This window comes from Acetobacteraceae bacterium (assembly GCA_004843345.1).
Lineage (GTDB): Bacteria > Pseudomonadota > Alphaproteobacteria > Acetobacterales > Acetobacteraceae.
On record CP039460.1, the window covers coordinates 1,765,687 to 1,823,357 of the forward strand.

57 protein-coding genes and 2 tRNA genes (2 of these 59 only partly in view) are annotated in these 57,671 nt (G+C 41.8%); 31 read left to right on the plus strand and 28 right to left on the minus strand.

What is annotated here, in order from left to right; genetic code table 11:
• A protein-coding gene (locus tag FAI40_08630; GenBank protein QCE35387.1) for a hypothetical protein crosses the window boundary here: on the minus strand, positions 1-118 show its beginning. Its footprint begins 539 nt before the window's first position; the window shows 118 of its 657 coding nt (coding positions 1-118); the start codon lies at positions 116-118; the stop codon falls past the left edge of the window.
• Between the two features lie 192 nt (positions 119-310).
• Here FAI40_08630 and FAI40_08635 point away from each other — a divergent pair.
• Positions 311-385 (plus strand) — tRNA-Val (locus tag FAI40_08635).
• 394 nt (positions 386-779) lie between these two features.
• Here the strand turns inward: FAI40_08635 and FAI40_08640 are convergent.
• From FAI40_08640 to FAI40_08670, 7 genes are all read right to left on the minus strand, one after another.
• Entirely contained in the window at positions 780-1,766 is a 987-nt protein-coding gene (locus FAI40_08640; protein QCE35388.1) for a hypothetical protein, read from the minus strand.
• A 64-nt stretch (positions 1,767-1,830) separates the two neighbouring features.
• A complete protein-coding gene (locus FAI40_08645; GenBank protein QCE35389.1) occupies positions 1,831-3,675 on the minus strand; it encodes a hypothetical protein in 1,845 nt (614 codons plus the stop codon).
• A 33-nt stretch (positions 3,676-3,708) separates the two neighbouring features.
• A complete protein-coding gene (locus FAI40_08650; GenBank protein QCE35390.1) occupies positions 3,709-3,930 on the minus strand; it encodes a helix-turn-helix domain-containing protein in 222 nt (73 codons plus the stop codon).
• Between the two features lie 1,151 nt (positions 3,931-5,081).
• Positions 5,082-5,864, minus strand: coding sequence for a hypothetical protein (locus FAI40_08655; protein QCE35391.1), 783 nt, complete (start codon positions 5,862-5,864; stop codon positions 5,082-5,084).
• Positions 5,861-7,069: a DUF4102 domain-containing protein gene (locus FAI40_08660; GenBank protein QCE35392.1), complete on the minus strand. Its 1,209-nt coding sequence runs from the start codon at positions 7,067-7,069 to the stop codon at positions 5,861-5,863. The genes FAI40_08655 and FAI40_08660 overlap by 4 nt, the downstream gene beginning before the upstream one ends.
• A 248-nt stretch (positions 7,070-7,317) precedes the next feature.
• Positions 7,318-10,017 carry a TonB-dependent receptor gene (locus FAI40_08665; protein QCE35393.1) on the minus strand — a complete coding sequence of 900 codons (2,700 nt, stop codon included), beginning with the start codon at positions 10,015-10,017 and terminating at the stop codon, positions 7,318-7,320.
• Positions 10,018-10,627: 610 nt separating this feature from the next.
• Positions 10,628-11,893 carry an MFS transporter gene (locus FAI40_08670; protein ID QCE35394.1) on the minus strand — a complete coding sequence of 422 codons (1,266 nt, stop codon included), beginning with the start codon at positions 11,891-11,893 and terminating at the stop codon, positions 10,628-10,630.
• Between the two features lie 129 nt (positions 11,894-12,022).
• On the opposite strand from FAI40_08670, the gene hemA reads away from it, so the two are divergent.
• Complete coding sequence (hemA, locus tag FAI40_08675) at positions 12,023-13,231, plus strand: 5-aminolevulinate synthase (protein ID QCE35395.1); 1,209 nt, start codon at positions 12,023-12,025, stop codon at positions 13,229-13,231.
• 25 nt (positions 13,232-13,256) lie between these two features.
• Positions 13,257-13,934, plus strand: a complete 678-nt coding sequence (locus FAI40_08680) for a CvpA family protein (GenBank protein ID QCE35396.1) — start codon at positions 13,257-13,259, stop codon at positions 13,932-13,934.
• On the opposite strand, the gene FAI40_08685 is transcribed toward FAI40_08680, so the two are convergent.
• Genes FAI40_08685 through FAI40_08720 form a run of 8 tightly spaced genes read right to left on the minus strand, consistent with a single transcriptional unit; the run spans position 13,931 to position 19,931 of the window.
• On the minus strand, positions 13,931-14,746 hold the full coding sequence (locus FAI40_08685; GenBank protein ID QCE35397.1) for a hypothetical protein: 816 nt from the start codon (positions 14,744-14,746) through the stop codon (positions 13,931-13,933). The genes FAI40_08680 and FAI40_08685 overlap by 4 nt on opposite strands.
• A 27-nt stretch (positions 14,747-14,773) precedes the next feature.
• Positions 14,774-15,379: a hypothetical protein gene (locus FAI40_08690; GenBank protein QCE35398.1), complete on the minus strand. Its 606-nt coding sequence runs from the start codon at positions 15,377-15,379 to the stop codon at positions 14,774-14,776.
• Positions 15,376-15,804 (minus strand): cytochrome c-type biogenesis protein CcmH, encoded by a 429-nt coding sequence (locus FAI40_08695; GenBank protein QCE35399.1) that lies wholly within the window; start codon positions 15,802-15,804, stop codon positions 15,376-15,378. Before FAI40_08695 ends, FAI40_08690 begins: the two co-directional genes overlap by 4 nt.
• A gap of 12 nt (positions 15,805-15,816) precedes the next feature.
• Positions 15,817-16,437, minus strand: a complete 621-nt coding sequence (locus FAI40_08700) for a redoxin domain-containing protein (protein ID QCE35400.1) — start codon at positions 16,435-16,437, stop codon at positions 15,817-15,819.
• A gap of 32 nt (positions 16,438-16,469) precedes the next feature.
• Positions 16,470-18,413 carry a heme lyase CcmF/NrfE family subunit gene (locus tag FAI40_08705; protein ID QCE35401.1) on the minus strand — a complete coding sequence of 648 codons (1,944 nt, stop codon included), beginning with the start codon at positions 18,411-18,413 and terminating at the stop codon, positions 16,470-16,472.
• On the minus strand, positions 18,410-18,937 hold the full coding sequence (locus FAI40_08710; protein ID QCE35799.1) for a cytochrome c maturation protein CcmE: 528 nt from the start codon (positions 18,935-18,937) through the stop codon (positions 18,410-18,412). Before FAI40_08710 ends, FAI40_08705 begins: the two co-directional genes overlap by 4 nt.
• Before the next feature lie 12 nt (positions 18,938-18,949).
• Positions 18,950-19,141: a hypothetical protein gene (locus FAI40_08715; protein ID QCE35402.1), complete on the minus strand. Its 192-nt coding sequence runs from the start codon at positions 19,139-19,141 to the stop codon at positions 18,950-18,952.
• 10 nt (positions 19,142-19,151) lie between these two features.
• Positions 19,152-19,931 carry a heme ABC transporter permease gene (locus FAI40_08720; GenBank protein QCE35403.1) on the minus strand — a complete coding sequence of 260 codons (780 nt, stop codon included), beginning with the start codon at positions 19,929-19,931 and terminating at the stop codon, positions 19,152-19,154.
• Positions 19,932-20,014: 83 nt separating this feature from the next.
• Between FAI40_08720 and FAI40_08725 the strand changes: the two genes are divergently transcribed.
• The 7 genes from FAI40_08725 to FAI40_08755 all read left to right on the plus strand — a co-directional run bounded on the left by FAI40_08725 (position 20,015) and on the right by FAI40_08755 (position 30,754).
• Positions 20,015-20,473, plus strand: a complete 459-nt coding sequence (locus FAI40_08725; GenBank protein ID QCE35404.1) for an EVE domain-containing protein — start codon at positions 20,015-20,017, stop codon at positions 20,471-20,473.
• Between the two features lie 42 nt (positions 20,474-20,515).
• Entirely contained in the window at positions 20,516-21,352 is an 837-nt protein-coding gene (locus tag FAI40_08730; GenBank protein QCE35405.1) for a hypothetical protein, read from the plus strand.
• Between the two features lie 30 nt (positions 21,353-21,382).
• A complete protein-coding gene (locus FAI40_08735) occupies positions 21,383-22,078 on the plus strand; it encodes a hypothetical protein (GenBank protein QCE35406.1) in 696 nt (231 codons plus the stop codon).
• A 66-nt stretch (positions 22,079-22,144) separates the two neighbouring features.
• Positions 22,145-25,693 (plus strand): hypothetical protein, encoded by a 3,549-nt coding sequence (locus FAI40_08740; protein ID QCE35407.1) that lies wholly within the window; start codon positions 22,145-22,147, stop codon positions 25,691-25,693.
• A 24-nt stretch (positions 25,694-25,717) separates the two neighbouring features.
• Complete coding sequence (locus FAI40_08745; protein QCE35408.1) at positions 25,718-27,088, plus strand: replication-associated recombination protein A; 1,371 nt, start codon at positions 25,718-25,720, stop codon at positions 27,086-27,088.
• A gap of 30 nt (positions 27,089-27,118) precedes the next feature.
• The gene (locus tag FAI40_08750; GenBank protein QCE35800.1) at positions 27,119-28,093 is read left to right on the plus strand and encodes an RluA family pseudouridine synthase; all 975 of its coding nucleotides are present in this window, start codon (positions 27,119-27,121) and stop codon (positions 28,091-28,093) included.
• Positions 28,094-28,105: 12 nt separating this feature from the next.
• Positions 28,106-30,754, plus strand: a complete 2,649-nt coding sequence (locus tag FAI40_08755; GenBank protein QCE35409.1) for a hypothetical protein — start codon at positions 28,106-28,108, stop codon at positions 30,752-30,754.
• A 51-nt stretch (positions 30,755-30,805) separates the two neighbouring features.
• Here the strand turns inward: FAI40_08755 and FAI40_08760 are convergent, their stop codons facing one another.
• Positions 30,806-32,041: a 2-C-methyl-D-erythritol 2,4-cyclodiphosphate synthase gene (locus tag FAI40_08760; GenBank protein ID QCE35410.1), complete on the minus strand. Its 1,236-nt coding sequence runs from the start codon at positions 32,039-32,041 to the stop codon at positions 30,806-30,808.
• Between the two features lie 179 nt (positions 32,042-32,220).
• Here FAI40_08760 and FAI40_08765 point away from each other — a divergent pair.
• From FAI40_08765 to FAI40_08795, 7 genes are all read left to right on the plus strand, one after another.
• Positions 32,221-32,294, plus strand: a tRNA-Gly gene (locus FAI40_08765).
• 33 nt (positions 32,295-32,327) lie between these two features.
• Complete coding sequence (locus FAI40_08770; protein QCE35411.1) at positions 32,328-32,714, plus strand: hypothetical protein; 387 nt, start codon at positions 32,328-32,330, stop codon at positions 32,712-32,714.
• A 17-nt stretch (positions 32,715-32,731) separates the two neighbouring features.
• Complete coding sequence (gene hemN, locus FAI40_08775; protein QCE35412.1) at positions 32,732-34,123, plus strand: oxygen-independent coproporphyrinogen III oxidase; 1,392 nt, start codon at positions 32,732-32,734, stop codon at positions 34,121-34,123.
• A gap of 111 nt (positions 34,124-34,234) precedes the next feature.
• Positions 34,235-34,960 carry a polyprenol monophosphomannose synthase gene (locus FAI40_08780; GenBank protein ID QCE35413.1) on the plus strand — a complete coding sequence of 242 codons (726 nt, stop codon included), beginning with the start codon at positions 34,235-34,237 and terminating at the stop codon, positions 34,958-34,960.
• Between the two features lie 39 nt (positions 34,961-34,999).
• Entirely contained in the window at positions 35,000-35,614 is a 615-nt protein-coding gene (locus FAI40_08785; protein ID QCE35414.1) for a hypothetical protein, read from the plus strand.
• A 186-nt stretch (positions 35,615-35,800) separates the two neighbouring features.
• On the plus strand, positions 35,801-37,327 hold the full coding sequence (locus FAI40_08790; GenBank protein ID QCE35415.1) for a glycoside hydrolase family 32 protein: 1,527 nt from the start codon (positions 35,801-35,803) through the stop codon (positions 37,325-37,327).
• 28 nt (positions 37,328-37,355) lie between these two features.
• Positions 37,356-37,988, plus strand: coding sequence for a LysE family translocator (locus FAI40_08795; protein ID QCE35416.1), 633 nt, complete (start codon positions 37,356-37,358; stop codon positions 37,986-37,988).
• A gap of 22 nt (positions 37,989-38,010) precedes the next feature.
• On the opposite strand, the gene FAI40_08800 is transcribed toward FAI40_08795, so the two are convergent.
• From FAI40_08800 to FAI40_08825, 6 genes are all read right to left on the minus strand, one after another.
• Complete coding sequence (locus tag FAI40_08800; protein QCE35417.1) at positions 38,011-38,466, minus strand: hypothetical protein; 456 nt, start codon at positions 38,464-38,466, stop codon at positions 38,011-38,013.
• Between the two features lie 21 nt (positions 38,467-38,487).
• Complete coding sequence (locus FAI40_08805; GenBank protein ID QCE35418.1) at positions 38,488-38,724, minus strand: hypothetical protein; 237 nt, start codon at positions 38,722-38,724, stop codon at positions 38,488-38,490.
• The gene (locus tag FAI40_08810) at positions 38,724-39,917 is read right to left on the minus strand and encodes an Mrp/NBP35 family ATP-binding protein (protein QCE35419.1); all 1,194 of its coding nucleotides are present in this window, start codon (positions 39,915-39,917) and stop codon (positions 38,724-38,726) included. Before FAI40_08810 ends, FAI40_08805 begins: the two co-directional genes overlap by 1 nt.
• 108 nt (positions 39,918-40,025) lie before the next feature.
• Positions 40,026-40,520: a hypothetical protein gene (locus tag FAI40_08815; GenBank protein QCE35420.1), complete on the minus strand. Its 495-nt coding sequence runs from the start codon at positions 40,518-40,520 to the stop codon at positions 40,026-40,028.
• The gene (locus FAI40_08820) at positions 40,510-41,349 is read right to left on the minus strand and encodes a molecular chaperone DjlA (GenBank protein ID QCE35421.1); all 840 of its coding nucleotides are present in this window, start codon (positions 41,347-41,349) and stop codon (positions 40,510-40,512) included. Before FAI40_08820 ends, FAI40_08815 begins: the two co-directional genes overlap by 11 nt.
• Before the next feature lie 48 nt (positions 41,350-41,397).
• On the minus strand, positions 41,398-41,676 hold the full coding sequence (locus FAI40_08825) for an aryl-sulfate sulfotransferase (GenBank protein ID QCE35422.1): 279 nt from the start codon (positions 41,674-41,676) through the stop codon (positions 41,398-41,400).
• 203 nt (positions 41,677-41,879) lie between these two features.
• On the opposite strand from FAI40_08825, the gene FAI40_08830 reads away from it, so the two are divergent.
• The 6 genes from FAI40_08830 (at position 41,880) to FAI40_08855 (ending at position 46,546) form a co-directional block, all read left to right on the plus strand.
• Positions 41,880-42,611 carry a hypothetical protein gene (locus tag FAI40_08830; GenBank protein QCE35423.1) on the plus strand — a complete coding sequence of 244 codons (732 nt, stop codon included), beginning with the start codon at positions 41,880-41,882 and terminating at the stop codon, positions 42,609-42,611.
• A 39-nt stretch (positions 42,612-42,650) separates the two neighbouring features.
• Positions 42,651-43,112, plus strand: coding sequence for a hypothetical protein (locus tag FAI40_08835; protein QCE35424.1), 462 nt, complete (start codon positions 42,651-42,653; stop codon positions 43,110-43,112).
• Positions 43,113-43,131: 19 nt separating this feature from the next.
• Positions 43,132-44,745: an adenosine deaminase gene (locus FAI40_08840; GenBank protein QCE35425.1), complete on the plus strand. Its 1,614-nt coding sequence runs from the start codon at positions 43,132-43,134 to the stop codon at positions 44,743-44,745.
• 3 nt (positions 44,746-44,748) lie between these two features.
• Positions 44,749-45,918, plus strand: a complete 1,170-nt coding sequence (locus tag FAI40_08845; GenBank protein QCE35426.1) for a purine nucleoside permease — start codon at positions 44,749-44,751, stop codon at positions 45,916-45,918.
• A 16-nt stretch (positions 45,919-45,934) separates the two neighbouring features.
• Positions 45,935-46,264: a hypothetical protein gene (locus tag FAI40_08850; protein ID QCE35427.1), complete on the plus strand. Its 330-nt coding sequence runs from the start codon at positions 45,935-45,937 to the stop codon at positions 46,262-46,264.
• A gap of 156 nt (positions 46,265-46,420) precedes the next feature.
• A complete protein-coding gene (locus FAI40_08855; protein ID QCE35428.1) occupies positions 46,421-46,546 on the plus strand; it encodes a 50S ribosomal protein L36 in 126 nt (41 codons plus the stop codon).
• A gap of 130 nt (positions 46,547-46,676) precedes the next feature.
• On the opposite strand, the gene FAI40_08860 is transcribed toward FAI40_08855, so the two are convergent.
• From FAI40_08860 to mlaD, 5 genes are all read right to left on the minus strand, one after another.
• Positions 46,677-47,633, minus strand: a complete 957-nt coding sequence (locus tag FAI40_08860; protein QCE35429.1) for a hypothetical protein — start codon at positions 47,631-47,633, stop codon at positions 46,677-46,679.
• Positions 47,634-47,792: 159 nt separating this feature from the next.
• Entirely contained in the window at positions 47,793-49,883 is a 2,091-nt protein-coding gene (locus FAI40_08865) for an NAD(+) synthase (GenBank protein ID QCE35430.1), read from the minus strand.
• Between the two features lie 2 nt (positions 49,884-49,885).
• Complete coding sequence (locus FAI40_08870) at positions 49,886-50,410, minus strand: disulfide bond formation protein B (GenBank protein ID QCE35431.1); 525 nt, start codon at positions 50,408-50,410, stop codon at positions 49,886-49,888.
• The gene (locus FAI40_08875; protein ID QCE35432.1) at positions 50,407-51,741 is read right to left on the minus strand and encodes a DUF2155 domain-containing protein; all 1,335 of its coding nucleotides are present in this window, start codon (positions 51,739-51,741) and stop codon (positions 50,407-50,409) included. The genes FAI40_08870 and FAI40_08875 overlap by 4 nt, the downstream gene beginning before the upstream one ends.
• 12 nt (positions 51,742-51,753) lie before the next feature.
• Positions 51,754-52,254 carry an outer membrane lipid asymmetry maintenance protein MlaD gene (gene mlaD, locus FAI40_08880; GenBank protein ID QCE35433.1) on the minus strand — a complete coding sequence of 167 codons (501 nt, stop codon included), beginning with the start codon at positions 52,252-52,254 and terminating at the stop codon, positions 51,754-51,756.
• Positions 52,255-52,505: 251 nt separating this feature from the next.
• On the opposite strand from mlaD, the gene FAI40_08885 reads away from it, so the two are divergent.
• The 8 genes from FAI40_08885 to FAI40_08920 all read left to right on the plus strand — a co-directional run.
• Positions 52,506-54,167 (plus strand): vitamin B12-dependent ribonucleotide reductase, encoded by a 1,662-nt coding sequence (locus tag FAI40_08885; GenBank protein ID QCE35434.1) that lies wholly within the window; start codon positions 52,506-52,508, stop codon positions 54,165-54,167.
• Positions 54,168-54,169: 2 nt separating this feature from the next.
• Positions 54,170-54,526, plus strand: a complete 357-nt coding sequence (locus FAI40_08890; protein QCE35435.1) for an AtpZ/AtpI family protein — start codon at positions 54,170-54,172, stop codon at positions 54,524-54,526.
• Between the two features lie 18 nt (positions 54,527-54,544).
• Positions 54,545-55,303 (plus strand): F0F1 ATP synthase subunit A, encoded by a 759-nt coding sequence (locus FAI40_08895; protein ID QCE35436.1) that lies wholly within the window; start codon positions 54,545-54,547, stop codon positions 55,301-55,303.
• Positions 55,304-55,389: 86 nt separating this feature from the next.
• Positions 55,390-55,644, plus strand: a complete 255-nt coding sequence (locus FAI40_08900) for a F0F1 ATP synthase subunit C (GenBank protein ID QCE35437.1) — start codon at positions 55,390-55,392, stop codon at positions 55,642-55,644.
• Positions 55,641-56,315 (plus strand): ATP synthase F0 subunit B, encoded by a 675-nt coding sequence (locus tag FAI40_08905; GenBank protein ID QCE35438.1) that lies wholly within the window; start codon positions 55,641-55,643, stop codon positions 56,313-56,315. The genes FAI40_08900 and FAI40_08905 overlap by 4 nt, the downstream gene beginning before the upstream one ends.
• A gap of 29 nt (positions 56,316-56,344) precedes the next feature.
• On the plus strand, positions 56,345-56,845 hold the full coding sequence (locus FAI40_08910; GenBank protein QCE35439.1) for an ATP synthase F0 subunit B: 501 nt from the start codon (positions 56,345-56,347) through the stop codon (positions 56,843-56,845).
• 21 nt (positions 56,846-56,866) lie between these two features.
• A complete protein-coding gene (locus FAI40_08915) occupies positions 56,867-57,595 on the plus strand; it encodes a glycosyltransferase family 2 protein (protein QCE35440.1) in 729 nt (242 codons plus the stop codon).
• Between the two features lie 3 nt (positions 57,596-57,598).
• Positions 57,599-57,671, plus strand: partial view of a glycosyltransferase family 39 protein gene (locus FAI40_08920; protein ID QCE35441.1) — the 5' end (the start) only. 1,586 nt of this gene lie beyond the right edge of the window; the window shows 73 of its 1,659 coding nt (coding positions 1-73); its start codon is at positions 57,599-57,601; the stop codon falls past the right edge of the window.

The following is a 57,671-nucleotide window of genomic DNA, read 5'->3' on the forward strand; positions in this document are numbered from 1 at the left end:
TGAAGAGCAATCCGCCTTCACTTAAAATTTGTCTTGCGATTTTTTCTAAAAGGGTTGGGGAGGTTCTTCCTGCAAAATCAATGAGAAGAATATTTTTGTTTGTTAGATGCAGATCCATCAGGATACCCCAGAAATAAAATAGAAATTTGCAACCAGAAGCGAGAAAATTCTGATCCGCTGGGATTTTAGCAGAAAAAGAAGAAAAAAGCTTTCATTCTCATAAAAATCATATTTTTTTGCGTTATTTTGGAAAATAGGACTTGCACCAATGGCTGAAAGTTAGTTATACACTGGAACACAGAAACGGAATGGGTGTATAGCTCAGCGGGAGAGCACTACCTTGACATGGTAGGGGTCACAGGTTCAATCCCTGTTACACCCACCATTCTGTTGGGAAAAATCCCAGTTTTCTGCGGGTTCTAGAGAAATGCAAGAAATTCAGTATACGTTTATGTATACATCAGTCCCCTATTCTTTCTTGCAGCTGTACAGGGTAATAAGTCTTTATTATCACTTTTTGTTATTACCCTAAAAATTCCCTGATTCCTGCGGTTAAATCCAAGAGGGTGTTAAGTAATAACATTTCCTATATACAAAATATTTTTTTGCTGATTTTTAAGCCTATACTATGCGAGTATGTGGTATATAACTTTTTATTAAAAAATAAATCCCCCTTAAGGAAAACGTTATCACTTACCACTTTTTCCTAAAAACTCCCTGATTTCTAAGGGTTTTCTGGGGGGTAAGTCAGGGTGAGGAGTCAAAGACTTATTACCCTATTACAAGCTCTGAAAGTCTCTGTAAGCCTGCTTTTTGTCTTCTTCACTTGGATAAGCATGAAATACGATTGAGCCTTTCCCAATTTTATTGCCTGGTCTGCTATGGGAGAGCGACTTAATATCTTGCAGGCGTTCTTTTCCGTTTTTCCAGCTTCCTTCCGCCCAGCGTATTGCTTCATCTTGCCCGTAATTTTCTGCAATACATCTAAAAAGAGGAATCCATTTTGTTTGACCTTCTCCTTCATATCTATTTGGTAATTGATTCCTGATCGTCCATAAGACAAAATCATCATCAGAATAAGAATTTCTTTCTTTGGCCTTATCCGTCCGCCATTGCCTTAGTCTCTGGCTTTCTTTTGGCTGCGATACTATTTGACTCACAGGGATTAAATCGCCCCTGTTAGCCTTGTAAATGGCGCTTTCAGGGGGAAATAAATAAACATGGGACAGATTGCAGGCATTCAGATCAACTTTTAAGCACAGCGCTTTAGCAATTCCTTTATATTTCTCTTTGGTTAGCTTGCATGGTTTATCTGCTTGCAGGATAACTCTAAAAGACGGCGTTTCTTTGGAGTGACTGTGCGTTGTATGTAATACATAAGAATAGCGACTTAATACTCCTTCAACTCTTTGTAAGCTTTGACCTTGGTCGACATCATATACCAGTAAACGGCTTTTAAGAGCGCTTGCTTCGGTTCTATCTTGATTACCCCCAAAAGAACAGGCTGCCCATCTTGGCCATTGAGGACTCTTATCTGGGCAAAGAAGACTTCCTGTCCAAAGTTGATAGAGAAGATGTTCTAAATGCAGGGCGGTCAATTGCCTGCCTGTCTTTGCATAAAGGTTATCGAAATGTGTCCATGGGGTTCCTGATTTATTGTATACCCATGCCTCTTGTGGATGAAGTTCTTTAAAACAATCAGGAACTGGATTTTCTTCTTGTTCCTCTGCTATTATGACATTCAAATCAAAAGGATCTATGTTCATCTTAGAAACGTCCATGATTGAATCAGGTAGGCGATGTGCGTTATTTTGAGGAATGCTTTGTAAATCATGTGCTGGGCAATTCAATAGAAGCCGCATCAGGATCAAAAGCAGGGAAGTTTAGAACCTCAAAAACATCATGTCCGTTTATCTTTTTTGATTTAATAAATCCTTCTTTTTCGCAATAAGCTCTCATATCTCCTTTTTTGCGATTATTTTTCTTCTCGATACCTCCCATTTTGTAAAAGTTTGCTGCCTTTAAAGTTTCTCCTATAAGCTCTCTCAGATCCGCTCTAAAATCTGCGGTACGAAAATATTCCTCTTCGGTTTCATCTATCTGCCATGGATATACTGGAAGCTCTTCAAGAATTGTTCCCGCTGGGCATTTAATAGTCCCTGTTTGTTTGTATTCTTCAAGTCCCTGCAATATCCCCCAAAGAATACCACCCTTAAGCTCGCTTGAATCTTCGAAGCGTGTAACGCCATGTTTTTCTTTAAGCGGATTTTTCCAGTCGCTGCCTGTTTGCATTTCAAAAAAGGCTAATCTATCCAATAGAGGTTTTTGATGTTCGTTTGGAACATTCTTTAAACAGCCGTTTCCTGAAATAATAGAATACCAATTCGGAGTAACCTGAAAACTTCCTTTGCCTTGTCCGAGACGCCCTTCTAATGGGTTGTCGCCTGAAAACATTGTTTTACAATCATTCCAGCGAACATATTGAGGTTTGGTTTCTATCGGGAATTCATCAAAACAAGCAACTCTTATTTCGTTTTCATGTAGGTCATAAGCGCCTTTGTTTAGATTGTGCTTTGTATCTATGAGTATTTCAGTTTTTCCTTTTGCAAAGACATCTCCGAGGACAGCCCCGATTAGATTGCAAAGAGCGCTTTTGCCATCGCCCCCACGCCCTGCGATCCATGCACTTCTAACGGAGCGAGTAGCACCAGCTATTAAACCGCCACCAATAAGCTTTAATAGCCCTTTAAATCCGTCCTCTCCGAGTACAAACCGTGGAGAAAAGAATTCACTTACAGCCTTAAAATTAGCCTCTACTGCAAAGGAATAATCGACGCCACCAATAAGATAAGCTGTTGGGCGTTTTCCCCAATTCAAATCTGTTTCTTTACGATCATCTAAAGGTACGATCATCTTAGAAGATTTTTCATTTTCAAAGACTAAAGCGCTGGGCTTCTCTTCAATATCTGGGAAAATACTTGGATAATCAGAAACGGGGTAATTCGATGGATTCTTTGAGGATTTCTGCCCTATATCAGCACATTTCCTCATAACATAATTTTTTACTTGATTTTTGAATGATCCGGTTACTTTTACTTCCTGTTCTTTTTCTAAAATGACTTTCTCTAAAGCATTCCTTAAATCTTGCTTGAAGATAGTTGCCCTGTCTAATTTTTCAGAATCTTGCTGTTTAAAAACTAAATACGGTGTATCTTCTACGCCTTCAAAAAGTACCGTGCCTTTTTTAGTTTGCTGGGGCGTGCGTTTTAAAATCCATACTAAAGAATAGTATCTAGTGAGAAAACTTTGCAGCCCTTCAGGGGTTAATCCTACGAAGGTACGCTTGTCTTCTTGGCCTTTTTGGGGGGTAGATTGTATGTCTATATCTGAAACTGAGATTTGTAGATTATTGAGACAATCTTTTAGCTCTTCTTGTTTCCAATTTGGAAAATTCTGAATGTGCTTTTTGGTACTTTCAAAATCCCAATAGCAATCTTTTTCTTGGTCATTTTGGAATCTTTTGTGACAGATTTTTTTTCTTTCCTCGGAAAATGGGTTTTTTGAATGCCCAAGAGGGTTGCCATGTTGTTGGCTTTTTTGTATATTATTCATATCCAATAAAGAAGTTTTCTTTGCTAGATTTAACCCCGTGGCGTCGGGGTTTTTCTTTGCCATAAGACAAGCGAGAAAACTTATTTCCCCCTTTCTTTAATGGCTTGCTGTATATTTAGGTGCGTTGGCGAAAAACTCAGCAACACTAGACGCTTTAATGCGTGTGCTACGACCAATCTTTATGGCTTCAATCTTTCCTTCGTTTAAAATGCGGTAAAGACTGCTTCTTGACAGGCTGTATTTTTCTTGAACATCCGCAAGGCTTAGATATTCGGCTTGGATTGTGTGTTCCACTATATAATTCCTCTCATAGAGAATTTAAAAAATTCCACGGTGTTTTGCGTGGGGCTATGAGAGGAAGTTAGGAAATAAATAGGTTTGAAAAAATTGGGGAAAATTTGGCCAAAAAACTCCCATGGGAGAAATTTGGCCAAAAAAGTCCCTCGTATTTGGTAAAAATTCAAATACGGGAAAATGATATTTTTATAAAACCAAAACTCCCTCAAAAACGCATCTCTATTAAGTTTTTATATGTCTCTGGTATGATTTACACTATTAAAGCATATAAAAACTTAATGACAGCCAAAAAATATGCCTTAGAAAGAGGATTGGGATAAATATTAAAACAACAAATTTCGTCGTTCCCCTTATGACGAAAAAAATGACCATCATGAAAGGGATGTATATATAAACCCTGTGCGCATCACGATATTCATGTCCGGGCGCATAAATCTGTACGAATCATAAAACTATCATAAAAAAAAGAAAAAAATATTTTCGTCGGGGTATTGAAATCTTATGGGTGGATTACTATTTGCACAAACTTTTTTAAAACTTCCCCCCTATGATGAATATATATATTAAAAAACGCACGAAGCCTTTTTTTATTTTTTTTATATTAAGAAAATTACTCCCATTACTCCCTAAACGTAAAAAAGCCCAGCTTTCTGCCTGCTAGGCGTGGGAGTAACTAGGGAGCGGATTAGGGAGTAGGGAGCGAATTTCTGAAAAAATTACTTTTGGTAGGGCTGTTTTCGTCAAAAATACAGCTCCCATGACGGTCATTTTTAGGCGTATTTACTCCCATCGCTCCCGTAATTCCCTAGTAATTCCCTAATTTTAAGAGGTAATTCCCTAAAAAAAAGTGTACGACTCCCGCACTTTTTTCTTTATTTTCGTCAGTATGACGGGCATAAATAAGATAAAATGTTTTAAAAAGGCTTATGCGCTTGGAAGTTTTGAACACATTAATTAAGCGATAAAGATCACTCTCCGGGATAGTTGTCATTCCTTTTGGGTTGGAGCTCAAAGTTCCTAGTTGCCCCGAATTAGGGCAACTAAGTGCCATGCTGGCTTTGCATTGTGTGGTTTTAAGTAACCTAACGCCCTTGCGACTTAATTTGCGATCAACCACACATTGCCATCACGATTGACGGCGGTTACGGACTTCCTTTGAAGTTAGCTAAAGGTTATTTTAGAAGTTCAGGTGGGTATTCAAGATTATAAGTTGATTTGATTGGCTCATTAGGAATCTTGTCGATTACAGAATTTAAGCGGCATTTTTCAAATATTTCTTTCGCTTTGGCTCGCCTTTTTTGCTTATCTCTAAGATCCATATTTTTTGGGGTTATGCTGTCTCGCTCTTCCTGAGCTGTTGTTCTGTCAGGGATAAACTCTTCAGGAAGAGATGGTTTCAAGAAAATACTTCCATCAGGCATTAGATATTTTGTTGGTTTTCCTTCAAGCTTCAAAGTCTTGGGAAACTCCTCTATTTCGAAAAAAGAACGTTCTTTTGCGATATTTTTTAGGTGCTGAATATCTAAATCCAATATTTCGGTTAAATGTTTTCCTAAACTTTTAGTATTTTTTTCGCCTTTAAAGGACATTCTCTCTACTTCTACAGGGAAAAAACGTATCCAAGGCTCGCTAGATGTTATTTTAGCCTGTTCTTTTAAGCGATTTTGGCGTTCTTCATTCTGTTTATTTGTTAATGCTTTTTGAATATCTTTCTCTTTATATTCCTCAACCATTTCTGCTTTTAAATCTCGTACTCGTTGAGAATATTTAAATAAGGCGATAATTAAGTGAGGAGGGATTTCAACTTGTCCCCATGGAGATAAAAGAATAGCTGGTTTATCAAATGCTTGTACTTTGTTTATTGGAGTTTTTGCTAAAGAGGGTGGCGCAATCTGAGCCAATGCTTTCCATAATTGTGGAAATACCTCCCATCCTGTTAAATCTGTTTCACTCATTCTTTTTCTCCCATGCAAAACCGCCCCCAATCTTCCATTAAAGGGCGGCGTTTTTCTTCCATCGTGCCTCTGCTATAAGCACGCTCTACTTTATTGCCAACAACATGGCTTAAAGCATGTTCAGCAATTTCTCTTTGATAATGTGTTTCTTCTCCGACCCATGTTCTAAAAGTAGCTCTTAAGCCGTGAAGGGTGAGGTCAGCTTCATCTATAAGATTGCCCGCAGTTTTTACAGCTTTTAGAAGCATAATATCGGAAAGGGCTTTTCCTCTGCTGTTAGGGAAGATTAGCCCAGCGCCGTTGCTCAGAGGCTTTGCTTCATTAAGGAGCGCTATCGCAGGGCGTGAAAGGGTTACAAAATGTTCTAGGCCAGCTTTCATTCTTTCCTTGGGAATAGTCCATAATGCCCTCTCTAGGTCTATTTCTTCCCATCTTGCGCCTCTTGCTTCTCCGCTTCTGCTTGCGTTTAGAATCGCAAAACGAACGGCTAAAGCTGCTGTACCTTTGCTTTGCATTAAGGCCTTCATAAAATTAGGCATCTTTTCGTATTGGATAGCTTTGTGAGGTGTCACAGACGCTATTTTTGAAGGGTTAGGCAAAATATGATCGAGATTGCCTTTCCATTCCGCAGGGTTGTCTCCATCTCGCCAATCATGTGCTTTGGCATAATCAAGAATTGATTTGAGGTATTTCCTAAGCTCTAAGGCAGTTTTGCCTTGTCCTTTTTGAATGATAGGCTCTAAAATTTTAAGAATGTCTTGCTTTTCTATTTCTGCAATAGGTTTCTTGCCAATGAGAGGATAAGCATGAAGTGAAAGCTGGCCTTGGTATTTCCTGCATGTGGTGCCGTCTTTGCCACCTTTCCATTGAATGAATTTTGATTCGATATAGCTCTTCGATACTTCCTCAAAAGTGCATCCTTGGGTCTTTTTGCGTTCTAATTCTTCAAGCCTGCGTTCTTCTAGGGGGTCTTTCTTTTCCAATAGAAGTCGTCTGAGGGCTACAGCTTTTTCTCTTGCAAGCGCTAAACTTATATCTGGATAAGGGCCTAATCCCATGCGTCTTTCTTTGAGGGATATTGGACTTTTGTACCTAAAGCACCAAGAGCGATTTTTGCCTTCCTCTCGTACGATTAGGTATAGGTTTTTACAATCTCGAAAAAAACCATCTTTTTTAAAATTGCGTACTTGTCTATCGGTTAGCATTTAAATTCATAAGCCCGTATACGTTTCCTTATACGTCTCAGTATACACCAAAAATTGAGATATAGAAGAACATTAAAATACGCCAAGAAAAAGTATATTTACAGAAACGGCTGTCACTATAGGTCTTTTTGGATATTGTGATACGGTAGGGGTCACAGGTTCAATCCCTGTTACACCACCATTCTGTCTCTTAAATTAGAGAATGCGCCGATGAGCTTACAAAGCGCCATCGGTTTTTTTGTATCTCCTTAGAAAACGACATTTACACTCCCAAAGAATTCCCGTGGCGCTGCCCAGAACATATTCGGTGTTCCCGTATCATCATCATTTGGAGTTGCTTTAAGAGCGGCTGGCCCATAGGTGCCACCGATATATTCCTCTCCAAAAAGATTGGTGATTCCAAAATCTAATTTAATTCGCTCTTTTGAGTTACGGGGACCCAGCAGATAAGAGCCTGTGAGTTCAGAGCTCCAATAAGCTGGCGCTTTGACATCGCCTGTATAGGTGACAGAACGGGCGCTATTATAATTTACGTTAAAATTCCAAGAAAGACGGCCATTAGTATAATGAAGATTGGTTTTATACATATATCTTGGATAATAGATTTGTTGATCTCCTTTGATGGAAATAAAATCTTTACCCGATTGAACAGCCCCATTGTCATAAACCGCATGGTTGTAGCTGAAGCTGTTGGTAAAATCTAAGACCCCTAAATAATCTGGAATATGAAACATTTTTGAAAGATGCGCAGTCCCTGCCAGATCAACACCATCCATGGTTTCATTGCCAAGATTTAAATATTCGTTCCCTGCACCAACAATATTGTCGGAGGCAGAACGAATATTACCTAAGCGGTTAATATAATCTGTATGGTAATAATCTACGGAAAAACCGAAAGGTTTACCGACATAACGATAGCCTACAACATAATTCCATGTCCGTTCAGGGCGTAGATTCTTTTGTTCTTCGTCAAAATTCGCTTGAGCGCTGTTAAAACCTGCTTGTGCAGATCCGAGAGAGTTCCAAGGCGCATAAGCGTCATAAGGGCGCATGTTTTCAGCTACGTCGAAATAGAGCTCATGCTTAGGCAGAAATTTCCAGTCATAGTTGAAATGTGGCAAAAAGGCATTTGCTGCCGTGAGGCGACCATAGGCGGGACGGATTGAATTAGGTCCAAGCCCCCATGCACCTAGGTCGGCTCCACTTGGATTGACTGCCGTCATTCCGCCATTTGTTGTATCGACAAGAGATTTAAATCCATAGGTGAAAGTCATATTTCGGGCCATTTGAAAACCATCTTCAATGTAAAATTGAAAGATATTTGTTGTCCATTGGTTATGCTCGGTTTCAATTCCTGAGGAATCTGTGAGGCCAAAATCGTTATTTATGGGATCATTGGGCCCGAAAGCATGCAGTACGCGTGGCATATGGTAACGGTTATTTTCATACCAGATTCCTGTTCTTAATAAATTGCGATGACCGAGTTGGAATTGAAAATTTTGGGTGACACCGACACGTCTGCCCATAATATGTTCATCATATTCGGCCATATCTACGCCCGCATTTCCGTTCATTGGTGGGGTCATTAACGTTGGGTTTGCGCCGCCTTCCCAGTTATCGGCTACTTGTCCATAGACTAATGAGCTGGATTTGATAGATGGGCTGATTTGGAAATCTCCACGTAAGGCCTCTAAATAGGTACGTTCAATTTGTGTACCTTGATAAGACAAATTACAAGCATCGGCGGCACTGACACCTGGTGGAAGATTCTGCGTATTACCACTTTGGCAGGCGGCTGCCCATGTTTGAGCCTGACCGTAATTGGGGTAGAAATTATGATCCCCATAGCCAAGGGATTTAATCATATGTTCTGTATTTTCTGGATAGTTATATTGCGGTGCGTCCGACCAGTCAGAGGTTAAGGTAATTTTGCCGAAATTTGAAACAGGTTGCACCAATTTGAAATTTTCGGTTTCTTCACGTTGAAAACCGCCACCTGTCCAGTTATTGGATTGATTGCGTAAAAAAGAAGCCTGAAATTTTGTGCCTGTGGGATTGAGAATACCGGAATCTAAGCGTCCAAAGGTGCGGTAGCCGCTGAAACTCCCAAAAAGTTGGCCAATTTTGGTGCCGAATTTGTTAGAGGGGTCTAATGTTTGATAGGTGACGGAACCCCCTAATGTTTGAACGGAAGGCGTGTCCAATGCGCCAGCCCCTTGGCTGGCGGTGACAGTTTGGATATTTTCCTGAATTTCGATTTGGTTGACATCTACACCAGATGATCCACCGAAGGCTTGGTCACCCATTGGAATTCCGTCCATGGTAAAACCAAGCTGACTTTTATCATAGCCTCGAAGGTAGAAAGTACTGGCACCGGCGTCCAGACCTTGCGCATCAGAAGAAGCAAAGCTCGCTCCTGGTGTTGAGAGGGCGAGTGCTTCTAAAGGGTTTGTTCCCGCAACAAAATTTTCGAGTGTTTTGCGCCCAATGGTTGTTTTGGCATTTTGGGATTCTTCTGGATCAATATGGATACGGCGATGGCCAGAAACACCGAAATGTTCTGGTTTACTCCGAGCGCCATTCGTCCGTTTTTTTTTGATGCGGGGACTTCGGTCATTTGAAATAGGGACAAAGAATTTTTTATAGGTCGGGCCATTGCGGGGATCTTCTGGATCTGCTTTAGGCACAGGGGAAGGATTCGCAAAATAGCGCTTATAGGAAGGACTGTCGGCAAACGGTTTTTCCGCAGGGCGATCAGGAGTTTCATTTTCTCCTGTGGCTGCTCCGCTGAAAGAGGCTATTGGAGCAGAAGTCAGCATGCTTGGCGTTGCGTCATTTGTTTCCTGAGCTTGCAGGGAATGCAGAGGAATCAGGAAAGAAAAGGCACAAAGTGTCGGCGTAAAAACAAGTGTGCGCCGCAATATGAAGAATGCGGTGGAATTTTTCATTTAAAATAAAACCCGGCAATAGTATTCCCGTCTCTTGTCTTTGGTTAAAAAGACAAAAAGCTCAAAAGAATGGGGTAATTAATTTAAATAACAGCATTTAATTTAGATAAAGGTCGCCCGTTATGCTTTTGAACGATGTCAAAGCATTTCAGAAGGAATTAAAATCTAAATTGTGAATTTTGGGGAAATGATTTGTTCCAAAATTTCTAGGCCGTTACAGCGAAAGGTGCAGTAAGGGTTAGACACACATTCGACATGATGGACAGCAGAGACTTCTACCGTCAGAGGCCATTAAAAAAGCAGAAATTTTGTGGGAAGAGAAAATGTGCTGAAGAGAAAACGCACGCAAAGAAGAAATCATTTAGATGATACCCTAAAAGCATCCTACCCGATTTGCCTTTTCCAGAGACAGAACCACGAATAAGAAGGGGATTTAAATTAACAGCAATCTCTAGCAGAAAGATAAAGTTGCCATGGTGAAGTTATATTAATGTGCTTATGGAGTGGAAACTCCAGTGGATAAGATTGCACAAACTTTTTTAAAAGAAAAGTCATTTATTTCTTTTCAAGAAGATTAAGCGGATTGGAGTAATGAATAAGTGCTCTTTACTTAGTCTTTCGGCAGGGTAGGACGAAAGAGGACGAAGAAAATGGCAAAGATTAATCCAAAGAGGGTGGTATAGAGTGCTCCCATGCTGAGCGTCCCTGCAAAAAGGGAAACAAAAGGCACAAATTTTGAGGCAAATCCTTGTCCAATCGCACCAGCCGCATTGCTCCAGCCCATGCCGCTTCCTCTTTGCGTGGCTGGAAAGCGCAATGAGAGATAGGCAGGAATAATGGCAAAAACGCCAGAAGCGGCTAAGCCGACAACGAAAGAGGCCACAAGAATAATCCAAAAGGAAGTGGCTAGAAAATATGGGAATGAAATGAGAGCAGTGATGAAAAGGCAAATGAGAAAAATGGGCATCATGCCTTTTCTGCCTGTGTTAAAGCCCGAAATGATTTTTCCTAGAATAGACCCAATACAATAAACGGATACTGGCCAGAAAAGGTCGGTGGCATTCCATCCATGATCTGTTTTTAAAATGCTGGGATAGAAATTGAGAATGGCTGCTTTTGAAAAGGCAATGCTCGCCATTACAAGGACTGCCTGCCAGGCAGCACCTTGCGTTTCTGTTGCAAAGAGACTTGCTGGCAGCAGATTGTTAAGGAAAAATTGTTTTTTAGGCTTTGTATGAGACGTCTTTGAGGGAATGTGTGGGCGTTTTTGCCATTTTGGACTTTCTTTCGTGTGAAAATAGATAAAAAAGCCAAGAAAAAGAGGAAAAATGCCACTCCAAAATAAAAGCCGCCAGCCAATGATTGAGAGAAGAAGGGCTTGAAATCCCGCAGAGGCCAGATAGCCGAACTCATATCCGAGCATCATGAGAGCAGATGCGCGGTCTCGAATAGTTTCAGGGACGGTTTCCATGAGTAAAGTAGCCGAGGCTGTCCAGGCAGATCCAAATCCCAATCCAAAGATAAATTGAAGGACAATGAGCTGCGTAACATTCTGTGCAAGCCCTGTGAGTCCTGTGAACAGACCAATCAGAATGACTGATCCTAGGAAAGCAGGTTTCCGTCCAAAGCGGTCAGAAATCCACCCTCCACCAATACTGCCAGCCATGCGGCCAATGGCTTGAGCAAAAAGCACTGTGCCCATAGAAGCCATTGTGCAATGGAGATCTACGATAATATTGGGTAGGACAAAAATGAGTAAGGTTTGTGCAGAGGCATCCAAAAGCCAGCCAGCAAAGGCGGCGAAAATAACAGAACGCCAAGGCCAAAGCTCATGAAACGTTTTCGAAAATTTTTGGGCGGTTGTGTCAATCGTCATAAAGATGACTATATCGGCTATTTTTAGAAAAAATCAAAATGATGTTAATTTTTCTCAATTTGTCGTAAAAATATGCGAATGCAGATTAAGAGCAACGGCTCAAGAGTTACGTTATTTAAAGGTCGATTTATGGATTATGAGGGACAATTTCGTACAGCACTGGATAAGCTTCACGCAGATGGGAGCTATCGCTATTTCGCTGAATTAGAGCGGAAAGTCGGAAAGTTTCCACGGGCTTTCCATCACGGTATTGGCAAAGAGGTGATGGTTTGGTGTTCTAATGATTATCTCGGTATGGGACAGCATCCAACCGTTTTAAAAGCAATGCATGATTGTTTAGATAATAATGGCGCTGGTGCTGGTGGAACCCGTAATATTTCAGGAACGACGCAGGCTCATGTCGGGTTAGAGAAGGAATTGGCGGCGCTGCACGGAAAAGAGGCCGCTCTTCTCTTCAACTCTGGCTATCTTTCAAATTGGGTAACGCTTGGCACGCTCGGGGCACGTTTGAAAGATTGCGTTATCCTTTCAGATGAGCTTAACCATGCTTCCATGATTGAGGGCATACGCCATTCCAAAACCGAAAAATGTATTTTTAAACATAATGACCTTGAGGATTTAGAGGCAAAACTCAAAGCATTACCAAAAGATTGCCCCAAGCTGATTGCTTTTGAGTCAGTTTATTCCATGGACGGGGATATTGCACCGATTGAGGAAATTTGTGATCTCGCAGATAAATATGGTGCAATGACCTATATTGATGAGGTTCATGCGGTTGGCATGTATGGCGCACATGGGGGAGGCGTTGCACAGGAGCGTGGTCTTGAGCATCGTTTAACGATTATTGAGGGAACACTTGGGAAAGGCTTTGGCGTAACAGGCGGCTATATTGCGGCTTCGGCGGCTTTATGCGATTTTGTGCGTTCTTTTGGTTCAGGATTTATTTTTTCAACAGCGCTTCCACCAGCGGATGCCGCTGGTGCGTGGGCAAGTGTCCGCTATTTGCGTGAACATAATGAAGAGCGTGACGGACAAAAAAAATCGGTTGCTTATTTACGTAAAAAATTGGATGAAGCAGGGATTGCGCATTTAGCTAATCTTAGTCATATCGTCCCAGTTATGATTGGGGATGCAAAGCTTTGCCGCCGTCTAACTGATACGCTTTTGACCCGTTTTGGGCATTATTTGCAGCCTATCAATTATCCAACTGTTCCCAGAGGTTTAGAGCGCATCCGGATTACGCCAGGTCCGCTTCATACAGAGGCAGATATAGATGATTTGGTAAAATCTCTTGTGACGCTTTGGGACGAGTATGGCTTGCCACGTCAGAAAAAATAATATCCTGTTGATTTAAAGGAAGAAAATGTCCCCTGATACAGTCACGCTGGTTTTTGGACATCCATTAACGGCTTTGGAGATTGTTGCATTCCTCGTTTTAATATCCTCTATCGCATGGGGATTTATCAGGGGCATTAGCAAAGAGCTTTTTGGATTGACCTCATGGGTCGGGGCATCTGTGATTACTTGCCGTGAGTATGAGATTTTTGTTCCATGGCTGAGCGATCATGCTTCCGCAGGTTTCTTAAATTCATGGTTAAGTGGGGGAGCTGTTTTTTTACTCTCTCTCTTTGCTTTTAATTTAGTCGGGCGTTGGATTGGACCTATTCTTCGCGGGTTTTTATCTCCGCCAGTCGATGCTCTTTTAGGCGCAGGATTTGGAGGCGTAAGAGGTTGGCTGATTCTGACGGTTCTTTATTTTATAGCATTGCGGACAGTGCCTGTTTTAACCCAGCAATATTTTCCAAAAGAGGGCTGGTTGGTTCAGGGATTACATTATTGTACGCAAATGTTTCATCAGTTAAATCCTGAATTTGAGAAAATCCAAAAACAAACCTCTCTCACGCCAGAAGCGTGGGATATGGATCATACGGCAAGAGCACTTTTACCCTCTATTCTAGGTGCTTCTGCTACTAAAACATCTGCGAAAGCACATGATAAGCAAAATTCTGAGAGTGTCGCCGTGGAAGAAGACACGGATTAAGCATGAAATTCTTTTTCTAAAGCAATTTTAAGCGCTTCTTGCGAGAGAGGCGGGCAGCGTTTTTCTTTAACAGCTTCTTCTGCCATCGCAAGGGCGATGCTTCCCGAGATTTCTTCAAAATGTTTTTTATCTGGTAAAATGCCTTTTTCTTTTGAAATATTTCGGGGAGATTTCTGGGCAATCATAACCGCAGCAGCTATCAGCATTTTTTTGCTGGCATCTTTGAGTTTAGCGACTTTTAACGCTGATGAAATAGCAGGCTGAATGAGCGCAGGATCAAGTGTAGAAAAAAGAACGTCTCTTGTTGTTGGACGATTTTCGTCCATATCGGTGCTTTTGATAGCAAGCGGTGGAAAAAGTGCGCCTGTGCAAATCATTGCACGTCCATTTGTTGCTTTGTAAATGTCTTCAGCCGTTGCTTCGGCCTCTTTTAATGGTGTCGAGAGAGGAAAAATAATCGGAGAAGGGCTGTTTTGCCCCATTTGCTTGAGAATATTTTCGGAAAAAACATTTTTTCCGCCAGAGATGCCAATGAGGGTGCTGGCGTGAAAATCTTTGAGAAGTTTAAGAAAGTCTGTTTCAAAAAAGTCCTCTTTTTTAAGAAGGCGAATATGTTGAAGCGTTTCGTTTTGAGGGAGACCTTGACGTTGAAGAAGAGAGGAAATCAATTCAGAAATTTTTTGACTTTTTTCCATTTCTCCAAAAATAACAATTTTTTCCTCTTTTAGAAGGCGTCCCGTACGGATAAGTGCGGCAAAGAATGCGCCTAAAGTCAATGCGGAGATCGCTTGAAAATTATTTGATATCGTCATTGATCCTCTAAAAAATTAAATAAAATATTATTGTGGATTTTCGGATTTTGCGGATTGGAGAAGGTACGCGGCTTCCCCTTCTTTTTCATGTGCTTGAGAGGCTTGCGTAAGGCGCATTTTGGCAATTTTTAGCCAAACAGGTTCTTCTGCAAGATCTCCTTGTTCAGAATCACTTTCTAAAGCTTTGCTGTACAGGGCTTCAGCTTCTTTGGTGATGTATCCAGCTTTTTCTGTTTTTGCTTCGGCCAGTTCTGTGCAGGTTTCTGGTTTGAATGCAATGTTTAAAGAGTGTTGCCAATTCATAAGGGCAAGCTCCTGTGCATTACTGCGCCATTCAATTTCTGCCAAAAGACGGAATTTTTCCGCTTTCACGGTTGGATTTTCGGTTTGTTCCGCCTCTTCTTTGAGCGCTTGAAATGTTTGTAAAAGATGCTCTGGCAGGCTAGGGCGAAGTGATTGAATCCCACTTGGAATAGTGGGATTGCCTAAAAAAGCATAAATGACAAAGCCAATAATTGGGATTGGAGACAGGATTAGAAGGGAAAGAGGTGTTGTAAAAAAACTTTTCCCAGCACCGATAAAAAAGACCGTTAAGAGCAAAAGGAGTAAGAGAAATAGACCGAGAATAATCATTTTGTTTCTTGGGATCTAGAAAGATTTTTTCGGCGTAACAAGAGAAGACAAGCCCCAATGAGGCAACTTAAAAAGGGCGTTGACCAGAGAAGAAGGGAGTAACGTGACAGAGGGGGCGTTAGAAAAATAAAGTCGCCGTAACGCCGTTGCATCCATTCTAAAATTTCTGTTTCATTTTTGCCTTCTAAAACCTGTTTTCGGATTACGGTGCGAAGCGTTTTGGCTAAAGGCGCATTACTCTCTTCAATATTTGCGTTTTGGCAAACAGGACAACGCAATTGTTCTCCAATTCGCTCTGCTAAATTTTCCTGTTCAATCGATGCCAGCTTCTCTTGGGGGCTTTCAACAGCGAAAGCTAAGAGTGGCATTCCAAAATACGAAGCAGAAAAGCAGAGCGAAAAGAGGACATAAGCAAAAAATTTCAAAACGACTCTTCTTTAGGGTGCAGGAAAGCTGGCAGTTTTATTGGGAACAAGAGAAGAGCCTTGCACTTCTTTTTGATTCTGGATGGTTGGCAAAATATGCAATTGGAAATCTTCAAGGTCCAATGGTCCATTTGCATGCCATGCAATTTTGCCATTTGGCATAATTAGAAAAGATTCAGGAACGCCTGTTATTCCCCATGTTGCACCAATTTCTCCTTCTGGGTCTTGGTTTAGTCGCTCAAAAGAAATGCCTGATTTCTCAACAAATTTTCTGCCTTTTGCAGGAGAATCCGTATAATCGATTCCCCAGAGAGCAATATTGTTTTCGAGTTTTTTTAAATTTGGCATTTCAGCAATGCATGGAACGCACCAGGAAGAGAAAAAGACCACTAAAACTGGTTTTTTTTCGTTTTTCAGATCTTGGCTATTAAAGAGTTTTTTATCTGTGGAAAGTGGCAGAGCTTCAAAATTAGGGACGGTACGAAGGGGCGAGGTGGCCGCAACCGCTCGAGGGTCATAATGGCCATTTTTGAGAGCGCCTAGGATCATCCAAAGGATGACAGCAAGAAGGAGCATGCCCGTGAGGGGGAGGAGGCGTCCAAAAAAGGATCCGAAAGAAGAGGCAGTTTTCATAGATCACACATAGGCATTAAGAGATAAGGAAGTTAAGAAAGAGTTTTCTTTTTAAAGGATAGAAAATTAATACGAGTATGCGCAAGGAAAACCATTAGAATGGTCCAAATTCCTCCAATCCAAAACCAAGAACCAAGAGGATGGATACGCAGTTTGAATAGAAATTTCTCATCGCCATTTTTTGTAGAAATGGCAGAGAGAACGGCATAATGATCTTCCAAAAGACCGTATTTGACAGCAGGAGGGGAGAGCGCTTGGCGTTGCCGTATATAAAAGCGTTTTTCGGGTTCAATAACGGTTTTGAGTTTTCCCTTTTGAAAGACTGAAAAATGAGCCTTGATTCCTTTGTAGTCAGATTTAGAAATTGGTTTAATGAAATCAAGCTGCCATGTTTCGTGGTTTAAGGGGATTGTTTGGCCTTGTGAGAGCATGACGACATCGCCTTGAGAGGCACTTATGCCACAAAGACCTAAAATCGAAATACCGATTCCGATATGGGCCAGCATTGGATAAAAATACTTTTGTTTGTTTCGAAAGCAACTATAGAGGCTTTCAGCACTGGCACAGATCATCCAAACAGCCCCTATATAAAAAAAATCAGCGATAAGGGGCATTTGAAGATAAAAAAGAGCTGGTGAAAAAAAGAGGCTTAGAATGGCTGGTATAAGGCTTTTTCTAAAAAGTTCTCTAAAATTAACTTTTCCTTTCCAAGGAAGGAAAAAGGCAACCCCCATGATCAGCAGTAAAAGGAGCGCCATTGGTAAAATGGTTTGATTGAAAAAAGGTTTTCCGACAGAAAGAATATGCCCCGCTAGAAATTGCGATAGAGGGGGGTATAATGTGCCAATAAAGACAGTCACCATCATGCTGTAAAGTATAATATTGTTGATGGCGACAGCATTTTCAGTGGAAATTATAGGGGGATTTTCAGCTTTTTCTCGAAAAAGAGAGGCACGGAGGGCAAAAAGGCCAAATCCACTCAAAAAGGCAATCGTAATGAGGAGAAGGATAGCTTCTCCTTTTTCTGGTGCCGCGGCAAAACTATGAACAGAGTTCATAATGCCCGATCGGACAAAGAATGTTGCCATGAGAGAGAGGATGAAGGTGCTGAGAGACAGCGCAAAGCACCATGAGATCAGGCGGCGTTTTTTCTCGGCCAAAGCAGAAGTGTGCAAGAGGGCTGTTGCCGTCAACCAAGGCATTAGAGAAGCATTTTCAACTGGATCCCAGAACCAATATCCTCCCCAGCCAAGTGTTCCATAAGCCCACCAAGCGCCAAGGATAATACCTCCAGAGAGAAGACACCAGCCTATGACAACCCAGTTTCGAAGGAGAGAAAAAAGTTTCTGACGGCATTTCCCTAGAAGTAGAGCTGAAAGAGTTAGCGAAAAAGGAACGGCAAAGCAGACATAGCCTGCGTAAAGCAGAGGAGGATGGCAAGCAAGTCCAGGGTCTAGGAGAAGAGGGTTAAGGCCAGCACCTTCTTCGGGCGCAGGAAAAATTCGAAGAAAAGGGTTTGATGTAAAGAGACAAAAAGCGCTGAGGCTTGCGGTAATAAGCCCTAAAAATCCTTGCGTAAGAGATTTAAAATGCCATTCTTTAAGGTGAGAAAGCCTAATAGCTGCGACATAATTGCAAATAGCGAGGAGGAAGAGCCATAAAAGAAGCGATCCATTATGATTGCCCCAGCTTCCAGCAAGACGGTATAGGAGAGGCGCATTTGATGCCGAATTTTCAGTGACGAGAGCCACAGAAAAATCATTCATCGCAAAAGCAAATAGCAGGCTGGAGATTGCTATAAAAATAGCAACGAAACCTGTTAAAGAGGCAGATTTTGCACAGGTTGAAAAAATAGGTTTTCGTGGGAAAAAATAGGCTAAAAAGGCGCTAAAAACCTGCGCTGTCCAAAAACACAACGCAAAAATAAGAGCACATAGGCCAACTTCCGGATTTAAAAAAGTAAAGAAGGCGTTCATTTAGCTTTAATCATTGTCTGCCATTCTTCAGGCGCAGGGGGAGAGCCAAAGCGTGGATCCCATTTACCACTTTCTTGGAGTGCTTTTGCGACTTCTGGCGGCATGTAGGTTTCGTCATGTCGTGCAAGAACTTCTGAAGCGACAAAAACATTATCTGAATTGAGATGTCCAAGAACAACCACAGATTGCCCTTCCCGAAAGAGGTCAGGCATGATGCCGGCATAGTAAATGGTTTGGCTTGCTTGCCCATCTGTGACGTCAAACCAATGAATAGGACGGTGTTTTCTTTCTCCTTGCTTCCAACTATTTGCGACAACCATTCCTCCAAGACGCACTTCTTTGTTGATAAAAGTTTGTTTTGTTGCAAGTTGCGAGGGGGTTGTGAAGAAAAGTAAGTTTGCAGAAAAAACACGTAAAAAGAAGAAAACGGAAACACTAAGAGACAGAAGAATCAGGACAAGCCAGATCAAACGACGCCATTTTGCAGGAAGATTTCTTTTTAATTTTTGATCTGATTGAGACATCATTTTGATAATTTATTGATTTAGCTGTTGGGGAGCAAAAGATTTGATCTGCTTTGCATAATAGCGCATTGTTTTAAGGGTTTTGATGGTCATAAAGGCGCAAACCCCTAGCACGAGAAAATAGCCAATAAAGACAAAAAGATAAGAATGCGGATTGGAAATGGCATTTTCATAGAGCTGAAAAAAGGTAGTTTGTGTTTTCATTTTGGCGACATCAATCGATTGAGCTTGTATTTTGTAATAAAGATTTTAGCTGGCGCTCTCTGATCTTATTGTACGTTTTCGCAAGAATAAGCCAAAGGCCGCCGAGGCTGAATCCAAGAAATGTGAAAGCCAGAGGCAACCACATTTGTATTGGCATGGGTGGCATATGCCCGAGGCGAAAGGTTGGGCCTTGGTGGAGAGTGCTCCACCATTGAACGCTAAAATGAATAATGGGAAGATCGAGCGCACCGACAATACCCAGAAGCGCACAAAGGCGCATTCCTTCAGCAGTATTTTTGTAATTTTTTTCTAGAAAGATAAATCCAAGATAAAGAAAAAAGAGAACGAGAACAGAGGTGAGACGTGCGTCCCAAACCCACCAAGTTCCCCATGTCGGTCTTCCCCATAAAGCACCTGTGAAAAGGCATAATCCAGCACTCACAATGCCAACAGAGGCGGTGTTAGAAGCAAGCAACATCGCAAGTGGATTGCGAAAAACAAGAAAAATAAGGCAGCAAACACTTAGAAAAAAATAAAAGCTGCAACTTAGCCACGCAAGAGGGACGTGAAGATAAATGAGCTTAAAAATTTCGCCCTGTTGCCAGTCTTGAGGGGCATAAGTGAAGGCAAGAATAAGGCCTGTGATGAGTGAGAGCAGGGCAAACGAACCAAGATATTTTAAAACGGGTGCAAGGAACTTGCGTAAACGCGTAGGATTGCCAAAATAGTGGAAATAATATGCAAATTTTCCCTGTGGTCTTGATACAGAAGAGCTGGAAGGCATAGACATTAGTATTTAAGGAAATCCTTTTCCAGTATTGATGACCTGCGTATAAGATTACAGAATAACGCTCCTTTTAGGAAAAATTAAGCATGAGTCAAAAAAAAATAAAAGAAACTTCGTCTTCCAACCGTGCAAAACATTTTTGGCTATTGAAGACAGAACCAAATTGTTTCTGTTGGGAAGAGCAGTTAAAAGCAGGCATAGAGCCTTGGGATGGCGTTCGTAATTTCCAGGCGAGGAAAAATATTTACGCTATGTCGGTTGGAGACCTTGCACTTTTTTACCATACTGGGAAGGAACGAAGGGTCGTTGGGATTGTTGAGGTCGTTAGCGAAGCTTATCCAGATCCAACAGATTCAGAAGGAAAATGGCCTTGTTTTGACGTTAAAACCGTTGAGGCTTTAGAGTATCCTGTAGAGCTGAAATGGATGAAATTGGATTCTGTTTTGGAAAATGCAGATTTTTTACGACAAGGGCGCCTTTCGGTAGCAGAACTAACTAAAGAAGAGTTTGATAGGGTCTGCCTTTTAGGTAAAACAAAAGTCTAGAGATACAGTTGTGTATAAAATAAAGCGGGGGCTTTGAATGCTATGACAAAACAAACAGAAACGGATCAAAGTTTTCTCCCAAGCGTTTCTTTTGCATGGGCGGAATTGTCTCCACAAGATAGTGCGCTTTTGGAATCTGTTTTTGCAGATTTAGAGCAAGGGAAAGGTCTTATAGGGCGTCTTTCTGGTCTTATGGGGGGCTCCATTAATGAATTGATGCGGATTGCCTCAGAGGGATTAAAACTAAGTCCTGCACTTGCAGAAACCTTTAAAGGCGCAGCTGAAAAAGCGCTGGAGACGGCTTTTACAGTTGCTTCCTTTAAGATGGAAAATACACTTGAGAAGCATAAAACAACGTTTATCTCTTCTTTTGGTGAGGGAAATCTTGCAAAAGGGGCGATGGCGCTTTCTGGTATTGTTGGGGGGATGGGCGGCTTGCCAGCGATGTTGCCAGACCTAACCTTTTCAACATTAGTCATTATGCGTGAAATCGCAGCTGTTGCCCGTGAGGAAGGTGAGGACTTGTCAAATGAAGGCACACGGCAAGCCTGTTTGGAAGTTTTTGGCCTTCGTTCATTTGCAGGTAAAGATAAAGAACAGCTGAATTATTTTGCGGCACGTGCTTTGTTAAGAGGGCAGCCTCTTGTTTATTTAATTGCAGAGGTCGCAGGGCATTACGGCATTAGTCTTTCCAGAAAGGCAGCTATTCAAATGGTCCCTGTTGCAGGCGCACTTTGTGGTGCTGCGTTAAATACAGCTTTCTTAAACCATTATCGTGCCTTAGCACGAGCTCATTTTACGGTTCGCCGTTTGGAGCGTATTTATGGGCCAGCAGCGACAGATGCTGCAGAAATGGCAGCAGCTTTTGCTTCTGCTTGAGTCATTTTAATTTGAGGAAAGGCGTTCCTATTGGCTTTTAGAAACGCACCGTTTGGGAAAGTTTTTTGCTGTGCATCGGCGCTTTGCACATTGTTCTATTTTTCTTCTGCGCAAGCGCTTATCATTCCAAATGCAAATGGGGAAGTCCCCACTAAGGAAGCATCGGAGGAAGAGGTATGGATGCCTGGCGTTCATCCAACGCTTTCTCCCTCTAAGGACGCAGAAGTGGTTTACCGTTTTCATGTCCAGGGAAAACCAGAGCCCCATGAGGTAAAAGTTTTATTTTCAGGGAGTGGCGATAAGTTACGGATTGAGCAGCTGGACTCTGTTGGAATCAGTATTTTAGACCGCCCTGCGCAAAAAATTTATTATCTCAATAAGGAACGTCATTTTTATTTGGGCATGCGTCCACTGCATGGTTTGAGAAGTCCCTTTTTTCTTGATTTAGAGATGCAGTATAAACCTCTTGATACCAAGAAAGTTGCAAATGTGCTTTGCCGAGAGTGGGCTATTACGGCTAAGAGTGGGCGTGCCAAGGCCTGTGTTACGGATGATGGGCTGATTTTACAGCAGGAAGGGGTTGATGCTGAAGGAGTTAGCGGAAAGTTAGAGGCTATAAGCGTTTCATACCATGCTTTGCCTGCTTCCAGTTTTGAAATTCCTATAAATTATCACAATATTCATGCTCCAAAAGCAGAAATTCCTGGCGTTGAAGAAAAACATTGATGAAAAGAAATTCCATTTATAACTTTGTGGTGCAATACACTGCGGAAAAAATCCATAGAAAGTTTTTTGTCTAGTATGAAAAAGGCCGCTCTGTTTAAGAGGGTAAAAAGCGTTTTGTGGTGGTTTGGATGTTTTCTTGCCGCTGTTTTTTCGTTTCAGATTATTTTGGTATCTGCGCTTATTTTGCGTCTTGCGTTTGCCCCGATTAACGTGACGGGTTTGGGGCATCGTCTTTTAGGCACATTCTATTTGAATACGAAGGGCGATCTGACCCCTATCAAGCATAATGCTATTGGAAAAGAAGCTTGGGAAAAATTGAGGATTCAATGGATGATGCCGTCTTTTAAAGATTGGCTTTTCCATAGGAATATGGGCGGGATTTTTTTCTCCCTTTCCGGTATTAAGCTTGTTGATTTTCAAGGTAATGTCATTGACCATATAGACCGTTTTGAAGGAAATGTTTCGATTGCTTTGTTCTCCAAAGGGAAAATTGCCATTAATTCAGCACGTCTTGAAGGGGCTGATCTTCATTTAAAGCGTTTTAAATCGGGGCATGTACATCTTGATTTTCCTGGTATTCGCCCGTCTCTAAAACCTTCCAAGCCTATTGATTTAAGTTTTCTGAATTTTGATTTTTTCTCCTCTCTTTACGTTAAGAACGTCAAGGCTGTTCTAAAGTCGGAAGACAGTTCTGAAGACTTTTCTTTAAGCATTCCCAGTATCTTTGTTCATAACCCCTCTGAAACAAGGGACGTTACTAAATGGGAAGGGGAATTCGGTATTTTTGCCCAAGAGAATGGGAAGAATATTTCTCTTCTTGGAAAAACAGAGAAGCAAAGGGATCGGGAAGATTTGTGGCGAATGGTGTTGGATGCGCCATCTCCTGAGGCGTTTGAAAATTTAATTCCTATTCTGGGAAAAGTTCATTTACCATTGAGGAGTGAAATTACAGGAGACCCTGTTATTTGTGCTCTTGGTCTCAAAGGATGTTCTTTGGATTTTAATCTTAAAGTAGGAAAAGGATTTTACATACAGCCAGATGAAACAAGAATGCTTGCTTCTAACGCTTTTGGAGAGGGGCATCTTGATTTGAAGGAAAATTATAAAAACCTTCAGGTGAAAGTGAACCGTTTAAATTTGGATTTAATCGATTCTTTTGGTGCTTTAACAAAAGTATCTCTTTATGCAGGCTTAGATCTGGATAATTTAATGGCGCTGAAAGAAACAAAATTACAAATTGGTGGGAAAATACCCAAATTTAATATGGCCTCTTTGCCCATTTTATGGCCTGTTGGCATTTCAAAAAATGCACGTGCTTGGATTATTGAAAATTTAACGGAAGGACACGCTAGAGATTTTAAACTTGATGTTGATCTAGAGGGGCATGAGGGCTTCGATCATCTCAAAGTTAAAAATATTAGCGGTGATTTAAAGGCAGAAAAGGTTACTGTACAATGGCTGAAAGGAATGCCTGTTTTTAAAGGCGTTGGGGTTCAGGCAAAATTTGTCGATTCAGATAATGTTCTTGTGACAATGACAGGTGGCGTCATTGATGAGAATCCTAAACAGCTTATTCATCAGTCAAAAGGATCTATTGCCATTACAGGAGTGACTTCTCCTAAACCCATTGCAGGAACAATTAAGCTTGGTTTGTCTGGATCCGCTCCCAAATTAATTGAGATTTTAAGTCGGGATCGTTTACCAATTTTAAAACGCTTAAAGAAATATTATTCTAAACCCCAAGGACAGTTTCAAGGACAGGCTAAAATTTCACTTCCCTTTATTTCTTCTGTTAAGGCGGAAGAAGTTATTTTTGATACAGAAGTAAAAACCAAAAATTTGGCCGCAATTTTGCGTACAGTCGGGCCTGTAACAGACTTAAATGGAACATTGCATGCTTGGAATAAGGATGTTGTGCTTCATGCGAATGCTAAAGTGCGAGATATTCCCGTAAAAGTATATTTGTACCACAATTTACAGGCTGATAAGCCTGGACAGAAAAATATCGAAGCTATTTTAACATCTAAAGTGAACCAGGATTTTTTAAGAAAAATCGGTATTCCGATGTCTGCTGAGCGTCTTACAGGTGCAGGTCTTTTAAAGGCTAATTTTGAAGAAATGTGGTCGGGGACGGATCAGAGTCAAATTGATATGAATATGAGTCTGGATTTGCGCGAGTCTATCATACACAGCCTCCTTTGGAATAAGGCTAAAAATGTATCAGCAGGTGGCTCTTTACATGCAAGATGGATCAATGGAGATCTCGATTCGCTTACAGATTTAAAAGCTTATGGGCCTGAAATTGAAATACAGGCTCAAAGTATTCTGCAAGATTCGGAGATTACAGGGCTTGATGTAAAACATCTTAAAATTGGAAAAAATGAGGGAAGTTTTCGTTTTGAGTGGCCTGAAGCCAAACGAAAATGGCCGGTGATCAAGGAAGATGGTTCTTTAGATACTGAGCCAAGTGAAGCACTTTCAGAGGTAAGTACCTCTAAAAAAACAGAGAGACCAATCAAGCATAGAGAAAAATATCAGTTAGATGTCCATGCTTCTAGAATTGATTTAGAACCGTTTTTGAACCATACCTCCAGGGGAGTGGAATATACACTAAACGGCAAGAAGCTTTCAGAAGAGATAAAGCCCGTGATGAAGCAGGAAAATGGGAGAACGATTTTACCTGCGGGTCATTGGCATATTAATTTTAATGTTCAAGAAGCTCTTCTAGGAAATGGACGGGTTTTGGGGCCATTTTCAATTTCGGCTTATTGGAATAAGCGGCATTTGAGTAAGGCTGATATTGAGATTTCAAAGCCTTATAAAGCTTTTTTTAAAATTTCGCATGATCCTAAAAATGATTCAGAGCATTTGTTTGAAGGTGAGGCTGAGCATCTTGGGGAGTGGCTTTCATGGGGGAAGATTTATCCACATCTTCGGGGAGGTAATTTAAAGCTTTCAGGGAAGTTTGCCCCTTCTATTCTCTTAGCAAGTGTAAGCGATCCGCTGATTATTACTGTTGGCAATAATCAAAGGCATCCAGCAAAAGAAAAGGCTTTAGAAGAGGCTCTTAAGGCGGTTAAGAAAGAAGAAGAAAAATCGTCTGATCTTTCGGAGGCATCTGTTCATACAGAGGGATTTGGTTTAGGGCTTCCACCTTACGCAGGCAAAATCTCCATTGATAAAATGGATTGGGATGCTTCCTTACTCAGTGTTTCTTTGGCAAAGATTATTACGCCAACCTATTGGAATAAAGTGAATGGAAATTTACATAATATTTCAATGAAAGGGGCTATTTCTGTACAAGACGGTATTATCGGTTTTGGTAATATCCAAGGGAAAAGTGATATTGTTGCCGCAACAATGGTTGGTAATATTAACCTGAAAAAGAAGGCGATCAATCTGGGGGGGACAATTTCGCCAGATTATTATTGGAATAGCTCTTTAGGGCATTTGCCAAGCGTTTTGGGATATATTTTCTCTCCAGAAAAAGGCAGTGGAGTCTTAGCGATGGGCTATACTCTTGACGGTACTTTGTCTGCACCTCATTTTAATTTAAATCCTTATATGATGTTGTTGCCTGGTATTTTAAGAAAGATAGCCGACCCGAACTCTTAGAAGGCAGCAGAAAGAGGGAAAGAAATGGATGATTTATTTGGAGAGGCTGAAAAAAACTCTCGTTCTTCTTTTGAATTACCTTCAGAAACGTCTTCGGTCTCTCGTGGACGTCAGCCTTTAGCAGATCGCTTACGTCCTCGCAAAATAGATGAAATTTGTGGTCAAGAGGAGCTTTTAGGAGCGGAAGGAAGACTAAGGCGCATGTTGGAAGGAAAATTCCTTCCAAGTTTGATTCTATGGGGGCCTCCTGGATGCGGTAAAACGACTTTAGCACGTCTTTTGGCTGAAGAGATGGGGTTAAATTTTATTCAGATTTCAGCCGTTTTCTCAGGTGTTTCTGATTTAAAAAAAGTGTTTGCACAAGCAGAACATCAGGCTGCAAAAGGCACCTTATTGTTTGTTGATGAAATTCATCGTTTTAACCGCGCGCAGCAGGATGGCTTTTTGCCTTATGTTGAAAATGGGGTCATTACGCTTGTTGGGGCAACCACAGAAAATCCTTCCTTTGCTTTAAATCCAGCTTTGCTTTCCCGTTGTCAGGTTCTGGTACTTCAGTCTTTAGAAACAGATTCTCTTTTGAAAATGCTAGAGCGTGCAGAAGAGCTTTTGGAGCGTTCTTTACCTTTAAATGATCAGGCTCGAAAAAGATTAGTGGAAATGGCGGACGGAGATGGTCGCTATCTTTTAAATCTTGCAGAGCAAGTGTTTTTCTTTCCAAAAGATCAGATTTTTGATGTTGCTGCTTTGGAAAAGCGTCTTTCAAGGCGGGCATTGCGTTATGATAAAAGCCGTGAAGAGCATTATAATTTAATTTCAGCTTTTCATAAATCTATTCGAGGCTCTGATCCTGATGCGGCGCTCTATTGGTACGCAAGAATGATTGAGGGAGGAGAAGATCCACGCTATATTGCACGTCGTTTAGTCGTGATTGCCAGTGAAGATGTGGGAGAGGCTGCTCCAGGATCTCTTCCATTGGTGATTGCGGCCGCAGAGGCTTTTGAGCGTTTAGGCAGTCCGGAAGGGGAGCTGGCCTTAGCGCAGGCAATTGTCCATTTGGCAACAGCACCAAAGTCAAATTCTGTGTATAAGGCTTTAAAACAGGCAAGAGCGGTTGCAAAGCAGACAGGGAGTCTGATGCCACCGCCGCATATTTTAAATGCGCCAACTTCTTTGATGCGCGAAGTTGGATATGGGGAAGGATACCAGTATGATCATGACCAAGAGGGGGCATTTTCAGGTCAGGATTATTTCCCGAAAGAAATGGGAAGGGTTCGTTTTTATGAGCCATCTTCCCGGGGATATGAAGTAGAAATCGATAAGCGTTTGAAGATTTTAGAAGAGCGCCGTGTCTTTTTGCAAAACCAATCACAGAAGAATTCAGATAAAATAAAGTAATTCCTAAGGAAGAAAGTAAGATCAAGGATGATGGAAACAACATTAAAAAAAGTTATTGAAGATGAAGAGGGCATTCGTCTTGATCGTTGGGTTAGACGCCATTTTCCAGATCTTCCACAAGGCGCTATTCAGAAATTTTGTCGTAAAGGAGACATCAGGGTTAATGGGAAAAAAGTTGAGACGAACACGCGTCTTCAACCTGAAGATGAGATTAAAATTCCCAAAATTAAAAGAGAATCCGTTTCCAAAGGAAAAAATAAGAAAATTGATCCTGAATTAGCAAAGCGCGCTAAGGAGTTGATGATTTATGAGGATCAATATCTTGCGGTCATGAACAAGCCTTCAGGGCTTTCTACGCAAGGGGGAATGGGGTTGAAAGAACATGTTGATCTGATGCTCGATGCGATGGTTTCCGAAGATGGCGTTAGGCCACGCCTTGTCCACCGTTTAGATAAGGATACTTCAGGCGTTTTGCTGATTGCAAAAACACCAGGTGTCGCCGCTTTTTTGGCAGAATCTTTCCGCAAGCGTCAGGTCACGAAAAAATATTGGGCCGTTGTTGTAGGCCGTCCAGAAACACCAGCGGGCAAAATTAGCCAGCCCTTGGCAAAAATTGGAGCAGGTGCTGCTTCTGTCATGGCGCCTGTTCGATTAAAAGAAGAAGGCGCTCAGGTTGCGATAAGTTTTTATGAAACTTTAGATTTTGCTGGAAAAAAATTCGCTTGGCTTGAGCTTTCACCAGAGACTGGGCGAACACACCAGTTAAGAGTGCATTGTGAGGTCATAGAGACACCTATTTTGGGAGATCCGCGTTATGGTAGTGAGAAAGCCCATCAAGAGGGTTTTATAGATCAGCTTCATTTACATGCGCGTTTTTTGGATTTTCCGCATCCGAAAGGGGGGCGCCTACAGGTGACAGCGCCACTACCCTCTCATATGCTTGAAACATTTAAACAGCTTGGTTTTGTAGCTGGAAAAACACCAAATCCGAAGAGACAAAAATAAGGGGGATAGCAGGTGCGTAAAGGGAAATATATTGGATTTGGTTTGTTGGGTTTGTCTCTTTTAGGACTTTGGGTTGAAGGGGGACGCCTCGTTAGTCCAGAAAGACTTTGGGACGGTTTGCGAGCTTCTCTGACAAAATCAACAGGTTTAGAGTGGCATGCTGGGCATGTTGAGATGACCTTATTCCCAAGGCCTGCGATTGAGATTGATCATTTAGAAGGCGGAATTCCAGGCTCTATCCCTCTTCTAAATGCAGAAAAGACCTATGCGAAATTGTCTGTCATGACTCTATTAGGCCATGGAATGAATATTCATTCTCTGAGTTTTGACCATGCTGTTATCGCTTATGACGGACACCCTCTTCATATTAAAGCCGTTGTAAAAGATAAAATGCCTTCAGAAGAAGAATCTGTCTCAACGGGACAAGATCAACAGAATGCGCAATCTTTAATCAGCTCTTCTGTTTTTAAAAATTCTAAAGTGATGATTGGTAAGATTGATCTTCACGAAAGTCTTATTAAGTGGAAAAATGCCGTAGTAAGACCAGAAGATGGTCCTTTGTCGGGACAAGTTTATATTCGTGACCTTCAACTGAATAACATTTCTTCTGATCACCCTTCTTTTTCAATGCGGGTTTCTTCTGAACCAGGGAAAAGGGAAGTTTGGGGTGTCGAAGGCCATTCTGCTGCTTTTTCCGCATTGCCTGATTTGCTTTCCGCACATGTTGAACCAGGGAAATCGCCTCCATGGCCTTTTGCGATTAAGTTTACCTTCCCTCAAAAAGAAGCAAAGATTGGAGCAAAAGAAGATTATTTATCTCTTGAAGGCAGTATTCCTTTCTTAGGTGACGGGGGGCAAAGCAATCTTTTATTGAGTGCAGATTTGCAATCACTCCAAGAGCTTCAGCTCATTTCGCCGTCCTTGGATTTGCCTGCTGTTACAGGGATTTCAGGACAAGCAAATTTTCATTTTATTCGGGCAGATGACCGACCCCAGATTAGCTTATCTTGGGCAGATCTTGGTATTGCGCATTCTAAAATTTCTCTTTTGGCAGAAATGGCAGATCGTCTATCACAGGATGCGGGCGAGGCTGTTAGAAAAACAGCTTCCAGCTCTGTTTTGAAAAATGTGCGTCTTAGCAATATGAAATTCCGTTTAGATGAAGGTCAGCCTTCTGTTTCGATTGATTCTGAAACTGTTGGAAGAGGGGGGAGTTGGCAATTGCATCTTGGCTTGCCGTCTGGCCTTTTCTCAACAATCCCTCTTAAAAGTGAAAATTTGTATGAGCTTTCTGTCAAGCCGGGATCAATGAAAACAGTTTCTTCACATGAAGGGCAAGGGGGAGATAAGGAAATTCCAGCAGGTTTCCATTTATCTGGAACGGTCTCTCCAACCGATATTTCAGGATCATTATCAGGTGTTGCGCCAAGCTTGCCTGTTGTTCCACTCGGGAGTGGCTGGTCTTTGGCGGATGATGTTGGGCGTGAGCTTTCTATTTTACATGCTGTTTCAATGTCAGGTGAGTTTCATTTTACGCATTCTTCAGAGAATCAGAAATGGAAGGCCTTTGTTCATAATGGCTCTTTATCGAGTGATGAACTAAGCTTCCAAGCAGATTTGGAAGCCGGTCCTGAAACAGGTTCTCAATTATGGAAACTTGGCGGAGATGTTAGAATTGGGCAAGCACATCTTATTTCTGGAAAATTAAGTAATTTAGGGAATAAGATTGCCAAAAAAATTCAGCCCAAAAATTCGGAAGAAGCAACCCGGGATTTCATAGAGCAAGCAAGAGAGAGTGCGATTTCGAATGCTTCGGCCACGACGGCGGATATTACCATTGCAGCAAAAGATTTTTCGTTGGATGATGTGATTTATCATGACCTTATGACACATTTGCGCTCTTATAATCACCAAACCAATTTTGAAATTCAAAAGGGAACAGGAGATAATCAACCTCTTTCTGGAAGCTTAGCGGTTACACATCAAGGGGATTCCTATCATTTTGCCCTACAGGCTAATCCAATTATCGTGCCATCTCAGCTTATCTTTGAGACAGTTGGTGCGCCTGTTATGCTTTCAGGTTCTTCCCAACTTGTTGGGAATTTGGAAGGAAATGGACGTGATCTTAATGGTATACTCGCAACATTGAGTGGTAAACTAGGAGCTTCCAGTGTCAACAGTTCTTTAAAGCGTAAAGCGCTGGTTGATTTGGCAGGACCTTTAAAAGCGATCTTTAAGCTTGCAAGCGAGGATATACCTCTTCGGTGCGCAGCGGCGTCTGCGAGCTTTAATAATGGGCGTGGGGATATTTCAGCTTTTGGATTTGAGGCAAACCATTTAAGTCTTACTGGAAATGGTTGGGTTTCGCCTATTGAACAGAAGATGGACCTCCGTTTGAATCCTCAGATGAGCTATGCAGGCGAAATGATTAACTCACCCCTCGAAATTAGTGGACATTTCGGAGAGCTTCAGAGTGTTGCGCTTCATGCTAATACAGGCGATCTTGGAATTCAGTTAGGTGGCGGAAGCGGCAACGATAATTGTAAGTCGCTTCTTGCAACAGCACGAATGGGGATCGCAGGGCCAGAGCCTAAAGAAGCCGATGGTGGCAGCAAAGGTGAAAAAGTTGCTGGTGGAATCCTTCGTATCTTAGGACTTTAAGTTTTTCAAACAGGGCGTTTTTGATCATTCAGAACGCCCTGTTTTCTTTTCTTATTTTTCGTCGCTGTCTGGAAGAAGAATAGAGACGGTTGCGAAAGCGGCAATACCTTCTTTTCTGCCTGTAAAGCCTAGCTTTTCTGTCGTTGTGGCTTTGAGCGAAATCCTTTTAGGCGATACATCCATAATTTCAGCGATTTTATGCATCATTTTTTGTGCATGAGGACTGATTTTAGGAGCTTCACAGATAAGCGTAATATCTGCATTGATTAGTCGCCCTTGACGTTGGTGTAAAAGATGCGTGGCATGCTCCAAAAATTGCCGAGAGTCGGCGGATTTCCACTGGTTATCTGATGGCGGAAAGTGACGGCCGATATCTCCTTCATTCATTGCGCCATAAATTGCATCGCATAGGGCATGTAGAACAACATCCGCATCAGAATGGCCAGCCAGTCCGTGAGAATGGGGAATTTGAATACCAGCGAGGATCAGGGGACGTCCAGATTCGAAGGCATGAACATCGTATCCGTTGCCAATATGAGGAACCAAAGTTGAGAGCGGGGAGGAGGCTTTAAACATTGTTTTTAAAAAATTCAAATCCTCTTCAACGGTAACTTTGATATTGCGTTCGCTTCCTTCAACAACAACAGTTTTAAAACCGGCAGCTTCAAGCAATGCAATGTCATCTGTACATTTATTTTCTTTTTGTTGACGGTGGAGATCAAGGAAAAGTTTAAAATGGAAGCCTTGAGGGGTTTGGGCACGCCTAAGATTGTCTCTTTCTACGGTTGATAAAATAATTTCTTTTTCAACTTTTTTGATGGTATCGGTCACTTTTCTAGCTGGGATAGCCCCTGTAAAATCGCTCAATGCGTCAAGAACATTGTGAATAGAAGAAGCTGGCACAAGAGGTCTGGCGCCATCATGAACTAAAACGATATCGGGAGAAGGGGAAAGCTTTGCAAGCGCTTCAAGGCCGTTCCTGACACTGTCCTGACGTTCTTTTCCACCGACAACAGAGGAGAGAATTTTGGGATTATTTTGGAAAATATGATCTAGTCTCTCGGTATCTCCAACAGGCTGTAAAATATCAACATAAGGCAAAAGTGCGTCCGCGGCATGGGCGATAATAGGTTTCCCATTAAGAGAAAGATATTGTTTTGGAAGCTCTGCCTCCTGTTCGTTTCGGGGAGATTTTAAACTTTCTTTAAAGCGTTTTCCTGTCCCCCCTCCCAAAAGGATTGCAGCAACATAAGGCTTGTGAGGAAGCTTTGGGAACAGCGATGGCATTAATTTTTCCTAAATATCTATCGAGATTCTTTGAATGCGTTTATATAACGTGTACAGCGTAGAATGTTTAGGAATTATAATTCTTTTTAATTTAAATAAGAACTCTTGAGCTATTCTGCTTTTTTTAATAAATTGGCTCAAACTAGAAATTCCTTAGAGTTTTTTAGTCGCTGGATTGTGCGGATGTAGTTCAATGGTAGAACGGTAGCTTCCCAAGCTGCATACGGGGGTTCGATTCCCCTCATCCGCTCCATTTTGCCCAATGTTGAGCAAGAGTTAGGCAAGCATGAAGAGACATTTAAAGACGATTGGGGCAGGCGTGCTTCTGGCTTTTACAATGTCTGGCTGTACGACCAATATTTTCCGTCCAAAAACAACATTGATTTACGAAGATACACCCTATCCGTGCCAAGTGCCCCATGGCATTGAGTTTGGAAATTTGATGGATGGGAGTGATCCGCTTGCGCTTGGGACGTTAGATATCGATAATGTTTTTTCATTGCCAATTACAGCAGTTTTAGCTTCCATTAAGGCGCATAAGCTCAAAAAAGAGCTTCCTGCATGTAAAGAGCGCGCAGAGGCTTTTATTGCGCAGCGGGAAAAAGAGAATGAAGCTTGCTTGAAACAATATAATGCGAATTGTCCTCGCTTGCTTTATAATGACGGGCATTGAAATAAAGGGGGATTTAAATGCCAAAAGAGAAGCTTTTGAATGGGCATGAGGCGCAAAGAGAAGAAATTGCAGCACTTTTAAAACGTTATGGTGGCTTGATTCCACGTTACACAAGCTATCCAACAGCAGCGCAGTTTGTCCCTGTCGGCGAACGTAACCATATTGAAGCGTGGATTGAGGCGCTTCCTAAAGATGAGCCTCTTTCTCTTTATTTTCACGTACCCTTTTGCGATGAGCTTTGCAGTTTTTGCGCCTGCAATACATCTGTCGTGCGTCATGCAGAGACAAGAGAGGCTTATGCAAATTTATTGGTGGAAGAGCTGGGACGTGTCGCAAGCCTTGCAGGAAAAGGGCATATTGTCACCCATCTTCATTGGGGCGGCGGGACACCAACAACTCTTTCAAAAGAATCTCTGGCGCTTGTTATGGAAAAAGTCAGTCAGCATTTTAAAATTGCTGAGGATGCAGAAATTTCTATTGAGCTTGACCCTCGGAATATTCCAGAAGGGTGTGCCACTTATTTGAAAGAAAGCGGTTTTAACCGTGTTAGTCTTGGCGTTCAGGATATTGATCCAAGCGTTCAGCAGGCATGCGGACGCATTCAGAGTCAAAAGCAAACAAATGATTGTGTCTCACAGATGCGCGAGGCTGGGATTAAATCTATCAATATCGATTTGATTTACGGTTTGCCACGTCAAACGACAGAAAGTGTGACACATACGGCTCAAGTGATTGCCAAGTTAAAACCAGAACGTTTGGCCGTTTTTGGCTATGCGCATGTGCCTTGGAAGCAGAAGCGTCAGCAATTACTGCCAGAAAAGGAGTTGCCAGGCCTTTTGGAGCGTTTAAGGCAAAGGCAGGCAATTGATAAAACTTTGCGGGATGCTGGGTATATCGCAGTAGGTTTAGATCATTATGTGCGCAAAGAAGATACGATGGCTAAAGCTGCAGAGGCTGGTACGCTGCGTCGAAATTTTCAGGGTTACACAACAGATAATTCTGGTGTTTTGATTGGAATGGGTGCTTCAGCAATTTCTGAATTTCCAAGTGGATTAAGTCAGAATGCCCCGACTGCCGCCGCTTATAAAAAAGCGATGGCGAACTCAGGATTGCCTGCTTATCGAGATGTTTCCCGAAAGGGTGAGGATTTGTTGCGCGCGCGCATTATTGAACGTTTGATGTGTGATTTGGCTGTGAATCTAGATATGTTTGATAAGACAAAAACATTTGCGCAGGAACTTCAAAAGCTTGAGCCTATGGTTCGGGATGATTTGGTTACAATTGATGGAAGGTCTATTTCTGTTTTGGAAAAAGGACGTCCTTTTATTCGAAATGTCGCTGCCGTTTTTGATACATATTTGCAAGCCGAGAAAGAAGAGGGGGCGCCTCGATACTCGAGTGCCTTTTAAGTTACTAGATTGTTTTTCTTAAAAGTGCTTTATTGTTATTAAGTGGCCTAATGCTATCAATTGTTTCTATATATTAGGCTTGGATACGTTAGATATTAGAGGTTTCTCCCATTGAATAATTCGCCAGCACTCCTCAGTATTGTTGTTCCGGCCTATAATGAAGCTGGAAATGTTGAACGTGTCTTTCAATCTCTCTGCCGTGCTTGGGAAGGGAGAGAGGGGGAATGGGAGATGATTTTAGTCGATGATAATTCTCCCGATGGCACCTCAAGAATAGCCCGTACAATTGCGCAAGAAGATATACGGTTAAGGGTCATTCGCCGTATTGGACGCCGGGGATTGACCTCTGCTGTGATGGAAGGAATTTTATCCTCTTCAGCACATTTTGTTGCCGTTATGGATGGCGATGGACAGCATGATGAAACATTGCTCCCACGTATGTTAGATATGCTTGTGGATGGGGCTGATCTTGTGGTTGGCACACGTTATGCGCAAGGGGGGGCAGCGGATGGTCTTTCTGGAAAATATAGAGAATGGCTTTCAAAACTTGGCACAAAAGTAGCCCAAAAAATTTCGGGTAAATCTTGCAGCGATCCAATGAGCGGTTTTTTCGCCGTTCGGCGTGAGCTGATTGAAGAACTTATTCCAACGATGAGGACAAAGGGATTCAAAATTCTTTTTGAATTTTTGGCAAAATCACCATCGAACTTAACTATTCGAGAATTGCCTTTTGTTTTTAAAGATCGTTTGGCTGGGGAAAGTAAACTTAGCTTTGCTGTTATCCAAGAAGCGATCATTCAAAGTCTGGTTTTGCTTGTAAACCGTGCTAGAAAGTGATCTTCTCCTCACTTTAAGTTGTCAGAAAAAGGATTTTTTTTGAAAAAGGGTTCGTTTTTCTTTCGTATACCACTTGGAGCATTTCTGCTAGGGGCTGCGTTGTATCTGCCTTTGCCTGTTTTTGCTGTCTCTTCCAACAGTTTGAAATTGACATCCGATCAGCTCAATATGGCAGAGAATTTATTTCATTTTTATGAGGAAAAAGGTTGGCCAGAAAATGCCATTATTGGCATTATAACCAATCTTTATTTTGAATGTTCTTTAGATCCAACTGAGGTGAATGCTGTGAATGGGGCTTCAGGATTAGCGCAGTGGTTGGGAGGACGCCGAAAAAATTTTGTTGAAAAATATGGTGTTTTACCACACGAGGCATCATGGAAGCAGCAGGCTGAATTTATACAGCAAGATTTAACAGATAAAGATAGTCCTTATCGCTTTGTCGGACAGGAGTTAATGTCTGCGGAGAGCGCAAAATCTGCTGCTATTTATTTTGGGCGTGATTATGAAGTCCCTGGAAGAACGACGCAAGAAGCTGAATCGGTTGCAGAGGGTCGAGCAAAAATAGCCCAGTCTTGGAAGGATCTTTTGGAATCAACAGAGAATTTGAGAGAACATTTGGATTTTTTACAAAATCAAATCCAGAGTTCGCAGTGATTTTTTTAGCAATAAAAGCCCACCTTAAAAGTTAAAATTAGGATGATAAGCTATAATGGTTGATGTTGAGGATATTTATCTGATTCAGGCAAGTGAAATTTTATCTATTCAGAAAAGGGAATGGCAGGCGAGTTTGACAGGAGAGTTTAGTCCGGAAATCCTTTCTATCTCCTTGGAGGTTGAGGAATGAAAATAGGTGAATCTCTTTATTTCTTAGAGAATTTAAGAACAGGGCTTGCCGTCTCTTCCTATTATCCTTTTTATCACGCAACCTCTTTGCCCAGTTCATGCAACCCTTTATGGATGAATGAGCCTCAAAATATTCTTTTTGATGAAAAAAAGAATATTTTGCGCTCTTGGCAGGTTGCTCGTTTATGTGATCCTTCAGAAAGGGAATGTATTTCTGGATGGGTTCAAAATATCTCTTTTAATAATGGGATTTCATGGATTCCCTGTGGAAAAACAATTTTTCCCTATCGTGAGGATATTATTGGTTTTTTTGGAGGAACCGTCCTTCGAGATTGGCATAATAGTGCTGGTTTTGGTCATGGTGCTGTTCTTTATTTTGTGACGGCAGAAACCTCGCAAGGGCAAAAAGTTCTACGTTATTGGGCTGAAAGCTTCGGAAATGAGCCCATCTTCGACAGTGTCGTTTTTGAACAGCCGCAGACACAAAAAAAAGTGGGAGAAGCCTTAAGAGATTTTCGAATTCATTGGGATGGACAGCAATGGGTCGCCGTGATTAGCCTTTCTTATGGCATGGCTTTTTATGCTTCCCTAGATACAAAAAAATGGGAACGTGTTTCTCTTTGGGTTGCACCAAACCATGTTGTAGAAGTTAATGGCGCTCTTGAATCACCTTCCTTTACCCCTATTTTCGTGGAAGGTGAGGCTAAGCCCAAATATATTTTATGTTACGCAGATCATCTTGTAGCATCTGGTCGGGTTTTGGCGGTTGTGGGAGATTGGGACGGAAAAATTTTTAGGGAACTTTCTGCACCTCAATGTTTAGATTTTGGATGTGATATTTTTGCGCCGAATTGCTCTGTAGATCCAGTCTCTGGCCAAGTTTTCTTGCAAGGCTGGATGGGGAATTGGAGTTATGTTCAGTATATGCCGTTTAAAGGTTTTTTTAATGCTGAAACCTTGCTTCGGGAAGTTCGCCTCCAAAAAGAAACGTATGAGATTCAAACCTATCCTCTTAAAAATCAGGATGATGTTTTCCCTGTAGAAATAGATTTTCCGACACAAATTATAACACCAGAGGAAATATTTGATTTTGCTCAGGTAAAGCCAGGGCGAGCTTATAAGCTTGAAATGGACTTGAAGCGTTCAGAAAGTGAGTGGCCTGAGAAAATCACCTTTTCATTTGAGGAAAACTCTCAGAAAAGAGAGCAAGCTATGGTTTTTGAAATTTTTCCGCACGAAAATCTTTGCCAGATTTCTCGTAAAAAAGCTTCTATGTCTTTTTCAAAGGAAATAAGTGAAGAGGTCATAGGTCTTTGGAAAACAAAACAGTCTCTGCCTTTAAAAGAGGAAAAAGGCGTTTTTAAATTAGCTTTTTTTGTAGATTCCTTTTCCGTAGAAGTTTTTTGTCTTGTTGGTGGAAAGGTTTCGACAAATATCTTTTTCCCAAAACAGAACAAGTCAAAAATGTCCTTATCTTGCGATACGCATGCTGTAGAAGTGAGTCTTGCACTGAGGCGTGCCTAACTAATTTATTTTGACTGAAAGAAGTGACATGTTTTCGTCCTTATTCGCCTTTATCTTAACAGCAGGACCTCTGATGATGACACCTGGCCTAGAGACAGCTTTGGTGCTTAGAACTTCGATTTCTGAGGGGCATCGGGCTGGTTTTGGGGTTGTTTTAGGGATTTGTATTGCGGTTGCTTTTTGGGGAAGTGCAGCAGCCTTCGGATTGACGGCTCTTTTAGCAGGCTCTCCGTTTGGATTTTTTCTTTTAAAAATGGTTGGCGCTTTATTTCTGATTTATCTTGGGTTTAATTTACTGAGGAAACCGCACACCTCTCTTTTTGATCCGAAAGAGGTTGGGGTAAATGATAAAATTTTTATTCTAAAAGCGATTAGAAATGGCTTAACGACAACCTTATGCAATCCGGGATTTGCCTTGGTTGTTTTGGCTTTGTTTCCTCAATTTGTTCCGCCGCATTATCCCGTTGCGCAGTTTGTCTTGTTAGAAACGGTTATTCAAATGGTGCTTGCCGCTTTATGGTTTGGCGCTTTAGTCGCAGGAGGAATTCCTTTGAGGTCTATTCTAGGAAAACCTACTGTGATTAAAAACTTTGACCGGTTAACAGGGATCGTTTTTATTGCTTTTGGGATTTTGCTTTTGACGATGACACGTCCAAATTAACTGGCGTCACGTTACTTAAAATCTATTTCTTTGCTTCAGGTAGCTTTGGTAAATTTTGAGCCACAAATTTAATAAAGCGATTAACTGAAAGCAAAGAGCTAGGATTTGTTTTTCGCTTTAGGCTCGCCTTAAAATGCAGAAGGTAACGTCCAGCAGCCTGAAGAATGCTTTCAGCAGCTTTCGAATTATTGAGGTTGAAGCAAGCTGGAAAAATAGCTTCTCCCTGAATGGATTTACCAAATAACTCTTTCCAGACTTTTTCAAGAGATTTTCGGTTAACTTCTTCTTGTGTTTGTCTTGTCAACTCAAAAACAAAACTACCTGCAATGTAGGTTTTGGAATCAGGATGCGTAAAAGGACTCTCTTTTAAAACCTGAATGAGTTCTTTTCTGAGATCATTCTCATCAGAGTTTTTTAGGTTAAGATTTTTTTGATAGAGATAGGAAAAAGCTTCTTCCTCTCTTTTTAAAAGAGACATGATATATAACCTTAAAAATCTTTAAGAGTGACTGCCAAGAAGGACATTCGGTGAATATGGCGCAGGATCTCCCATTGGAATATTTAGTCTTTCTCCTTTGGTAAGATGTTCAGGAGGTGCCACATGGGGAGAGTTTTTGACGAACCCGTAACCATCTGTTGAAAGGCCAACATGCGCAGGTTGGTTTGTACAGGCAAAAAGAAAAAAGCCCGGCAAAAGAAAAAGTAATCTTAAAGGAAAAACCGGGCTTTTAGACATTATTTTACTTTTTTGACGTGTTCTGCAAGGCCTTCTGCAATTTTCATATAGGCCTTGGCTTCTGGACTTTCTGGCTCAGAAAGAACGATAGGCTGTCCATCATCGGACTTTACACGAATAGCTTTGGAGAGTGGAATAGCGCCCAAGAATGGAATGCCAAGAGATTTCGCTTCCTTTTTCGCACCATCTTGCCCGAAAATATCTGTTTCCTTACCACAATGTGAACAGTGGAAAATGCTCATATTTTCGATAAGGCCAAGTAAGGGAATATGGACTTGATTATAAAGCTCTGCTGAACGGCGTGTATCAAGTAAGGCTATGTCTTGTGGCGTGCTGACTAAAACAGATCCACCTTTTTTCAAAAGCTCAGAAAGTTTTTGCGTGATCGTGAGGTGAGCATCGCCTGTTCCTGGTGGCATATCAATAACGAGAACGTCTAGCTCTCCCCATTCAATTTCTTGCATAAACTGGGTTAAGGCCCCCATAACCATAGGGCCACGCCAGATAACAGCCTGTTTATCGTCAAGCATATAGGACAGAGACATGGTTTTAAGCCCAAGAGCCTCAACAGGGTGAGGTTTCCCATCAACGACTGGGACCTTTACCTTTGTCCCAAGCATTTTTGAGAGTGATGGTCCATAAATATCGGCATCAAGGACGCCAACTTTAAGGCCAAGCTTGGAAAGGGCGCAGGCTAGATTAATCGCTGTCGTTGACTTTCCAACGCCTCCTTTGCCAGAACCAACAGTGATGGCGCATTTAATCCCAGAGAGTTGAGAAATTTCAACAGGCTCTTTGGGTTTTGAGCTGCCACATCCGCCACTTGAGCTGCAAGAACCGCATCCTCCACTGTCACATCCGCCGCCGCTGTTGCCTTCATCGGAGAAAGAAGGAACTTCCTGATGTAAATGTTGGGAATTGCCCTTTTGTGAAGGGGCACCAGATGTTTTTTTTGTAAAAGAAATCGAAACACCGGAAATACCAGGATAGTCTGCAAGCTCGTCTTGCGCTTTCTTTTGTAGCGCTGGGAGTTTTGCTAGGTCTTCAGATAAAACTTGGAGCGCAATATGAAGATTGCCATCTCGGAGAGATGAGCCTGTTAGATCGCAGAAGTCTAGGAGGCCGACTGTCTTAAGCACCGTATGAATATGTGTTTCTAATGGATTAGGATTAATTTCTGGAGAATTTTGCATAATTTAAATACCTAGCAATTTTTTCCTTTTTGAGAAAGGAGAAGTTCCCCATCTAAATATTTCAGGCGAGGTTACTATGTGGCGAACTAAGAATTCTTTTCTTCCCTGTCAAGGGGTATTAGGCGCTAAGCGCTTCATCCCACCAAGTGTTGCTGTCGAAAAAGAACAGGATTTTCCATGCCAAGCGTCACAGTCGCCTTCTTTTTGCTGAGCTGAGATAATTTCGTCATTCTGGATTGTTAATTCAATTTTACAAGCGGCCTCGCCCATTGTCGGAGATTGATAGACCTCAATTATACCATTTTCGATTGTGCCAGAGAGAAGGGTGGTTTCCGCAGGATTGCCGCCGTCTCCTTTTTGAGCCAATGCACCCGTACATTGCGGTGCGGCAATGCGTAAATTAGTGGACCACGCTTTGTCTTGGGGAGACGATTTCTCTAAGGAAAGCTGTGCATATTGATTTTTAAAAACAATTCCTTGTGTTTTGTTTGAAGAGGTTGAGGCAGGAACGGTGTTTGTGGAATGAAGAAAAGGCATTAAAGCCAGAAGAGAAATACAGGTTATAAGAAGGCCTATAAAAATTACTAAAAGTTTAAGGCGCATGGTTATTGCGTTCCTTTTTAATATGGTCCCAAGCGTTATTGATGCGCTGTGCGCGTTCTCTAAAAATCATTTCTTGTTCTTTTGTTAAGATCTTTTGTTCAATCGTGTCTGGATGATATTTTCGCATGAGAAGTCGCCAGCGAATGCGAATTGTTTCTAAGTCGGCATCTGGGGAGACACCAAGAATGCGATAAGCGCTGATATCTGATGTTGAGCTATTTGGGGGCATAATCCCCATAGAGGCACGTTCCCATGCGCTTTGAGAAAGATGGAAGGCTTTATGCACTTTCCTTAAAAACGCTTCTTCGGCAGGGTGGAGAGGCTGTCCTGTCAATAAGTCTGCGCGGGCAATTTGAAAAAGGAGATGCAGAACAGGCTCTAAGGGTTGGGGATTGTCTTGGAAAGGACGTCCAATTTCAATAGCATAACGTTCGAAATCATCTGTACGTTCCCGTGCCTTGTCAAAAGCTTTTCCAATTGCTGAAAGATTTTCATCAGGCACTCTTACGGCACTTTTAAATGAGTCAATTTCAGCTTGATTGACGGGGCCATCTATTTTGGCAATTTTTGCCCCTAAAATAAGGCTGGCTAAGCCAAGAAGCTGCTCTTTTTTCCCAAGTAAGGCGGAAACTTTTACGGCTGTAAAAAAGGCAGCGCCTTGTGGGTCGGCTTTTCCTTGAGAAGGGAAATGCTTCCCCCATCCTGCCGGAGAAGATAACAGGCTGTTATTGTCTGCTTTCGCACCTAAAATAAAGCCGATAATGCCACCAACAGGACCTCCTGTGGCAATACCTGCTGCTGTTCCAAAAAGCTTTCCCCACATGCGCATAAGTTTGTTTTTCCTTTGAAAGTTAGTCCTTAACTGCGAAGTGCGTGGTCAAAGAAAGGGTTTGTCTTGGGTGGGTAGTGAAAAGGCCTCCTCTAAAGCTTTCAAGCGTAAAGTAGAGGCGAGTGGACGCCCTTTTCTTTGAAAAGAGTCAATCTGGTTAATAAATTTAGATAAAGCAATGTTTTGACGTTTTGCCACCATTTCAAGTGTGTCCCAGAATTCTTTCTCAAGGGCAATGGAAGTTGCATGCCCACTCAAAGAAACACTTCGTTTTTCAAGGTGGGAAGAAGTTTCAATTTTTTTTTCTAAAGGCACTGGTTTTATCATTCGTTTATCTTGTTTTAGAAAGTTTTTGAGCTCTCAATGAGCATAAAACTTTTCAGCATGCATGGCATTAGAATAAATTTTTACGTTTAAAAGGGGAAGACAACTTATAAGAATTCGCTTAAACTTTACCCGTATTTGAGATGAGGATGCTGAGAAGCATGTCAGTCAGATAAGAGTTTATTTTTTAGGGGGAAGCGTTTTTAATGTCTGTTGTTGAACTGCCAGGTGAGGATTTATCTTCAATTGTTCTTCGATCCCTTAAAACGCTTGGGGCCTCTCTGCCAGGTCAGTCTGTTTTAAGGGAGAAGGTGTTTTCTGAAATGGAAAATACTTTGGAAGAGGAGTGCAGTGACCGAACGCCCAAAGAAGCACTTGAAGTTGCTGAAAAAGTTGGCGCTGTAAAAAGGGTTGGTAAAGGACGGAGTGAGCTTACCCCTGGATTATTTCCACCTTTGTTATGGCCAAGTAGCGGTGCTTTTTTCCGTCACCATGCGCTGTTACCAGATTCAGAAAATGAGGAAGTTTATCAAACAGCAGAGCAGTTTGCCTCTAAGCTTTTGGCTATGCTGGTGCAGGCTGCTGTTGAGGGAAAGACGCTCTTAGATACGGCGGTTGCTAAGAAATTAAATCTTGCAGAAGATTGGATGCAGCGAGAGGACACAAAACAGTCACTTTGGCTTTTGAAACAAATTTTTTCGATGCCTGTTTTGAAAGATGGCTCACGTGTTAAAGGGCAGCTTTTACCGCTATTATCTCTCTTACATGATAAAGATTTTCTTTATCCAGAAGGAGGACTTTCCCAATTTTGTATAGAGGAAGGCTGGAAGGAGCTTTCTCCTGAGGCTAGGCGTAAAAAATTGAAAATTATATGGAATAATATTTACGAATATCCATATTGGAAGTCTTTGCCAGCGGCCTTGAACGTCACGAAATAAGTGCATTTTAGACTTGAAAAAAGAGGAATAGAAGAATTCATGCCAGAAAATGCATCAGAAGCAGAAAACCAGTCACGAGCCTATTTAGGAAATACCCATTTTATTGATGAGATCCTGATGGCATTTTTCAAAAAAATTGAAGCAAAACTTGAGAAGTGGCAAAAAGAAGGTGTTGCTGGAGAGGTTGCGCAGAAATTTGTAACAGATTCTGTTCAAGAGATTTCGCAGATTTTTCGTGGGGAAAATCCAGATTTTATTTTGATGCCCTCTTGGAATGGAGAACCTCTTGCGCTTTGGCTTGCAGAAAATGCTGATTTGCCTTTGCCTGAAAATCAGCAGGGCTTAGATGTTATAAATGCTTATTTTACGGTTTTGACAGCGACCTTTATGCAGGGTTGGCAAGCTTATCAGTCAGGTAAGATTGATGCCGATCAGTGGCAGGATTGGCAGGGCGCTATGCGGCGTAAGATGTGCCTCCAGCTTATTGGAACACCTGGATAAAGATAGAAAAGAGCCCTAAATGATGGATTTTTCTCAAAAGCTCCGATGCCGTTTTTGGGGAGTCTTTTCATTCACAGCTTTCTGTTTGGGTATTTTTTCTTTCTCACCTGTCGCCTTTTCAGAGACGGCTGTTAAATTTCCAGCCGCATTGCCTTTAGGGCAGGCGGTTTTAGATGAAAAAGCAAAAAATCCCCAACTTTTAAGCGTTTTTTTACAGGATTTTCCTAAAGGTTCTGATTTACATAATCACCTTATTGGGGCGGTTTATGCCGAGAGTTTCTTGAATTGGGCAGAGGCAGATGGGAATTGTCTTGATTTAACAACAAATACGATTTTACCAAACTCTTGTCCTAAAAAAGATTCTAAAAAATTTGAATCCGCTGTTAAACTTTTCGATCAGCCTGAGAGACGAGAGGCACTGATTGATCTTATGTCTATGCGGCATTTTAGACCTCATGCAACCTTTGAAACGGGGCATGATCATTTCTTTGCTGCCTTTCAGCATCTTGGTTTGCGGCCTGATCGGGTTGGAGATATGATTGCAGAGGCACGCACCCGTGCTGCAAAAGATCATGTGCAATATCTAGAGTTGATGATTACGCCAGATTTGTCGCTTACGATGGAAACAGGGAATAGACTTCAGCAGTTTGGAGATGCGTCCCTTGATGTTGCGCATTTTAAAAAATGGAATCAGGCGCTTCATCCGTCTTTACCAGAATTGGTAAATCGCTCCAGAGAAGAGCTTGATGCTGCTCAGAAGCGTAGTGATTTGCTTCTTGGTTGTCATACAAAGCATCCTCAAGCAGGTTGTGCTGTGAACACGCGTTATCTTTATCAGGCTATTCGGACAGCTTCTTCAAGGCAGGTTTTTACGCAGCTTTCTATCGCTTATGTTTTAGCTTCAACAGATCCTAGGTTTGTCGGCATAAATTTTGTAGCTCCTGAGGATGCGTCAGTCGCGTTAAAAGATTATGGATTGCATATGAAAATGTTCAGATATTTTCATAAATTATATCCAAAAGTGCATTTGTCTTTACATGCTGGAGAATTAACCCGTGATTTGGTGCCAGAAACAGCGCTTAAAAATCATATTTGGCAGGCCGTAGAAGTCGCTTGTGCAGAGCGGATAGGGCATGGGGTAGATATTGCGGGAGAAGAAAACTATCAGAAACTTTTGAAAAAAATGGCTCAAAAAAATATTTTAGTTGAAATCAACCTAACTTCGAATGATGAAATTTTGGAGATTAAAGGAAAAAATCATCCGTTATCCTTATATCAACGCTTTAATGTGCCTGTTTCTTTATCGACAGATGATGAAGGAATCTCGCGTGGCAGTCTAACAAGAGAATATGAAAGAGCAGTTTTAGATCAAGGGGTTTCTTATCAGGATTTGAAAGGTTTTAGCCGTGTTGGGTTGGAACATGCTTTTCTTTCTGGAAAAGGCTTTTGGGAAAAGGGGTATAAGGTAGGAGAAAGGCCAGTTTCAGTTTGCCGATCTGCCTTCATTTCGCATATTCTGACTGAAAAATGTCAGCGTTATCTTGAGAAGAATGAGAAGGCCAAACAAGAATGGAATCTTGAGAAGCGTTTTTTCAAGTTCGAAAGTAAATATATTTTCAAAAATGGAAAATAAAGAATGACAAAAACGTTTTTTTGGAAAAATAGGAAATTAAAGACGCTTCTTCTTTCAGGCGTTTTAGCGACTTTTCCCTTTTTTACATTGCCAAGTAACGAGTCACAAGCGGCTCAGGCTAAAACAGTTAAAGTACAGCAACAAAGAAAAATACCGGTCAGAGTCGTTGTGCTAACGGCATTTGAAATTGGCAAGGATAGTGGAGATCAGGCTGGAGAGCTTCAAAATTGGGTAGAAAATTATCCTTTAGATAAAAAAATTGAAGCGAAAGATAGCTATCGAGGGCATTATTTTTACAATGAGAAGGATCATGTTTTGGCTTTGCTCATGGGAGAAGGCCATACCAGTGTTGCTCAATCTTTAACGGCTTTACTGAAAGATTCACGTTTTGATTTTTCAAAATCTTATTTTGTTTTAGCTGGAATAGCAGGAGGCGATCCGTATAAAATTTCGCTTGGGAGTGTTGCTTTGGCGCGCTATGTCGTCAATGGGGGGATGTCTCATATGATTGATCCAAGGGATATGCCAGAAGGTTGGCAGGATCCTTACCTTCCTGTGCAATCGAGCGAGCCTTACCCTATTCCAAGGCCAGAGGCACATTCTCAAAGCGGTGAGATGGTTTATGCGTTGAATCCTTCTCTCGTAGAATGGGCGTTTGAAAAAACTTCTCAGCTTGCATTATCTGATAATCCACGACTGGAAGAGGCACGTAGAGCCTATCCTTCTTATCCAGCAGCGCAGAAAGCGCCACAAGTCACTCTTGGAGATGTTATTTCAAGCGAGATTTTTTGGGCAGGTCCGCATAGTAATGCTTGGGCAGAAAGATGGGTCGATTATTGGACGGACGGGAAAGGCTGGCTTGCGACGACGGCAATGGAAGATCTGGCTGTTCCGCTGGTGCTCGAAAGAGAAGCGAAACAGGGCCTTGTGGATCCAAACCGTTTACTCATTTTTCGCTCTGTTAGTAATTTCGATCTTCCTCCAGATGGAAAAAAGACGGCTGATATGTTTAAACAAGGGGAAGATGAAAATGATGGCTATGTAGGGCTAGAAGCTTCTGTAAATAATGTTTATTCTGTGGCTTCCGTCGTCGTACGTGAGCTTTCAGAACATTGGGAGACGTATAAGATGGCTCTGCCATCTACAGAATCTCATTCTAACCTTCAAAAATAAAGAAAGGGCTCTTTGCTTGTTTAGTCAGATATGTGCAGATCTTGTTGGCTGGGCCGCTTTAGGGTCCAGTATTTTTTCAGGCCTCTCAGCCAAGCTTTGGTGGGATGCTTCCCGTCTGCGTTTGCCAGAAAGATCAGTTAAAGCGTTTGGTTCTCTTAAACTACAGCAAGTCTCAATGGAAAAGGCTTTTGACCAAATTGATATAGGTCTCACGAGCCTTACCGAAATTGAGCAAGCACTGATTGAAAATAATCGGGTAAATGCGCGTGCAGCTATTTGCGGAATGGGAGGGAGTGGTCTCGCAGCTCTGGCGCTTTTATTAGGATTAATTTCACATCTTCATTGAAGTATTTTCAGGGAGTGAATTTGACTTTTTCCTTAAAATAGGGAATATGGTTCTTGAAATTTTTCTTATTGGTTTGATCTCGTTGAGACTCAAGAATGCCCGTAAGACTTTTACTAACACAAATATAAGACGCGTCTTAGACGTGGAAAGTGCATCATGAAAATACGTCATAGTCTAAAATCTGCTAAAACGCGCGATAAGAATTGCCAGATTGTTCGTCGTAAAGGTCGCGTTTACGTTATTAATAAAAAGAATCCTCGTATGAAAGCTCGTCAGGGCTAATAAACGTCATTCTCAATGAGAAAACCTCCTTAAAATAAGGAGGTTTTTTTTATATCTGCTTGGTTGGAATGTTTTGTTTAGAACAAAAAAATCCCCTGAAAGCATTTTTCTTTCAGGGGATTAAATGTTTTTAGTGACCGCCGCCAAATGGGCCACCACCGCCATTGCCACCTAATGGCGAAGCAGGAAAGTTGATGTTCATAGCCATACGTTTGCGCTCTTCTTCGGTGAGCAAACTCACAACCGCATCATTGGAGGACTTAGAATTGGCAGCCAATTCATCGTCCTTAGTAAAGCTCCGAACCAGATCCTCTTGCTTTTTCTCAACTTGAGAAAGATCATTTTGAGAGGTAACACCAGAAGCTTTACCAAGATCAATAGAGACTTGATGATCAACCTGATGCAACACATCAACAAGATGCGTTTTGTCATCTAATTTAGGACGGAGAGTCGCTAGAGCATCTTGGCTAGCAAGACCTGGCGTCATCGCATCTTTGAGAGAAGGCATTGATTGAATATCTTTGAGACCCTGCAACGTACCCGCGACTGTATCTGTGAAAGGAGAACCGCCTCCAGCGACGGTGACACCAACAGCTTGAATTGTGTCTTGGCCAGTTCCAGAAATAAAGTAAGGACTCCCTTTCACAGAAATATTATTAATATTCTGTGAGCCATCAAGGCCAGCGGCAGAAATTGTATCTTCAATAGGTTTGCCGTCCTGAAGCAGAGAAGCCTTTTGAAGCCAAGAGGGCTGTTCAGCAAAAGAATTAAATTGCTGTGCAGTAGCATTGGCGCCAGTTAAGGTGTCTGGATGCAAAAGCAACGGATTATTTACGTTGGCTTCAACCCCAGTAACACTTGGGGAAGAGGGGCGAGCTTCCATCCTCATTGCGCCAGAAACACTGTCCTGAACAGCCAGAGATTGGTCTAAGGGTGTGTTTAGACCTGACTGAACACGAAGCATTGTCGTATCGTAATGATGGTTTAAGCTTTTTTCATCAGCTTTGAAGAGCATCGTTGATTTATTATCAAAGCCCCCCCCTGGGATTGTAGAACTCCCAGCACTCGGTGCAAAATGATGTGGCATATGCGAATGTAGGTATCCCTAGTATTTTTCGTTAAGTATCAAGATAATTTTAACTAAAAATGTAAATTTCTTACATTTTCATAAGCCATCCCAAAACGAAAGGAAAGCAATCTTTGTTTTTTAAACTCTACTTTGTTTTTACGAAGATGAAAGCTTATTTTATGAAATATGGAATATTTTTTTTATTTCGTTGATTTGTGTTTGCCAAATGTCACAATTCAAATCACTGGGGGCTCGCCAATCGCCTCGCGGGGAAAGGCCGATATCTGGTAAAATTTTCGGTCCATTGGGCATTGCAGTCCGTTTAAATTGACTAAAATTAAAGAAACGTTTCCCAAAAATTTCTAGACATTTAAGTAACACTTTTTTTGAAAATTTTGGTTGGTTTGTGTCTAGATTTTCAGCGTTCAAGCAAGATTCTCCCCAGTTTTTTTCTAATAAGAAAAAAATGCGCTCTGGAGAAGACGCATGTTTCAAAACATGCCATAGAATGAAATCTTGTATGCAGTAAGGACCTGTCGAGATTTCTGTCTGTTGAGGGCAGTCTTCATTTTGTGCAGGAAGCAATTCAGGCGAAATAGGACGCTCTGCGATTTGCTTGAGGATATGTTTTGTTTCATCATTATAACGATGGAAGATATCGTTTTGTGAAAAAATGTTAACAAGTTGTTGAATGAGTGTTTTCGGAAGGCCAGCATTTACGTTGTAATGCGCCATTTGGTCACCGACACCATAAGTACACCATCCAAGAGCTAATTCTGAAAGGTCACCTGTCCCGACAACAATTGCGTTTTCTTTCCCAGCAAGGCGGAAAAGAAGGTCTGTTCGTATGCCGGCTTGGACATTTTCAAAAGTGAGATCAAAAATCCTTTTGTCTAAATCTTGTGTATAGAATGAGGTCAAAGGGAGTTCTGAAGCCGGATGCTCTAAGCTTTTAAAGACGGTCTGGCAGATGGGCCGAATATCTATTTCATGGATGGAAATATGAAGGTTGTTCATGAGAGAAAGTCCAAGCATCTCACTTGTTTTTGAAGTGCCATATCCCCGAAGAGAGCAGCCAACAATTTGATTGTATGGCCAGTTTAAAATTTCTGCTGCACGACAGCAGACAAGGAGAGCCAATGCACTATCGAGTCCACCAGAAATGCCAATAACCATTTTTTGCGCATGACTAGCGATCAGGCGCTTAGCGAGAGCGGCAGCCTGAAGGTTTAAGGTCTCTAATGCCCGGTCATTTTCATCTTCTTTTAAAAAATGAAACGGAAACGCAGAAAAAGGTCGTTTAAAACCAATATCCTTAAATTTAGGCTTTAATTTGAAAGAGATTCGCCTAAAAGCTTTTTGAGTCGTTTCAGACGGGATTTGTTTGAAATAATTTGTTTTGAGACGCTTTGCACGTAATGATTCTAGGTCAATATCGCGTATGAGCAAAGTTTGAGCATCTGGTAGGGGGGAGGAGGTGACGCCGAGAAGATTACCAGCTTCACAGATGAGGAGCTGTCCATCCCAAGTTAGATCATTTGTAGATTCCCCCCAGCCTGAGGCAGCGTAAAGATAGCCTGCGGTAAGGCGCTGTGCGTAGGAGGCGCATAATAAAGTGCGATCTTTTGGACGCCCAACTAAAGCAGGAGAAGCGGAAAGATTAGCAATAAGGAGAGCGCCAGCATTTACAAGAGAAATTCCAGGCGCACTGGGTACCCATAAATCATGGCAGATTTCAAGACCGAAACATAAGTTTGGAAGATCTTTAGCTTGAAAGAGAAGATCTGTTCCGAAAGGATATTCTTCTTCCCAGAGCAAGATTGTTTGTTGGGAAATTTCTTTTCCTGAGGCAAAATAACGTGCTTCGTAAAACTCACCCTCTGAAAGAATATGGCTTTTTGGAACGATACCAAGAAGTTTTCCTTGATGGAGGATAGCAGCGCAATTATAGAGGGTCTGCCCGTGAAGAAGCGGAAGGCCGACAATGGCAACTGTGTTGTATTTTTTTGAAAGGGTGATCAGTTTTTTTAGGGCGTTTAGTGCTTCGTCAAGGATGGTTTTTTGAAAAAAAAGCTCATCAATACTGTAACCCGTGAGCGAAAGTTCAGGGAAAACGGCGAGGGCGACATGCTGTTCATGGCATTTTTGAAGGATTTCTAAAATGAGATCTGCATTTTTCTGAGGTTGTGCGAGTGCAACATTATGGCGTGCAGCAGCTACACGGCAGAAGCCATGGGAATAGATGGATTGAAAGCGCATTTCTGGCATTTTTATTTTTCAGTGCTTAACGATGATTTCATAACATTTATATAAATGAGAAGTCCCGTCCCTAAAAAAACGATTCCGCTATAAATGAAGCTCCACAAAGTCAGTGGTAAGCCTAAAAGATAATCTGGAAAATCACAGGGTTTGGAGGGAAGTTCTGGCAGATTATTTAACAAATGTGCTGTGCCCCCTTTGAAGAGGCTTGTTTGAGCAGCACAAGAAGGGAAAGGGCTTGGCCACCAAGCATGCTCAACACCGATATGGAGAACACCCAATCCTAAGGAGATTAAAATAACAGCGCAGCCACAGGTCGCTAATGACTTAAAGAAGTGTTTTTTAGAAATGAGCATAATGATTCCGAGGATAAAAAGAACAATCCAAGGCTTTCTTTCGAGATAGCATAGTTCGCAAGGCATTAAATGCATGATGCGTTGCAGGAATTGTGCTGTTCCAAATGCAAAAGCACCAGACAGCATGAAAAATACCCCTAGTGCTGTTGGTGATGCCATTCGTTTTAGAAAGAGATTCATTGGTCAGTGCCTGAAAAATCTTGGGAATTCTCTTCAGAAGAGCCATGCTTATCGTGTTTTTTATGATGTTTATGCTTTTTCTTTTCTTTTGAATTCTGGTCAGAAGTAAAAGGGAGTGCCAAGACGCCTGGAGGTGGGGTGGCAGGAGTTAATGTTGCAACTTCTTTAGGTTCTGTAGGCGGCAATGCGGGGGCATCTCCAACGGCAACAGTTGTTTGCGGATCAATCGGTGGAAGCTCTTGCGATGTTTTAGAATCCGAGGATGGAGAAGCGATAGACTCAGAAGATGCTGAAGTCTCGTTAGACGAAGCTGGCGCTGCCTCTGTATTCTGAGGAGGTTGGGCGTCTGGTGCTGGGGAAACAGGAGTACCATTATTATTGGAATCCTGTGGATCTGTTTGCGCGGGAGGCGTCACGGATTCAACTGGTGAAATGCTATGGGGCGTTTCTTTTTGTTCAGGATTCTGAGAGGAAGCGTTTTGGTTAGGAATCGGTTGAGATGAAGGCTGCGGTTGAGGAGGGGCTTCCTTTTTAAGCTCTGGTAAAAATGGGGCGACTGGATCGCCAGCACAACGAACCGCTTGGACATTATAAAGGGGGCTTGGATAAACATTGACAGCAGGCTCTGCAGCTAAAAACCATCCTTCAAACTGACGTGTTTGTGAAGGTTCAGAGGTATCTGTTTTTGCCAGAGGTGTTTCGGAAAGACTTAATCTTATTGCCGTATCCGCAGGTAAGCCTTTCGGCTTTTGGTTGCAGGTGTAGAGTTTGATTGTTAAATGATGAAAATTAATTTCTGCCCCTACGGGAATTTCAAGCTCTTTTGTTTCTGAATTGACTCTGTCTAAAATACGGATAACGCCGACAGATCTCCCTTCCCAGCTATCCGCAGGATAGAGTGACGGGGCGGGCAAAAGTGTTGGGGGAACAGAAGGGCGATAACCTAAGGAGATGGGTGCTTGTGTTGCCGGAGTCTGATCATTGGTATTGTCTGCTTGGGTTTTTGGAGAAAACTCGGGGACAGATGGTGTCGTAGATTGTGATTGGGCGGGAGCAGGTGAAGGCGGCGTTTGAGCTTCTTGCGCATTGGCTAGCGTTGCTGTGAAAAAAGCGAAAAAGGAGAAGGATGCTGCAAGGCGCAAAAGCAGTCGTTTCATTGCTTCATTCATGCATTTTTTGGAAACGCCCATTGCAATACCATCCTCAAAAATATCTTGTGTCATTTGAGAGAGCTCATTTTCGTTCTCATTCAGCAGACGGAGCTTTTCTGTGCATTCGAGTTTTTGGTTATTTTCATCCAACCAAGTAAAGTCTGAAGTTTTGTCAGGCATGAGGATAAGCTTTTAAGAGTTTTGAGGGGATGAAGTTGTAGATTTTTTGTCTTCGCTTGAGAAGACAAATTTCGTAATCAGTTCTTCGAGGCTAACGGTGCCTTGCGTGTCTGAAATTGTTTCATTGGCTTTTAAGATTTTGTCGTCTGCACCGGGGACTAAAGAAATATACTTCCCACCAAGAAGAGAGTCGGAGGTAATAATCGCATTTGAATCTATTGGCAGTTTTACCCTATTCTCAAGAGAGAAGATTGCATGTGCTTGCCATGTTTTTGGATCAATGAAAAGTTTTTGAACAGCACCGACCTTGACCCCTGAAAGGCGGACGTCCGAACCAATTTCAAGACCATCAACACGAGAGAAAATAGCTGAAATAGAATAGCTCTTTAATGTATTTCGGTGAAAAGAGGAAAAGGCAAGAAATGCAGAGGTTGCAGCAATTAAGATTAAGAAAAAACCTGTCATGATTTCCCAAAAAGCTTGTGAATTTTTTGTAGTTTGGAAAACAGACATCGTGAAAAGTTAATACTCCGTGAGACAGCATCATTTTCAATAAAAATAACAGAAAAAAACAATCCTGCCACTATTATCTCTTATTTTCATTAGAATGATTATAGATATAAAATTTGGAGTGTCCTTTGTTAAGGGGGCTTGAGGTCTCTTAAAGATGCGCTATTAAGAAGTAGGCCATTCCCTATAATGTTCGGGAGAACTTTTGGAATCGGGCTGTTTGAAAATATTAAAAACGGACAAAAGCTAAGATTATGGCAGATAAAAAGTCTTCTTTCACATCTATTTGGCAACGCAATAGGAATGAGAATTGCTGGGCGGGTGTGCAGATGCGGACGCTTGAGGTGGAAGATTTTTTTGATGAAGAAAGAGAGCCTCGAAAAGTTGTCTTTCCAGCTGTCTGGCCAGATATTTCTAGCTACGCATTAGAGCAGCTTGCGAGTGCATCCGTTGGAACAGTTCGTTTGCAATCTGAGGCTACTTGGTGGTTGAATTTAATGGCGCCGTCTTCTGAAGATCTCTCTCAAAATGCCTTGGGAGATGGTTTTATTGGCTTGCTTTTATTGCGGCAGATGGCTCCATCGGTTTCTTTATGGAAAAAGGATCTTTCTACGCCACCTGCCTTTGTCATTCGCCTGAGTGCGTTTGTGGAAGAGGGGATCTTTCAGGCGTCCCATTTTTTGGCATGTTTAGAAATGGCAGCAAAAGGACTTAAAAAAGTTGTTGAGGCCCGTTCCAATCTTTCGATGCCGCTTTTGCCAATTTTTGAAGAAGGTTCTTTAGGTCTTTTTGAGGAAGAGCGGACGGAGAAAGAGGATGAGAAGCTCCATTCGGAAGCCTTTGAAGCTTCTTTTCTTTTGAGTGATCTGGATTCTGCTTTAGCAGCGATGGGATTGGAATACGATTCCACTGCTGGTCGCAGTGCTGCGCAGGGAATTGTTGTTCTCGCTAAACTAGCATCTTACATGGGAGAGGAAGCTTTTCACCTTTTGGAGGGTGCTGATTCTTTAATTCCTTTAGATGCGCCATCAGAGATGCGCCATGCTGCATATGAGTTTTGTACAAAGATTTTGTGTTCTCTGCAGAGGTTAGGCGCAACTAAGAAATTTTTAGATCAAGAGAAAAAGTCATCTTTTTTCTTGAAGGTCGGTTTTTCAGCGCCAAATCCAGTTGATAGCTTGCTGGGGGTTGAGGCATGTGGTTTGGCGCCAATTTTTTCTCCATTAGATGAAGCTGGGCAAGTAAGAAACTCTTTTACTTCCCGTTTGATGCGCCAAGGCTTAACTGCAGAAAATGCATTGGCCTTAGTTGTTGCTGGAGAAAAGCGTTTTTCTATGCCCGGAAATCAAGCGCATCTGAAGATGCGTGAGGTTGTTAAAGAAGTTGGCTGTTGTTTACCACCATTGCCTAATTTCGATGTTTGTGAAGTTAAGGCGAAGCTTGAAAGGGGAACGCGCCACCTTGCTCCAGCTCGGAAAAAAAGTGTCAGTGAACGTGTTCTTTTGGACAATCGAGATTTATTCTTTCGAATTGGGGAGTTCGAAGATGGGACACCTGCAGAGTTGGAAATACACATGGTCAAGGAGTCTCCGCTGGCAAAAGGTTTGATGGAGTGTTTCGGTCAAGCTGTTAGCTTGGGTCTTCAATATGGTGTTCCCTTGGAAGCTTATGTTGAGCAATTTAAATATAGTCAGTTCGTGCCGTTCGGAGAGGTTGAGGGGGGACGAAATATTCAATATGCAACCTCAATGATGGATTATATTTTTAGATCCTTGGCAGAGCTTTATCTTGGTAAGGAAATACCAGATCATAAGGCAATTGATGGGACGGCATCTTTTTCTCGCAAACGCTCTGCCTCTGCGCCAGAAAGTTTAAAACTGCCTTTTAAAGAGTCAAGAACAGGGACAGAGGGGTAGCTATGGAGAGTGGGGGAGAAAAATATTCTTTTTCTGAACGTATTCAGCGCTTGGAGCAGCGAAGGTATGGAAAAGCGTCCCCCAGCGAATTAGATTCTAAAGAATTCTTGGAAAATATAGAAGAAGATGCTAAATTAAGCTTGTCTTCTGGTTTGAACCTAGCGCTTCATCTTGTGAGTGATTTGATTGCGGGGTTAATCGTCGGAGGAGTTATAGGGTATACAATAGACTATTGCCTTAGCTATCGAATTGTCTTCTTCATTATTTTTGTGTTTTTGGGGTTCTTCGCTGGCTTGGTAAATATGTGGCGCTCGCTTTGTCGGGCGGGTTTTTCGCCTATAGAATCGTTTAGGTCTTAGTAACAAGGAAAAGTCAGCATGCCTGCTCAATCTAAAATTGACGTGATGGAAGGCTTTCAACTCCACCCTGAGTTTGGTGATCTCGGAGAAAAACTAGGGATATCTCAAGCTCCTTTATTTATGTTATTCGGTGCAATTTTGGTTTGCGCCTTTTTTTGGATTGCAATGCGTAAAAAAGCCATCGTTCCCGGTCGCTTGCAGGTTTCTGCTGAATTTGCGTACACTTTTGTCCGCGATATTGTGGAAGAGAATATGGGAGAGAAGGGAAAGTTCTTTTTTCCCTTTATTTTTACACTTTTCTTTTTCATTTTAGCCGGAAATTATATCGGTTTGTTGCCGTATTCCTACACATACACAAGCCATATTGCTGTGACACTGGCTTTGGCAATTGTTGTATTTGTTATGGCGTTGCTGGCTTCCTTGTTTTTTCAGGGGATCGGTTTCTTTAAGCATTTTATGCCTAGCGGTGTTTCTTTGTGGCTCTCTCCGATTTTGGTTCCAATTGAAGTTCTTTCTTGGCTTTCTCGTCCCATTAGCCTTTCAGTCCGACTCTTTGCAAATATGGTCGCTGGGCATGTTCTGATGGAAGTGTTCGCTGTGGGGACCATCATGTTGGCGGGATTCGGAGTTGTTGGGTATGTTTTTGGTATTGTGCCGATCATTCTTAATATGGCTCTAATAGGCTTAGAGTTGCTTGTCGGTGGATTGCAGGCCTATATTTTTGCTTTGCTTGCTTGTATTTATCTTGGAGAGGCTGTTGGTGGGGAGGCTCACTAACGCTCTTGGAGGTTGTTGATTTTTGTCGCCCGGTATTGTTTCTTTGTGTGAGTAGCGGGTTTTTTTAAGAAAAAAGGAAAATAAAAATGGAACAAAGTACAGTTCAGCTTGCTGCTGCTTTTGTCGAGATTGCACATAAAGGTGGTGCTGGTTTGGCGGTGATGGCACTTGCTGGCCCTGGTATTGGTATTGGTAGCATTTTTGCGGCTCTTATCAGTTCTGTTGCGCGCAACCCTGCATCACGTTCTCAGGTCTTTGGTATTGCCATGCTTGGCTTTGCTTTGACAGAAGCTATTGCTTTGTTTGCATTGTTGGTTGCTTTCATCATCCTGTTCGTTTGATTTATAATTTTCTTTATTTTTTACGAATGGACTACTGGAGCAGGAGAGCGATGCGTAGTAAAATTTCATCCCTTTGTGCTGAAAAAGGGAAAAAAATCCTTTTCGTCACTGGAGGCATTGCTTTCCCTGCTTTTGCTCATGCAGAGGGTATGCCTCAGCTCGAGTTTGGTAATTGGTTAGTCCAAGCTCAGGTTTTGTGGGGAGCTGTTGTTTTTGTCATTTTTATGCTGGCGTTGCGTTATACTGTGATGCCTGGGCTTGAGAAAATGCTGAAAGAGCGTGAAGATCGGATTGAAGGGGATTTGGCTTATGCCAAAAATGCCCAAAGGGAGGCAGAGACTTTGCAATCTGAAATTGAGGCTGAGCTTCAAGCTTCTCGTTTAGAAACTCAGAAAATTATGCAAAAGATGGCGGACGAACATCGCCAAAAGTTGAAACTGCAGGAAGAAGAGCTTCGTCGTCAGATGGATGCAAAAATGAATTCTGCTGTTCAAGAAATGTCAGCCTCTGTAAAGAAAACACGAGAAGATTTACCTGAAATTGTTGTTCCTGTATCGGAATTTATTGTTGGGCGTTGCCTTGCCAATAACTCTCAGGAAAGTGACGTCGCTGAGAAGCAGGAAGAGCGTAAGTTGTTCATGTTTCAGCAGGCTCGGAAATATCTCGCTTAGAATAAATAAAGTAAGGAGCGGTCACTCTAATGTTTATATTTGCTGATCCACGGACTTGGGTGGGTGTTGCTTTTGTTGTTTTCTTTGTGATTTTTGGTCGCAAACTTTGGGATGCCTTAAGGGGGCTACTTGATTCAAAGGCAAGCGTTATTCGTTCTGATTTAGAAGAGGCCGCTTCTCTCCGTGCTGAGGCAGAAAAAATGATGCTTCGTGCAAAAGAAGAACGTAAAAGAGGACAGGAAGAAGCAGCGGCTATGATTGAGAGATCAAAAGCAGATGCTGAGGTCTTGGAAAAAGAAACTCAACAGCGCCTTAAAGAAGAAGCGGGGAATTATCTTCAAAGAACAGAAGAGCAAATTGAGGTTATGAAACGTTCAGCGCAGGCTTCCTTGCAGCAGGAAGTTTTGGATATGGCGCTTAAAATTGCTTCTGAAGTTCTTGAAAAAGACTTATCTCAAAATCAAAAACTTCGCGAAGCAATGACAGAAAAGGCTCTCTCTGGCCTTTCTGAAGTTGGTCACGCTTCCTAATTTTTTTTGGAAATTATTTAGATGCCCCTTGATTTATCGCTGATTCTTCCAGCTTTAAATGAGGGGCGTAATATTTTTCCCGTCTTTGAAGAAATCGCATCTATACACCAAAAATTCCCTTTTCTTGAAATTTTAGTTGTGGATGACGGCAGTTCTGATCAGACACTTTTCACGTTAAAAAAAGCGCGTAAGGTTTTAAACCTTCCTATTCGGATTTTTTCTCATCCGAAATCTCTCGGAAAATCGGCCTCTTTGTACACTGCGATTTCTCAAGCAAAGTCGCATTGGATCGCAACAATGGATGCTGATGGGCAAGATGATCCTGCTTTCATTCCAGTGTTATTTAAGAAAGCACTTTCTCTAAGCAAAGAGGGGAAAGATCCTCTTGTTATTGGGATACGCCAAAAGCGTGAAGATAAGCTTTCACGTCGTTTTGCAACAAGAATAGCAAATAGAGTACGTTCCTTTCTTTTAAAAGATCATTGCTCAGATACAGCTGCACCTTTAAAAGTTTTTTCCAAAGATGTTTTTCTTTCTTTACCCCAATTTGAGGGGATGCACCGTTTTCTGCCTGCTTTTATGAAAATGAGAAAAGGGAGTGTGTGCATGATTCCAATTATTCATCGCTCTCGACTCTTTGGTCACTCAAAATATACAAATTATTCTAGAGCTTTGATAGGAATAGTCGATTTGTTGGGTGTTTATTGGCTTTCTAAAAGATATCGCCATATTTTCTTTTCAGAACACTGATTCATGCAGAAGTTTCGTGTTTGTTCTTTTTTAATTCTAGGTGCTTTCATTTTAGTGTGTTTTGCACTTCCAGGAC

Bases quoted from the DNA above. Each gene is read 5' to 3' on its own strand.
- FAI40_08760 (QCE35410.1), bottom strand. From the start codon at position 32,041: ATGCCATCGCTGTTCCCAAAGCTTCCTCACAAGCCTTATGTTGCTGCA.
- FAI40_08705 (QCE35401.1), bottom strand. From the start codon at position 18,413: ATGAACGCCTTCTTTACTTTTTTAAATCCGGAAGTTGGCCTATGTGCT.
- hemA (QCE35395.1), top strand. From the start codon at position 12,023: ATGGATTATGAGGGACAATTTCGTACAGCACTGGATAAGCTTCACGCA.
- FAI40_08710 (QCE35799.1), bottom strand. From the start codon at position 18,937: ATGTCTCAATCAGATCAAAAATTAAAAAGAAATCTTCCTGCAAAATGG.
- FAI40_08815 (QCE35420.1), bottom strand. From the start codon at position 40,520: ATGCGCCTTAAACTTTTAGTAATTTTTATAGGCCTTCTTATAACCTGT.
- FAI40_08810 (QCE35419.1), bottom strand. From the start codon at position 39,917: ATGCAAAATTCTCCAGAAATTAATCCTAATCCATTAGAAACACATATT.
- FAI40_08825 (QCE35422.1), bottom strand. From the start codon at position 41,676: ATGATAAAACCAGTGCCTTTAGAAAAAAAAATTGAAACTTCTTCCCAC.
- FAI40_08645 (QCE35389.1), bottom strand. From the start codon at position 3,675: ATGGCAAAGAAAAACCCCGACGCCACGGGGTTAAATCTAGCAAAGAAA.
- FAI40_08745 (QCE35408.1), top strand. From the start codon at position 25,718: ATGGATGATTTATTTGGAGAGGCTGAAAAAAACTCTCGTTCTTCTTTT.
- FAI40_08860 (QCE35429.1), bottom strand. From the start codon at position 47,633: ATGCCACATCATTTTGCACCGAGTGCTGGGAGTTCTACAATCCCAGGG.
- FAI40_08820 (QCE35421.1), bottom strand. From the start codon at position 41,349: ATGCGCATGTGGGGAAAGCTTTTTGGAACAGCAGCAGGTATTGCCACA.
- hemN (QCE35412.1), top strand. From the start codon at position 32,732: ATGCCAAAAGAGAAGCTTTTGAATGGGCATGAGGCGCAAAGAGAAGAA.
- FAI40_08795 (QCE35416.1), top strand. From the start codon at position 37,356: ATGTTTTCGTCCTTATTCGCCTTTATCTTAACAGCAGGACCTCTGATG.
- FAI40_08750 (QCE35800.1), top strand. From the start codon at position 27,119: ATGGAAACAACATTAAAAAAAGTTATTGAAGATGAAGAGGGCATTCGT.
- FAI40_08685 (QCE35397.1), bottom strand. From the start codon at position 14,746: ATGACGATATCAAATAATTTTCAAGCGATCTCCGCATTGACTTTAGGC.
- FAI40_08800 (QCE35417.1), bottom strand. From the start codon at position 38,466: ATGTCTCTTTTAAAAAGAGAGGAAGAAGCTTTTTCCTATCTCTATCAA.
- FAI40_08730 (QCE35405.1), top strand. From the start codon at position 20,516: ATGACAAAACAAACAGAAACGGATCAAAGTTTTCTCCCAAGCGTTTCT.
- FAI40_08640 (QCE35388.1), bottom strand. From the start codon at position 1,766: ATGAACATAGATCCTTTTGATTTGAATGTCATAATAGCAGAGGAACAA.
- FAI40_08700 (QCE35400.1), bottom strand. From the start codon at position 16,437: ATGAAAACTGCCTCTTCTTTCGGATCCTTTTTTGGACGCCTCCTCCCC.
- FAI40_08660 (QCE35392.1), bottom strand. From the start codon at position 7,069: ATGCTAACCGATAGACAAGTACGCAATTTTAAAAAAGATGGTTTTTTT.
- FAI40_08875 (QCE35432.1), bottom strand. From the start codon at position 51,741: ATGCCTGACAAAACTTCAGACTTTACTTGGTTGGATGAAAATAACCAA.
- FAI40_08805 (QCE35418.1), bottom strand. From the start codon at position 38,724: ATGTCTAAAAGCCCGGTTTTTCCTTTAAGATTACTTTTTCTTTTGCCG.
- FAI40_08655 (QCE35391.1), bottom strand. From the start codon at position 5,864: ATGAGTGAAACAGATTTAACAGGATGGGAGGTATTTCCACAATTATGG.
- FAI40_08720 (QCE35403.1), bottom strand. From the start codon at position 19,931: ATGTCTATGCCTTCCAGCTCTTCTGTATCAAGACCACAGGGAAAATTT.
- FAI40_08865 (QCE35430.1), bottom strand. From the start codon at position 49,883: ATGCCAGAAATGCGCTTTCAATCCATCTATTCCCATGGCTTCTGCCGT.
- FAI40_08690 (QCE35398.1), bottom strand. From the start codon at position 15,379: ATGATTATTCTCGGTCTATTTCTCTTACTCCTTTTGCTCTTAACGGTC.
- FAI40_08895 (QCE35436.1), top strand. From the start codon at position 54,545: ATGCCTGCTCAATCTAAAATTGACGTGATGGAAGGCTTTCAACTCCAC.
- FAI40_08910 (QCE35439.1), top strand. From the start codon at position 56,345: ATGTTTATATTTGCTGATCCACGGACTTGGGTGGGTGTTGCTTTTGTT.
- FAI40_08900 (QCE35437.1), top strand. From the start codon at position 55,390: ATGGAACAAAGTACAGTTCAGCTTGCTGCTGCTTTTGTCGAGATTGCA.
- FAI40_08830 (QCE35423.1), top strand. From the start codon at position 41,880: ATGTCTGTTGTTGAACTGCCAGGTGAGGATTTATCTTCAATTGTTCTT.
- FAI40_08715 (QCE35402.1), bottom strand. From the start codon at position 19,141: ATGAAAACACAAACTACCTTTTTTCAGCTCTATGAAAATGCCATTTCC.
- mlaD (QCE35433.1), bottom strand. From the start codon at position 52,254: ATGTCTGTTTTCCAAACTACAAAAAATTCACAAGCTTTTTGGGAAATC.
- FAI40_08790 (QCE35415.1), top strand. From the start codon at position 35,801: ATGAAAATAGGTGAATCTCTTTATTTCTTAGAGAATTTAAGAACAGGG.
- FAI40_08855 (QCE35428.1), top strand. From the start codon at position 46,421: ATGAAAATACGTCATAGTCTAAAATCTGCTAAAACGCGCGATAAGAAT.
- FAI40_08725 (QCE35404.1), top strand. From the start codon at position 20,015: ATGAGTCAAAAAAAAATAAAAGAAACTTCGTCTTCCAACCGTGCAAAA.
- FAI40_08670 (QCE35394.1), bottom strand. From the start codon at position 11,893: ATGACGATTGACACAACCGCCCAAAAATTTTCGAAAACGTTTCATGAG.
- FAI40_08885 (QCE35434.1), top strand. From the start codon at position 52,506: ATGGCAGATAAAAAGTCTTCTTTCACATCTATTTGGCAACGCAATAGG.
- FAI40_08665 (QCE35393.1), bottom strand. From the start codon at position 10,017: ATGAAAAATTCCACCGCATTCTTCATATTGCGGCGCACACTTGTTTTT.
- FAI40_08840 (QCE35425.1), top strand. From the start codon at position 43,132: ATGATGGATTTTTCTCAAAAGCTCCGATGCCGTTTTTGGGGAGTCTTT.
- FAI40_08835 (QCE35424.1), top strand. From the start codon at position 42,651: ATGCCAGAAAATGCATCAGAAGCAGAAAACCAGTCACGAGCCTATTTA.
- FAI40_08870 (QCE35431.1), bottom strand. From the start codon at position 50,410: ATGAATCTCTTTCTAAAACGAATGGCATCACCAACAGCACTAGGGGTA.
- FAI40_08890 (QCE35435.1), top strand. From the start codon at position 54,170: ATGGAGAGTGGGGGAGAAAAATATTCTTTTTCTGAACGTATTCAGCGC.
- FAI40_08770 (QCE35411.1), top strand. From the start codon at position 32,328: ATGAAGAGACATTTAAAGACGATTGGGGCAGGCGTGCTTCTGGCTTTT.
- FAI40_08680 (QCE35396.1), top strand. From the start codon at position 13,257: ATGTCCCCTGATACAGTCACGCTGGTTTTTGGACATCCATTAACGGCT.
- FAI40_08845 (QCE35426.1), top strand. From the start codon at position 44,749: ATGACAAAAACGTTTTTTTGGAAAAATAGGAAATTAAAGACGCTTCTT.
- FAI40_08915 (QCE35440.1), top strand. From the start codon at position 56,867: ATGCCCCTTGATTTATCGCTGATTCTTCCAGCTTTAAATGAGGGGCGT.